Origin of the sequence: Prevotella sp. MGM1 (assembly GCF_002933775.1) — a bacterium.
Classification (GTDB): Bacteria; Bacteroidota; Bacteroidia; order Bacteroidales; family Bacteroidaceae; genus Prevotella.
On record NZ_BEWV01000201.1, the window covers coordinates 1 to 57,671 of the forward strand.

Below are 57,671 nucleotides of genomic sequence, written 5' to 3' on the forward strand. Positions count from 1 at the left end.
AGGATATCGAGCAGTGGCGCAAACTCTGAGCGGATTACGGTAGAACCGGTCAAGCCGGTGGATACACTCCATCGGCTTGACCGATATTCCAAATGAGTTATTATACTCACAAACCAATCCGACAGGCGGAGGATTCTTGTGTCCTCAAAGACACAGCAAGATATATTTTCAGTTACCCGAATAATTCTAAGTAACTGAAAACACCTTCACTGCCGTGGGCTGAATTATCCTCCGCAGTCGGATAATTTCGGGGTTCATTAATCAAAGATTAAAAAATAAACAAGCCATAAAATTAAAAGAATAAGAAGTATGAAAAAGAAGAGCAAGTACGGGAGAAATCCCAAGTTGAACCCGAAGACGCACTGCGTGATGGTACGCTTCGATGATGTGGAATGGAACAGGTTCCTAACGATGTACGAGGAATCTAACGTGTATGCGAAAGCCGTCTTTCTCAAGGCGCACTTCTTCGGTCAGAAGTTCAAGGTACTGAAGGTGGACAAGACGATGCTGGACTACTACACCAAGCTGTCGGATTTCCACGCCCAGTTCCGAGCCATAGGCACGAACTACAATCAGGTTGTCAAGGAGCTACGCATTCACTTCTCGGAGAAGAAGGCGATGGCATTGCTCTACAAGCTGGAGAAGTGCACCATTGACCTTGTGAAACTGAGCCGTGAGATTGTGGAGCTTTCAAGGGAGATGGAGGCTAAATGGCAACAAAGACGGGATGATTCTATGGTATAGCGGGTTGTTCCTTTGGTTCGCAGTCCGGCAAGTGAACGAAATCCTATGGGCAACTTCATTGCTGACCATGTCATGGTCGGACGTCTGTTAAGAATAAGAACTAACTGAAAAGAATGAAAATATAGTAGAATCAAGTATCTGGCTTTCTAAACTGATAAATAGAAATCCAGATACTTGATTTACAAACTAAATATAATTGATACTCTTTTTTCAAGATAGTCTACCTATCAATCCATTCTTTAAGCCTCTGTGCCTTTTCCTTACTCACTTGTATTTCCGTTTTCGGATAACCTTTCAAACGGACAATCAACTTTCCTCCAAAATAATTACCGAGGAACAAAACGTGCTCTACATTGATAATATATTGGCGGTTTGCCCGGAAGAAATAGTCAGGATTCAGTTGGTGTTCAAGTTCGTCCATTGATACATTAACCACTTCGGAAGTGCCGTTGTTGAGACGGAGATATACCGTCTTGTTTTCTGTTTCGATGTGGTTGATGTCCGAAACTCGCACGGTTTTATATCCGTCACGGTAAGGAAGTAGGAAACGCTCCCGATAACGGAACTTGTTCTTCTGTAAGGCGTCAAAAAGTTGTTGCAGGTTTTCGTCAGTATAATTTTTACCAGCTTTGGTCGCCTTGTCGATGGCCGTTTCAAGTTCATCCGGGTCCAATGGTTTCAAGAGATAGTCGAAACTGTTGAACTTGAATGCCTGTACCGCATATTCATCGTATGCGGTAGTAAATATGATGGGTACGGTTGCCGGAGCATATTTGAGAGCCTCGAAACTCAAACCGTCAGTCAGACGGATATCCGCAAGGATGAGGTCTGTGGTTTTGCCGGATTGAAAGAATTCGACTGTCTCTTTGATGCTGGCAAGAGGGCCTTCGACAATAAATGTTCTGTCAATGTCGCTCAGCAGCCTTATGAGGCGCTTGGCATTGCGTGGCTCGTCTTCAAGAATCAGAATGTTCATAGGGGATGGTGCTTTTTATGATGGGCAGACTTACCGAATAAAAGTTTTCGGCATTCTCTATCTTGACCTTTTTGTCACAAAGCAGGACGTATCGTTCTGTGATATTTTTAAGTCCTAAACCGGTTGATTCGATTGGGGATATCAAAGGCGACCTAAGGTTGCAGACAGTTATGTAATCATCGGACAGCTTTATGTCGATGACCAGCGGATGTTCAGATGAAAAGCTGTTGTGCTTTATTGCGTTTTCCACAAGAAGCTGCAATACAGCCGGAGGAAGAAAACCGTTGCATTGTCTGACGCCCGGACTTACTTTTGCAATGACACCTTCGTCGTGGCGCACTTTCATCAAGTACAAATATGAATCAAGAAACTTGATTTCGTCCGCGACAGGTATCAGATTCCTGTCCAGATTGGTGATGATGCATCTATACACTTTCGACAGATGGCTTAGGAATTTTCCGGCAAGTCCGGTATCTTCTTCAATCAGTTCCAGCAGGTTGTTGAAGTTGTTGAACATGAAATGCGGATTGATTTGCAGTTTCAGGGAATTGAGCTGTGACTGCAAGGCTATCTCCTTTTCTTTCATCAGTGCCATTTCAAGTGTCTGTTTCTCATCGCGTGCCTTGATGTAAGACTGAAGATAGAACGTGTTGGCATAGACGCTTGACAAGAATGTGGAAATCATGGCAAAAGTATATGCGCCTTTCATATTGAGGAGTTCGTCAAGAAGCCCGTTTCCGTTTTCACCCCATAAGAAGTTGAACAAAGAAATCATGCCGAATGCAACAATGTTGTTCAGGGTAAAAAGGCAGGATGCATAGACAATCACCCACACGTAGGATGTCCTGAATGGCAATATCCTAAAGACCAAAAAGGAAAATCCTAAAGAGATGTAGGTAAATAGCATACACCACAGATAATCGATGATATAATCGGCTATTGCCATCTCTGGCAATTGGCCGGCGGTTTCATCATCAAGTATAAACCACAGAATGAGGTAGAGCATATAGGAAACGGTCGATAACAACAGACCGTTCTTCCAATTCATTATTTTCATTTTCTCTTGGGTCATAGCGGATGCGAAGTTACTTTATATTCCGCAAAAATAGTGCTTTGCATCTTTTGCTAATAGATAAAACCGACTGAAACGGATAAAATTGCTCTTGAAACGATAATAATTATAGTTGAAATGCACATTGTGTTTGTTAAAGGGAATTTATACTTGGAAAACCATCCTTTTTAGGTCTTAACTGCCCATTTTGGACGGTTCGGGCGTTAATTTATCCGTTTCGATACTCATTGAATTGCAAGAACCTTTATCGGGAGATAATTTTGCACCCTAAAAAAAGTATGAACATTGAAACAGAACGCATTGTAATCAGAAAATTTCAGAAAAAAGACGCAGCCGGACTTTTGGAATATCTTTCTAATCCTCGTGTGAATTGCTTTGCCGGAGACCGCCTTTGTTCCGAAGAGGCGGCATGGGCATATATGCAGGATTCCCAAAAAGATATACAACGCTATGCCGTGAGCCTGAAAAAAGATGACTTTATTATCGGTGACGTGTTCGCTTTATGTGAGAATGAAGACACTTATAATGTGGGGTGGCATTTCAACAAACGTTTTGAAGGCAAAGGATTCGCTTATGAAGCGGCTACCGGATTGTTGGATTATCTTTTTCGGAAGGCGGATGCACGGCGTATCTATGGATTTGTGGAAGATGACAATATCCGCTCCAAACGCTTATGCGAACGCCTTGGTATGCGCCGCGAAGGATGTTTCAAGGAGTTTGTGACATTCGTAAACAATCCTGACGGCTCCCCAAAATATGAAGATACCTGTGTTTATGCCATTCTCGAAAAAGAGTGGAATACCATCCGTCAGTGGTGACACACCAAACCTATTATGAATTAATACAAAACAAGAAGAAAATATGAACAAGCTATTCATTATCACGAATTTCGCCGCATTTGCCCTCATGCTGTTCCTGCCGACCGGATGCAGGCAGGAGGACGGCAAGCAGGATGCGGTGCAGAGTTATCAGGTTATAAAGGTCTCATCGAGTCCGGTGGAAATATCCGAATCCTATTCCGCCGCCATACACGGACGGCAGGATGTGGACATTATGCCTCAAATATCAGGGCGCATCATCCGGCTGTGCGTGAAAGAGGGTGAACGGGTGAAAACCGGACAAGTATTGGCAGTAATCGACCAAGTTCCCTATCTGGCTGCATTGCGCACGGCATCGGCAAATGTCAGCGCAACACAGGCAAAAGCGGAAACGGCACGAATCGAGTTGCAGGGCAAGCAGGCGTTGTTTGACGAGAAGGTCATATCCGACTACGAGCTTTCTCTCGCCTGGAACCAACTGGCTGTGTCGCTTGCCGAACTCGAACAGGCAAAGGCACAAGAAGCGGATGCACGCAACAACCTCTCCTATACGGAAATCAAAAGTCCAAGCAACGGAGTGGTAGGCACATTGCCCTATCGTATCGGTGCACTTGTTGGTCCCAATATGGCGCAGCCTTTCACGGTCGTGTCCGACAATGCGGAGATATATGCCTATTTCTCCATTTCGGAGAATATGCTACGGCGATATTCGGCTCACTATGGTTCAATTGACAGCATGATAGTCGGGACGCCGGAAGTGCGCCTGCAACTCAACGATGGCAGCCTGTACAAGGCGAAAGGACGTATTGAAACCGTAAGCGGCGTGGTGGACCCGGTTACCGGAACGGTACAGATCAAAGCCCTGTTCCCCAATCCCGACCGCGAACTGTTGAGCGGCAGCATCGGCAATGTCATTCTTCAAAACCCGAAAACGGATGCCGTAACCATCCCCATGACCGCTACCGTGGAACTGCAAGACAAGATTATCGCTTACCGTCTGAAAAACGGACAGGCGGAAGCCGCTTATCTCACGGTGGACCGCCTGAACGACGGCAACCGGTTTATCGTAAAAGAAGGACTCTCGGTCGGTGACACCATTATCGCCGAAGGCGTGGGACTGATGAAAGAAGGTATGAGCATAACCCCTAAAAACGAAGTAAAATGAACCTGCGATTTTTTATAGACCGCCCGGTGTTTTCGGGCGTTATCTCGGTGGTAATCGTACTGTTGGGTATGATTTCCATGTTTTCCCTGCCGGTGGAACAATACCCCGACATCGCACCTCCGACCATCAACGTATTTGCAACCTATCCGGGTGCAAACGCCGAAACCGTGCAAAAGGCAGTGATAACCCCTTTGGAAGAAGCCATCAACGGTGTGGAAGACATGACCTATATGACTTCCACGGCATCGAATACGGGGGATGCTTCCATCAACATCTATTTCAAACAAGGTGCTAACGCGGACATGGCAGCGGTAAACGTGCAGAACCGCGTGAACGGCGCACTGAGCCAGCTTCCGGCAGAAGCCACCAAAACCGGTGTCACCACCGAAAAACAGCAGAACGCCGAACTGATGACTTTCGTGCTCTATTCGCCCGATGACCGCTTCGACCAGACCTTCCTGAACAATTACGTGAAAATCAATGTCGAGCCGAGGCTGAAACGTATCAGCGGCGTGGGAAAGGTGCAATTGTTCGGTTCCAACTACAGCATGCGACTTTGGCTGAAACCCGACAAGATGGCGCAATACGGACTTATCCCCGATGACATATCCGCCGTACTCGCACGGCAGAACATCGAGGCCGCCACCGGCTCTTTCGGTGCCAATCATCCTACTGCCAATGAATACACGATGAAATATCGCGGACGTTTGTCCGGTGCGGAAGAGTTCGGTGAGTTGGTCATCAAGTCACTTCCAGGTGGCAATGTGCTACGGTTAAAAGAGGTTGCCGATGTGGAACTGGGCGATGAATACTACAATTACTCCTCCGAGGTGAACGGGCATCCGGCAGCCATGATGCTCATCAACCAGAAAGCCGGGTCCAATGCTTCGAGCACCATCAAGGAGATTCACGAAGTGCTTGACGACCTTAGCCGGGACTTGCCCGAAGGGACGGAATTCGTGGTGCTTACCGATACCAACAAGTTCCTGTATGCCTCCATTCACTCGGTCCTCCGTACCTTGCTGGAAGCGATACTTTTGGTTATCGTAGTGGTGTATGTGTTCTTGCAGGATATCAAGTCAACGCTTATCCCTACCATATCCATCTTCGTTTCCATCATCGGCACGTTCGCTGTGATGTCCATGATTGGATTCTCCATCAATCTGCTTACCCTGTTCGCGCTTGTGCTTGCCATCGGAACCGTGGTCGATGATGCCATTGTGGTGGTGGAAGCGGTGCAGGCGAAGTTTGATGAGGGCTATCAATCAGCAGTTCTCGCGGCTGATGATGCCATGAAAGGCGTTTCGTCAGCTATCCTGACCTCTACCATCATCTTTATGGCAGTGTTTTTCCCCGTAGCCATGATGGGCGGGACTTCGGGAGCGTTCTACGCGCAGTTCGGTATCACGATGGCTGTTGCCGTGGGAATCTCGGCAGTCAATGCCTTCACACTCTCACCGGCACTCTGTGCGCTGCTGCTGAAACCCTATATCGATGAGCAGGGCAACACCAAGAACAATTTTGCAGCCCGTTTCCGAAAAGCGTTCAATGCTGTTTTTGACCGTCTGAGCCGACGCTATGTACGTGGGGTGATGTTCATTATCCACCGTCGGTGGCTGTTGTGGAGCATTATAGGCGTCTCTTTCGGGTTGCTGGTGCTACTGGTCAATGTCACAAAGACGGGACTTATTCCTGAAGAGGATACCGGGACGGTCATGGTGAGCATGAACACGAAGCCCGGCACGTCCATGGCTCAGACAAGTAAGGTGATGGAGCGTATCAACAGCCGTCTCGACAGTATCAATGAGATTGAATACAGCGGTGCGGTCGCCGGTTTCTCTTTCAGCGGTTCCGGTCCCTCGCAGGCGATGTATTTCGTGACACTAAAAGATTGGGATCTGCGCAAGGGAGAGGGGCAGTCGGTCAATGACGTTATCGGAAAGATTTATGCCGCCACCTCAGACATTCCCGATGCCACAGTGTTCGCCATGTCGCCTCCGATGATTGCCGGGTACGGCATGGGAAACGGCTTTGAACTCTACTTGCAGGACAAGGCGGGTGGAGACATCACCGCTTTTAAGGAAGAGGCGGACAAGTTTGTCGAAGCCTTATCGCAACGACCCGAAATCGGCGAAGTCTATTCCTCCTTTGCCACGGACTATCCGCAATACTGGGTGGATATTGATGCCGCGAAATGCGAACAGTCGGGAGTGTCGCCCGCAGATGTGCTTTCCACATTGTCGGGCTATTATACCGGACAATATGTTTCCGACTTCAACCGGTTCTCCAAGCTCTACCATGTGACTATGCAGGCTCCGGCGGAATACCGCGTGAATGCGGAATCCCTTCACCACATGTATGTGCGAACTTCCGATGGCGGTATGTCGCCATTGAGCCAGTTCGTGCGCCTGACCAAGACCAACGGTCCGTCAGACCTCACCCGCTTCAACCTGTTCAATGCCATCTCGATTAGCGGTTCCCCGGCTCAGGGGTACAGTTCGGGGCAGGTGCTCGAAGCCATCGGTGAGACGGCACGCGAAGTGCTTCCGGCCAATTACACTTACGAGTTCGGCGGTATCTCGCGCGAGGAAAGCAAGACAACCAATAATGCCACGCTTATATTTCTGCTTTGCATGGTTCTGGTCTATCTGATTCTGTGCGCCTTGTACGAAAGCGTGTTCATCCCCTTCGCAGTGCTGTTATCTGTGCCTTGCGGACTGATGGGCAGTTTCCTGTTTGCGTGGCTCTTCGGTCTGGAGAACAACATCTACATGCAGACCGGACTGATCATGATTATCGGTCTGCTTGCCAAGACCGCCATCCTGCTTACCGAATACGCCGGCAAGCGGCGGTCGGAAGGCATGACACTGGCACAGTCGGCGTACAGTGCGGCTAAAGTCCGTTTGCGCCCCATACTGATGACCGTGTTGTCTATGGTGTTCGGTCTTATCCCGCTGATGCTGGCTCACGGCGTGGGTGCCAACGGCAGCCGTTCGCTTGCCACAGGTGTAATCGGCGGAATGATTGTCGGTACTTTGGCTCTGTTGTTCCTTGTGCCGTCATTATTTATTGTATTCCAATATATCCAAGAACGTGTTAAGCATAATTAAATGAAGAAGACAGTAATATATATCATACTGTCGGGATGGATGTTTGCCGGTTGTGGCACATACAGCCGGTATCATCGTCCTGACCTCTCAATGGAGAATCTGTATCGGGACGTACCAGTGGACATTGATACAACAACCATCGCGTCCCTGTCGTGGCGGGAAATGTTTACCGACCCGAAACTCCAGTCCTTGATTGAAACGGGGCTTGAACGGAACACAGACCTCAATGTGGCACGGTTGCGCGTGGAAGCGGCAGAAGCCGCCCTGCTTACAGCCAAACTCTCATATCTTCCATCATTGGGACTGAATGCCGAAGGTAATGCCAACAAACATGACGGGGTAACGGCAAAGACATATAATGTGGGAGCATCAGCAAGCTGGGAACTGGACATCTTCGGCAAACTTACGGCGGCAAAGCGTGGCGCAGCCGCCGCATTACAAGGAAGCCGTGCCTACCGGCAAGCCGTACAGACACAGCTTGTCGCCACTATTTCCGACAGTTACTACACACTTGCCATGCTTGACGCTCAAATGGCAATAAGCAACCAAACTTTGGAGAACTGGCGGACTACCGTACGCACTCTTGAAGCGTTGAAAAAAGTGGGGAAATCAAACGAAGCCGGCGTATTGCAGGCAAAGGCAAACATGATGCAACTCGAAGCATCCCTGCTATCCATTCGCAAGAGTATCTCCGAAACTGAAAACGCCCTGTCTGCAATACTTGCCATGCCGTCACACTCGATTGAACGAAGTAATCTGGCTGAGGCGGCTTTCCCTGATACAGTCTCTATCGGAGTCCCTTTGCAGTTGCTTTCCAACCGCCCCGATGTGCGTCAGGCTGAAATGGAACTGACGCAGGCGTTCTACGCCACCAATGCGGCCCGTGCCGCTTTCTATCCCAATATAACCCTTTCGGGGGCTCTTGGGTGGACAAATAACGGTGGTGGTGTTATCGTAAATCCCGGACAATGGTTGCTCAATGCCATTGGCTCCCTGACACAGCCATTATTCAACCGGGGCGCAAACATCGCTAATTTGAAGATTGCCAAAACCCGTCAAGAGGAAGCGAAGTTACTGTTCCAACAATCTTTGTTGAACGCAGGAAAAGAAGTGAACGATGCTTTGGCCGCATGGCAGACTGCGAAATCGCAAATAGAAATCAATGCTCGACAGGTTGAAACATTATGCGACGCTGTGCGAAAAACTGAATCGCTGATGCGTCATTCCAATACCACCTATTTGGAAGTATTGACCGCCCAACAGTCTCTTCTCGAAGCGGAAGTGCAACAGCTACAAACTCTTTTTGAACGCATACAAAGTGTAATCAAACTTTATCATGCGTTGGGAGGAGGAAGAATTTAATTCGTAAGAGAATAGATGGAATTTGTACGTAAGGCAATAACATTAAGCCACACTTTCATAATCCTAATAGTAGTGGGCATTGCATTTACTTGTCATAATGAATGGCAGGAAGTGGAAGCATTGGAGGTTGACAATCGACGTATAGATGAATTCAGAAAGGAGGTAAACCGTATTCATATCCAACTGATAGAGTTTTCGCTATTAGGAGAAACTGTATTGGATTGGGATGAAACAGATTTGGAGAATTACCATGCCCAACGCATCACATTGGACAGAACATTGTACCTTTTCAATAAAATTCATGCAATTGGACGTATCGACAGTGTGCGTAGTCTTTTGGAAGATAAGGAACGACAGATGTTCCAAATAGTTCGGTTAATGGATAAACAACAATCCATCAACAAGAAGATAGTCAGCCAAGTACCTGTTATTGTGCAAACAAGTGTGCGGGAACAGCCTAAGAAACAGAAGCGTAAAGGTTTCTTGGGCATATTCGGCAAAAAAGAGGAAACGAAACCAACGGCAACCACTTCTATGCTTCATTCGCTCAATAGAACTGTAATCAGCGAACAGAAAGCGCAAAGCCGTCGATTGGGTTTACAAGCCGACAGTCTTGCGGCTCGTAATGCAGAACTCAACAGACAACTGCAAGGATTGATTTGCCAAATAGAAGATAAGGTACAATCCGACCTGCAAAAACGTGAAGACGAAATAGCAGCTATGAGGGAACAGTCGTTTATGCAGATAGGCGGCTTGATGGGATTTGTCCTTTTGCTGTTGGTCATTTCCTAATATCATTATACACAATGACGTTAAACGGATTAAACGATATAAGCGGAAAACGACAGATCTGATTTCACAACTGATGAAATCGGTCGAACGGAACGAGGCGCTGATTGTTTCCCGTAAGAAAGCGGTGCATACCATCACCCACGAACTGCGCACACCGCTGACGGCAATAACAGGTTATACCGAGCTGTTGCAGAAAGAGTGCAGCAAGGGGAACAATGTGCATTTTCTTCAAAGCATACAGCAATCTTCCACCCGTATGCGGGAGATGCTCAACACCCTGCTTGACTTCTTCCGTTTGGACAACGGCAAGGAACAGCCTAAACTGCTACCTTGCCGCATTTCAGCAATCACACATACCCTTGAGACGGAGTTTATGCCAATAGCCATGAACAAAGGGCTGTCGCTAACAGTGAATAACGTAAGCGATACCGTGGTACTGACCGACAAAGAGCGAATAATCCAAATCGGGAACAACCTGCTGTCAAACGCCATCAAGTTCACGGAGGAAGGCGGTGTATCACTTACAACAGACTACAATAACGGAATTTTGACCCTTGTTGTTGAGGATACGGGTACAGGCATGACCAAAGAGGAACAGCAACAAGTGTTCGGTGCGTTTGAACGCCTCTCAAATGCCGCCGCAAAAGACGGTTTCGGACTTGGACTTGCCATTGTGAAGAATATAGTGACGATGTTTAGCGGCAAAATCCGTTTGGAAAGTGAGAAAGGGAAAGGAAGTCGTTTCACGGTGGAGATACCTATGCAAAAAGCCGAAGAAGTGCCGGAGAAAGAGTTACAAACCTATGTCCGCCAAAAGGATAGAAACCTCAATGTTGTCGCCATTGACAATGACGAGGTGTTGCTCCTGATGTTGAAAGAGATGTACGCCCAAGAAGGAATACAATGCGACACCTGTACCGATGCATCGGAACTGATGGAAATGATACGTCGGAAAGAATACAGTCTGCTACTGACAGACCTGAATATGCCCGGTATAAACGGCTTTGAGCTGTTGGAATTGCTGCGCTCATCCAACGTGGGTAATTCACAAACAATCCCTGTGGTCGTGGCAACCGCTTCGGGCAGTTGCGATGCGGCGGAACTTTTGGAACGAGGCTTTGCCGGATGTCTTTTCAAGCCGTTCTCCATATCTGAACTGATGGGAGTTTCTGACGAGTACGCCATTAAAGCGACACAGGACAGCAAACCGGACTTTTCAGCCTTGTTGTCCTACGGCAATGAAACTGTCATGTTAGAAAAGCTGATAACGGAAACCGCGAAGGAAATGCAGGCTATACGGGATGCGGCAACGCGAAACGACCTGCAAGAACTTGATGCCCTGACACATCACCTGCGCAGTTCATGGGAGATACTCTGTGCCGACCAACCGCTGAAGGTTCTCTATGGTGTGCTTCACAATGTAGCAACGCCCGATGATAGCACCATTCAACAAGCGGTTAATTCTGTGCTTGATAAGGGAGCGGAGATTATACATTTGGCAAAAGAGGAAAGGAGAAAATACGAAAATGGATAAGACAAGAATAATCGTGGTGGAAGATAATATCGTGTATTGCGAGTATATCTGCAACCTGCTGGCACGGGAGGGATATAGTACCGTGAAGGCTTACCACCTATCGACAGCGAAAAAACATCTGCAACAGACGACGGATGATGATATAGTCGTGTCAGACCTGCGCCTAAACGATGGCAATGGAATAGACCTGCTGCGCTGGATGCGCAAGGAGGGAAAGATGCAGCCGTTCATCATCATGACCGACTATGCCGAAGTGCATACCGCTGTGGAAAGCATGAAACTCGGTTCGCTTGACTATATTCCAAAGAAACTTATAGAGGACAAACTCGTCCCCCTTATCCGCTCCATACAGAAAGAGCGTCAGTCGGGACACAGCCGGATGCCCGTGTTCGCCCGTGAAGGTTCCGCCTTTCAGAAAATCATGCACAGGATAAAGTTGGTAGCTGCAACCGATATGAGCGTAATGATATTCGGAGAGAACGGCACGGGCAAGGAGCATATCGCCCACCACCTGCACGACAAGAGCAAACGGGCAGGCAAGCCTTTTGTGGCTGTGGACTGCGGTTCACTCTCCAGAGAACTTGCGCCGTCGGCATTCTTCGGACACGTCAAAGGCGCGTTCACGGGTGCGGACAGCACCAAGAGAGGATATTTCCATGAGGCGGAAGGCGGCACGTTGTTTTTGGATGAGGTGGGCAACCTTGCGTTGGAAACCCAGCAGATGTTGCTCCGTGCCATACAGGAGAGGCGTTATCGCCCGGTCGGTGACAAATCGGACAGAAGTTTCAATGTCCGCATCATCGCCGCCACCAATGAGGATCTGGAGGCGGCAGTGAGCGAAAAGCGTTTCCGACAGGATTTACTCTACCGTCTGCGCGACTTCGAGATAACTGTTCCGCCGTTGCGTGACTGTCAGGAGGACATCATGCCGCTTGCGGAGTTCTTCCGTGAGATAGCCAACAAGGAACTTGAGTGCAATGTGAGCGGTTTCAGTTCCGAAGCCCGAAAAGCGTTGCTGACCCACGCATGGCCGGGCAACGTGCGCGAGCTTCGGCAGAAAATCATGGGAGCCGTGTTGCAGGCACAAGAAGGAACTGTCACGAAAGAACATCTTGAACTTGCCGTGCCGAAACCGACCTCACCCGTCAGCTTCGCACTGCGCAATGACGCGGAGGATAAGGAGCGGATAATGCGTGCGTTGAAACAGACAAACGGCAACCGATGTGCCGCCGCCGAACTGTTGGGAATAAGCAGAGCTACACTATACAGTAAACTTGAAGAGTATGGACTTAAATATAAATTCAGGCAACCATAGCCGATTTTGTTGAATTTGACTATCTGCAAAGGTTTGTTATTCAAAAAAATAATATTACCTTTGCATTTAGGAAAAGCGTTCTTTTGAATTACTGCAAAACGAGGTGAAATACAGAATTTCGCTGGTTTCTAAATCGTTACCTATTAAGCTGCGAAAATTTGCAAGTGCTTGAATTTTAGCAAGAAAGAAAAATCGCTGTGACTTGCGACGTGGAACGTGATCCGGCGGTTGATTCCAGCCTCCTTTATCCACGCCCGGAGAGGGTAGTTTATCATTGAGCGTTTGAGAGTCTTGAACACAAGTCCCTCTTCTCGTTCACCGCAAAAGGCGAGGGCTTCCTCGCTGATTGGGAGAGTGGCTTCCTCATCGGTCTTTTCCGTGCGGATTCGCATAACATACCCGTCTTCGGTCTTGACGATATGTTCCCACCGGAGTTGCTGAATGTCGCTGATGCGGAGCCCGGTCATGCAAGAGAACAGCGACGCACGACGCAGCACCTCATGTTTGCATGGAGTCGCGGCGAGTTTCTTAACCTCGTCGAGCGAGAGAAACTCAATTTTGGTATCCTTCCACTCAATCTTTTCGAGGAAGTCATTTATGTTCTCTCGGAGGAGTTTCTCCTGATACGCCTCTTTGAGCAGAGTGCGGAATGTTGACCAGTAACCGGCGATTGAGTTATGGGCGAGCTTACTCTTGCGACCATCACGACGGCCACCTTTAAGAAGGTATGCCTGAAACTTCTTGCAGAAGTCCTCGTTGATTTCTCCGACGGTACATTTACCCTCGCAAAAATCATGGAAGTGCTGATAGACAATCTTCCACTTCTGGTATTTCTTGAAACACTTCTTGCGGAAGTATTCCAGAAAGTCGATGCGGAGTTTCTCTTTGTCGAGGAAGCCGAACTGCTCGTTGAGCAACTGCTCGAAGCGACGGCAACGGATAGCCTCCGCCTTTTCCATCATGGAGGCGTTGAACTCTCGTTCACGGGCATTTGCCGGATGCCCGTAGAGATATATTCCCAGACTCTCACGGCGGCTGAGCCTGTTGGTGTGAGGATTTCGGATTGGGGGATAGAAGTCGAGGTAGAGCGATATGCGGTCGCCCGATATTTCCTTTTTACGAAGGAAAACTTTAGTGCAGGTATTCATTGTATCTTGAAAGAGTTAAAAGTTTGACGCAAAGTTCGGTTGTGTTTGCATGGTGGAATCAGCCACCATCGCGCCACCATAGCCGGTTTCGGCTAAATCGTAGGTGGCGCAAGCAAATCATCCAGTTCTTTGCGGGAGAGATAGGTAAACTTGCCTCTCTTGGTACGGGTTATCTTATAGGTCTTGACATAGTGATAGAGCTGGTCTCTGGTCATGCCAAACTTTACCATAGCCTCTGCTATCGTGTATTCAGCCGGAGGTTCAGGTTCTGCCACACCTTTAGCCACATCAAAATGATTCTTTGAATAGCGTACTTCTTTACCGACTTTAGTTTTCGGAATTCCTTCCTTGGAAGCAAGGTTGTATATGGCTGATAATGTCATCCCGAATTTCTCTTGGATTTCAGCAACAGTGTACCACTCTGTGATTCCCTCCGGAGTTGGTTTCTTTGCAAATGCCCGGTCAACATGGGCTTTGCTCCACATGTTTTTCCCACGATACACGGTCTTGGGGATTTTCTTTTCTTTACAGACTTTCCAAAACCAGCCGTTAGATACCTGATATTTGTCAAGAACTTCCTGTGTAGTGTAAAACTCAGAAATTGGAGTTTCCTCTCGTGCAATGGTTGTCCGTTCCGTCGCAGCGAATAGAGTGTCAATATCGCTTCGCTTGACAAGGGTCTTTCGGTTGAGTTTCCATGCCTTGATTACACCTTTATTGATATAGATGTAAAAGGTCTTATAGCAAAGACCAAGATACTGAGCTGCCTGACGGGGAGTGAGAAATTCTTTCTCGTCAATTTCTTTCATCCCGGTCTGAACTCGACGCACCTCTTCTTTGCACCGTTCCATTTTCTCTTTGCGCTTTCTATCCTTATAGGCATGTTCAGCGCATCGTTTGGAACAGTACGCAGTCTGAGTAGTCCGGGCAATGAAGTTTTTTCCGCACCACTGACAGACTTTTTCAATTTGAATGTTACTGCTCATACTGGCTTTATATAAGTGGTTATTTCGCCAATTATTTCGCCAAAAGCGTGTATGGGCGTGTATCGACGTGTACTAACGTGTAAATCCTCCATCACTTATCTCGCGCTTTCGGTCCCGGTCGATGACGAAATACAACCGGGATACAAAAATGGGCGAAAAAGGGGTCAGAATCCGTTAGAATCCATCAGTAAGGGCATGAAAAAGCGTGCCGTAAAGCACGCTGTACTAATGGATTGTGACGGATTGTGACGGATTGTGACAATTACGTCATTTGCCGATGCAGAAATTTCTAAATATTGATTCTAATGTATCCTCTGTTTTTATTGTTCCACCGATTATTTCGCCAAGGTTATATATGCATTGACGTAATTCTTCACTTAATAATTCATTACCCATATTTTGTTTAATTCCGTTTATCAAAGTTTTTATATTCTGATGAGAGGAATATAAGGCCTCGTAATGGCGTATATTTGTGATAATGATATCATTTTCTTTTATTTCAGGAATATTTGCTACATCATATATTATACTCTCTAATACAGATATATTTGTTCCTTGTTTTGCACTAAGTTCAATAATGGATGAGTCTGTTATAGAATGCTTGTTTATTATTTGTTTTAACGATTCTATTTCTGTTTTTATATTATCTATACAATCAGATTTATTGAATGCAATTATTATTTTCTTTCCATCTAATTTGGGGACAATACTAATAATCTCATTGTCCGTAGGTATTTTATCTATTACCCATATAATAATTGAGGCTTCATCTATTTTTTTGAATGTCCGTTCTATTCCAATATTTTCTATTGTATTTGTTGTTTTTCTTATACCTGCCGTATCAATGAAGCGAAATGATACTCCATTAATTTCTATTGTATCTTCTATTACATCTCGTGTCGTTCCATGTATATTACTCACAATAGCTTTATCATCGCCTAATAATTGGTTTAATAAAGTACTTTTGCCTACATTAGTTTTACCAATAATAGCAACAGGAATTCCTTGTTTCATAGCTCTTCCTGTTTTGAATGATTTTAATAAAGAAGAAATCTTGCTTTCTATTTTGTTCGCAAGGTATAGTAAATCCTCATTATTTGCAAATTCAAGTTCTTCGTGATCACTGAAATCAAGTCCGAGTTCTATTAGCGATGTCATGTGCAATAGTTGTTCTCTTAAAGAGTGCAATTCAGACGAGAACTTTCCGCGCAGCTGGTTCATGGCCATTATATGTGTTGCACGATTGGTTGACGCAATTAAATCAGCAACAGCCTCAGCTTGGCTTAAATCCATTTTCCCATTTATGAAAGCGCGCTGTGTATATTCTCCCGGTGAGGCTTGTCGGCATCCATATTGGATTAGAAGTTTTAATATTCTATCTGCAATATACTGTGAGTTATGAAATGAAATCTCAATACAATTTTCACCAGTATAAGAGTGAGGAGCATGAAAAATGCTAATTAGGACTTCGTCTATTATTTCTTTGTTATTGCAAATTTTTCCATAAGCCAATGTATATGGTTTACGTTCCTTTAATGGGGTTTTGTCTTTGGGAATAAAAATTTCATCTGCAATATTGATAGCCTCTTTACCTGAAATTCTTATTATTCCTATAGCTCCACCTTGTGATGTGGCTATTGCGCAGATAGTTTTTTCTGTATCCATTCCTGTTTCTTTTATCATTAACTATAAATATTTTTCCACTAAATAATTTGTAAGAAACATTTTGTTTGCTTTTCGCTTTTGTTCTTTAACTATAATATATCTGTTCTTTTGGAAAAAATTAATAGCTGTTATGCTTACTTCTGATGTAAGTTTCTTTATTCTTCTTGTACGCGCATATAGTTCCATTTCGTTGAGTAAAGTTTTAGCGATGCCAATGCGTTGGAAGTCTTTATGAACAAACATAGAATTAATATATCCATCTCTACTGATAGAAGAGAAGCCAATAATTTGTTTTTTATATGTTTCTGCGACTATAAAATAATGACTGGTAATTAATTCTTTCCAACGTTTAATGTTATTTCCGCATGATGCCCAATCTTTTGCTTCATTAATAGAATAGTCATTGATGTTTATGCTTAGGATTGTATCTTTGAATATCTTTTGTAAAACTTCAATATCTTTACTTTCTGCATTCCTTATATAAAAATCGGTTCTTTTCATTTCTAATATAGGAAAGTTGTTCCCTTGGGAGTCTTTTGCATTTCTATTATATATAACAAATCCCATTTTATGATAAAAAGTACTGGCATTAGGATTTTCTTCATTCACATCAACATATTGAGTCTTAAATTTTTCTATTCCTATTGTCATTAATCTCCTGCCAATACCTTTACCAAAATAGCTCGGGCTAACAAATAGCATTTCTGTTTTTTACATTCAATACCAATAAATCCTATTATTTCGTTTTTATAATATGCTGTGATGAGTGTTTCAATATTCTTTAATCCTTTTTGTAATATATCTTGGTGAGTGAGAAATGAATGCGATACTTTTACAGATAATTCCCATAATGAAACTAATTTTGATATCAATACGTCTGTTCGTTTCTCATTTATTCTAATGTCTTCGATATTCATTGATAAATTATATACGATCCAAAACTATTTTAATTAGATTGTCGATGCTGTTTTTATATGTAGAATTAGCTTCTTTGGCTCTTCTGTTGGCAATAACCATGCAACATGTCATGGCTTTATGTCCCATTAGGCGGGCCAATCCGGCCAAGGCAGAACTTTCCATCTCAAAGTTTGTTATACGGTAACCGTTGTATTCGAAATTTTCTACTTTTTTATTCTGATTTGGATCTGCGAGTGGAATGCGTAATTCACGTCCTTGCGGACCAAAAAAACCTCCACATGCAATGGTTACACCTCGCACCATATCATCTGATGCAATTCGTTCTATCAGTTCCTTATCACCATCAATTACATAAGGTGCGCCAAGTTGTGGGTTCCAATTCATGTGTTTCTTGAAATGTTCCTCAAAATCAATGTCACAAACTTCATTTCTGCCTGCGTAGAAATTTAATAGTCCATCAAAGCCAATGCTTTTTTCAGTAGCAATGAAAGTACCTATAGGTGTGTCAGGTTGTAGGCCGCCACAGGTTCCGATACGAACAAGAGATAGTTCACGGTGTATATCTTTTTCTGTGCGTGTATTGAAGTTGATATTTGCTAAAGCATCAATTTCGTTAATCACAATATCAATATTATCACATCCAATACCAGTACTCTGTACTGTAATTCGTTTACCATTGTATATTCCGGTTATGGTACGAAACTCTCTGTTTTCAATTTCACATTCTTTTATTCCAAAATGTGAAGCTACCAATTCTACACGTCCGGGATCACCAACCAATATAATTTTGTCGGCAAGTTGCTCTGGTTTTAAATGTAAATGGAATATGCTTCCGTCATTGTTGATTATCAACTCTGATTCTTCAAAATATTTTTTCATAATCTGTTCTGGTTTAAAAGGTTATTTTCTGAATTTCTAATTTCTTTTTCTATTTTACTGATAGTTATTTCAAGAACTTCATATTGTTGCTCGCTTTTTAATATTTCATTCTTTAATACCTTTCTTTCCTGAGAATTTGCTGTTATATAATAGATGCGTGCCTTTTCGATTGTTTGGTCAAGTGCAGACAATTGTTCTTTCTTTGTTTTCAATAGTCTATATAAGGTTATATTATTCTTTGAACGAAAATCAGATATTTTATCATATAAAATATTGTCATTTATGACAAACGAGAAATGTTCTTTGTTTTGTTCCATTTTTGGCTGAATAGTTGATAAACGATTTAATGCATTCTTTCTTTCTATGCCATCTTTCCAAGTTTTTGATATTTTAGAGATACGGGCAAATTCTTTTATTTCCTCCATTGAATATTTATCTGTGGAATAAGTTTGTCGTGTCTCAGAAGGAATAAATATGTATATGCACACTTTTCCTTCCGTTTGGTTTCTGTCTGTTACGAACCATCCGATGTTATTCAACTCATCTATTGCGAACATGTAATCGTTTGCTTCAGAATTAAATGGCATACCGATATTTTCCGGTTCAAGAAATCTACCTTCATCTGCATCAAATCTTGTGGCAAAGATATCCAACCCACCTATGCTTTCTTCCCCTGTTGCGGCAAAATATAATGTGACTCCATCGGGCATCATAAAAGGGTAATTAAACTGTGACAATGCTTTGTCATTATATAAACCTTCTACAATGACAGGTTCTGTCCAGTTCCCATTAAGTTTGTCACTAGTGTATAGTTTTGCATTACCTTGTGCATCTTCAATTGGGAAATAGCATTTGTCTCCAATTTCATTTACGTATATAAAAGAATTGGACTGCAAATCTGAATGATTAAAGAAATCATTATATTTGTATATATTTCCTGCCTCAGAACCGAGATTGTATTTACTAAGAAATTTATCTTTATCAACAACTATACTGTCGATAAAGATAATATCTTGTGTTGCGGTAATCATGCGTTCAATTGGGGAATCATTTTTTTGTTCCGCTTTTGACGCTGATTTAGAGCGCTTTGAGATGTTCTGTGCTGATAAATAAAATGGTATTACACAGAGTATGGTGATTAAGATTAATAATTTCCTCATATCTTTGTTTTTTATTAAACAAAGATACGTAAAAGTTCTTTATGTTATATATGGCATTAACAATATTTAGAATGTTACTCAATTAATTTGTTGTCAATTTCCAGCGCATTCCAAATTGAATACCTTATTTCTGGATTTATTGCTTCAAATTCTTTGAATATATGTTTAGCGTTATTTCGTTCTGTTTCTGTTTCATAAGGGCATTTTTTTAGTTGTTTCTTATAGCCTGTTAGTTCTGCATATTTATGTATGTCAGACTCACTGATTAAGCACATTGGCCGGATAATAGTCAGTGGCATTTTGGACATTTTTAATTTAATGGGCATAGTTGAAAAATGCCCATTAAATGATAAATTCATCAATGCTGTGTGTATTATATCATCCATGTGGTGTCCCAATGCAATTTTATTGCATCCGATATTTTGTGCCAGATTAAACAATTGTTTTCGTCTGTACCATGAACATAAGAAGCAGGGAGATTTTTTGCACTCTGGTTTATATTCAAAACTTGTCGTAACCACATGCAATGGTACACCTAATTTTTTTGCAAAATAATATAAGTAAGCTGTATCGGATTCATAGTGTATGTTTTCCATTTTCACATGTACGGCTTCAACCGAAAACGTCGGTTTTTGTATTTTGGCTCTTTTGGCCAATAATTCCATTAAGCACAAGGAATCTTTACCACCGGATAAACCTATCAGAATTTTATCTCCATCGTCAATGAGTTTGTATTGGTAAAGTGCCTTTTGAAACTTTCTGATAATTTTATGTTCCAGTCTTTGAATTTCTGTATATTGTGGCATGTAGAATGATTGTTATTTCATGAACACAAGATATACCGCACATATGATAAAGAAAAAGGCTAATATATGATTCCAATGAAGTGTTTGGCCTTGAAACATAATATTTGCTATAACAGCAAAGACACCTAAACTTATACATTCTTGTATAACTTTGAGTTGGACAAGTGTATATGGGCCGCCGTTATCTTGAAATCCGATGCGGTTTGCTGGAACTTGACAACAATATTCAAAAAAAGCTATTATCCAAGAGAAAACAATTATTCCCAGTAGAGGCCAGTTGTTTGTTGTTCCTGTTTGTTGCAGTTTCAAATGCCCATACCATGCAAGTGTCATGAAGACATTGCTTAGTATGAGTAATATGATAGTATATAATCCGTTCACTTGGTTATTGGTTGTTCTCTTTTAACTGTTTATCCATATTTTCAGCGGCTTTTCTACCATCTCCCATAGCCAAGATGACAGTTGCCCCACCTCTTACAATATCACCACCGGCGTATAAGCCTTTGCGTGAACTTTGCATGTGTTCATCCACCACAATGGTATTTTTATATCCGAGTTCCAGACCTTCTACAGATTGTGGAACGAGTGGGTTGGGGGAAACTCCAATGGCAACGATGACCTGATCAACATCTATTGTCTTTGTCTTTCCGGTCGGTTCGGGACGGCGCCTGCCACTTGCGTCAGGTTCTCCCAGTCGCATAATTTCTAATATAGCTTGTTTTACAGCACCGCTTTCATCTGCAATGTACTTTGTGGGGTTATGTAATGTCAGGAATTGTATTCCTTCTTCTTTCGCATGCTTGATTTCTTCCAAGCGTGCCGGCATTTCATCTTCCGAACGGCGGTAAACAATCATAACATTTGCTCCAAGGCGCTTTGCGGTGCGGCAAGAATCCATTGCAGTATTTCCACCACCAACAACCATTACGTTTTTACCTAAGTTTATAGGAGTATCTGTCGTTGGGTCAGCTGCGTTCATCAAGTTTACTCGTGTAAGATATTCATTTGATGACATTATATTAATCAGGTTCTCGCCAGGAATGCCCATGAAATTAGGCAGGCCGGCACCAGAGCCTATGAAAATACCTTTAAAGCCATCACTTTCAAGTTCGCTTATTGATATTGTTTTGCCTATAATACAATCGGTATGGAAGTTTACTCCCATTTTCCTAAGATTGTCTATTTCAACATCAACTATGTGATTTGGCAGCCGGAATTCGGGGATACCATATTTTAACACGCCGCCGATTTCGTGTAATGCTTCAAATACATGCACTTCATATCCCTTTTTCGCCATTTCTCCAGAGAAACTCAGTCCTGCTGGCCCGGAACCGACAACAGCAATCTTGATACCGTTTGCCGGAGCAGTATCAGGTAGCGATATTTTGCCACTGTCATGTTCATAATCGGCAGCAAATCGTTCCAGATAGCCAATAGCCACAGCCGACTCATTCATTTTAAGATGTATACATTTACTTTCGCATTGTTTCTCTTGCGGACATACTCGTCCACAAACGGCGGGTAGGGTAGAGGTGTTTTTTAGAACTTTTGCGGCAGCATGAAAATTTCCACGTTCGATGTTTTTTATGAATGACGGGATATTTATCTTTACCGGACATCCTTCTACGCATGTCGGTTTGGCGCAGTCAAGACATCTTTGGGCTTCAACAATAGCCATGTCGGCCGTTAAACCAGTATTGACTTCCTCCCAAAGTGTAGTCGAACGATATTCAGGTTCAAGTTCAGGCATTACAACCCGCTTAATGGCTGTACGTTCTTTTGGTTTCATTGCACTTCGTAAGTCTTTTCTCCACTGTGCGTTACGATCTGTCAACAGTTCACTGCATGTGACATGCTCATCGAAGTGTTCCAATTCTTCCTGTTCTGCACGTTTAAATGTTCCCATACGTTTGAACATTTCGTCCCAATCGACCAAGGCTCCGTCAAATTCCGGTCCGTCGATGCATACGAATTTAGTTTTTCCGCCAATTGTAAGTCTGCATGCGCCACACATTCCAGTGCCATCTACCATGATGGTATTTAGTGACACATCTGTTGGAATGTTGTACTTTTGTGTTAACAAACAGCAAAACTTCATCATTATGGGAGGACCTATTGCAAACACCTTATCTATGTGTTCTTGGTTGATGAGGCGCTCAATACCGACAGTAACGACACCTTTTGCTCCATACGAACCGTCATCGGTCATTATTATAACCTCATCACTGCTATTACGAACTTCTTTTTCTAAGATAATCAAATCTTTATTGCGTCCGGCAAGGACAGACAGAACACGATTGCCAGCGGCTTTGAGTGCTCTTATGATGGGTAACATAGGTGCTACTCCGACACCACCACCAGCACAAATGACAGTTCCGAATTTTTCTATGTGTGTAGGATTTCCCAATGGGCCTACAACATCGGCGATATAGTCTCCCTCGTTTAGGTTGCAGAGTTTTATCGATGATAGCCCCACTTGCTGAACGACCAGTGTAATGGAACCTTTGGCTATGTCGGCATCTGCTATTGTCAATGGCATTCTTTCTCCATTTTTATCAACACGTACAATAACGAAATTGCCGGCTTTTCTACTTTTGGCAATGAGTGGTGCTTCTATTTCAAAAAGGAATACTTTTTCGGAAAATTGCTCCTTACGAATAATTCTGTTCATGTTCTTACCTGATAAAAATAAATGAATATTAGGAACAAAACCATGATATATGTTCCTAATTTTCATCTGTTATATTAAAAGTTTTTATCGTCCAGCATTTCGAAGCCGCAATAAGGTACCAAACATTTCGGAACTCTTATGCCGTCCGGTGTTTGGTTGTTTTCAATTATTGTAGCCACGATACGCGGTAGTGCCAGTGCCGAGCCGTTCAATGTATGGCACAATTCGATTTTTTTATCTTCAGTCTTGCGATAGCGGCATTTAAGACGATTGGCCTGATAGCTTTCAAAGTTTGAAACAGAAGATACCTCGAGCCAACGTTCTTGTGCGGCACTCCATACTTCAAAATCATAGCAGATGGCAGAGGTGAAACTCATGTCTCCACCACACAATCGTAATATTCTATAAGGAAGTTCCAACTTTTTGATAAGACTTTCCACATGTGTCAGCATTTCTCTCAAACTTTCATAAGAATGCTCTGGAGTATCTATACGTACAATCTCCACCTTGTCGAATTGATGCAAGCGATTGAGACCTCGCACGTCTTTTCCGTAAGACCCGGCCTCCCTTCGGAAACAAGCTGAATATGCCGTGCGCTTTATTGGGAGATCTTTCTCGTCAAGAATTACATCCCGGAAAATATTAGTGACGGGAACTTCCGCTGTCGGTATAAGGTATAGGTTGTCAAGGTTGCAATGATACATTTGGCCCTCTTTGTCTGGAAGTTGGCCGGTTCCGTATCCAGAGGCTTCGTTTACTACGTATGGCGGCTGGATTTCCAAGTATCCGCTTTTGCGTGCCTCATCAAGGAAAAAAGCTTCAAGTGCCCGTTGTAAACGAGCCATTTTGCCTATATATATAGGGAAACCGGCTCCTGTTATTTTTACTCCCATGTCAAAGTCAATGAGATTGTATTTCTTACACAAATCCCAATGGCACATGGCATCAGTTGATAGGCAAGGTTTTTGGCCACCTTCTGTTACAATAACATTGTCTGCAGCGTCCTTACCTTCTGGTACGTCTTTATTCGGAATGTTTGGAATGGTACAAAGCAGGTTAGTGAGTTCTTGTTCAGCAGCGGCCATTTCATCTTGCATTACTTTGTCAGTATGTTTCAATGTGGCAACTTTTGCTTTAACGCTTTCTGCCTCGTCTTTCTTGCCTTGTTTCATTAGCGAGCCAATCTCGGCAGATAAGAGTTTTATTTCCTGTTTGGCTTTGTCTGCTTTTTGTTGTGCCTCACGACGGCGTTTGTCTATGGCAAGCACATTAGCTACGGTTTCTTTAGCATTTTTAAAATGCTTCTTTTCCAAACCACAAATGACACGTTCAGTTTCCTCACTGATGAGTTTGAGTGTAAGCATAAATATTTTGTTTTAAAAACTTAATCAATATTATTTTCTGCAAAGTTAATATAATTCGGTGGAATAAACGAAATGTAGCATAAAAAACAATTTAATATTATTTTCGATTTTCTGATATTTAAGCCTATAAAAAGGCAGAAATCCCAAATCTCCTTGGAGAAGTGGGATTTCCGTTGTTTGTTTGGAATAAATTATTTTAAATTTTGTTAGGCTTCTGCTCCCGGAATTACGGAAACAACGCTCTTGTTGTTGCGGCCTTTTTTGAAATTGACAACTCCGTCGACCAAAGCATAGAGTGTATCATCCTTACCGATACCAACATTGTTGCCAGGATTATGTTTTGTGCCACGCTGACGAACAATGATGTTGCCTGCTATTACTTTTTGGCCACCCCAAATCTTAACGCCTAATCTCTGTGAAGCTGATTCGCGGCCGTTCTTAGAACTACCAACACCTTTTTTATGTGCCATTTCTTACTTCCTCCTAAAATTTTAAGCGATTACTTGTTTTATTACAATCTCTGTGAATTGTGCGCGATGACCGTTCTTCTTTCGATAGTCTTTTCTGCGCTTCATCTTGAAAACGATGACTTTATCACCTTTTACAAGAGGGTTTACAACTTCACATACAACCTTGGCTCCTTCTACTGTAGGAGCACCGACCTCTACACTGCCATCTTTGTCAATAAGCAGTACTTTCTCAAACTCAACAGCCTGACCTTCTTTTGCATCTCTGATGTGATGAACAAAAAGTTTTTTGCCTTGTTCGGCTTTAAACTGTTGACCGTTAATCTCTACAATTGCGTACATTATTTATTAATAAACGGTTTTTCCGTAAGGCGGATGAACATCGTGTTCTCGCTTGTTTAAGCCTCCACGGACTAAATCGGCCGCAAAGTTACTGATTTTTGATGAATTAGTAGGAATTTTATGGGAAGAAATCCTTTTGGGTTAACAATTATTAATCTTTAAAAAGGTGGGTATAAAATAAAGCGATGGCTTTCACAGGCAACCGCTTTATATCTTCAATAGGTATTAGTTTGTAAGGTAAAAAGATTGTTTTCAGGATAACACTGCAAAGATAATGTATTTTTATTTGATTTCGCAAACTTTTTCTGAATAATTTTGATAAAATTTATTGTGTGGGCACACAATGAAAGGTATTTGATAAGTATGTGGTATTATTTATCTTAAAAAGCAGGCTTTATGCATTTCATGTGTAGTAATCCGAATCTGATATTTATGAAGAATAGATTTTAACTTACTTGTTATTGTAAATAAAATTATCTTTATCTTATAATTCAATGACGATATTATCACATATAACATAATAAGATGTATCAAAAAGATAAATAAGCATGAAAATGATATATTAATGTGGCTGAATTGAATTTGTTTTTGGGGATATGTGTTATTTCGTTTTTGCAATCCTGTTGTATCGCATTGCTTATCGGTTGATTTCTGTTTTTTTTCTTGTTATATGGCCAAAGACTCTATATATTATGTATATAGAAAACCTATCTATAGTTAAATTATATATGCCGGATGTTATCCTATGTAGCAAATGTAAATTTGCATGGTGTGTCTTAAGTTAATTATGTCTGAGGTTGGGCCTATTTGTGCTTGGACATGTAAATTGTTGTTGTAAACATATGTGTATCTTGATTTGTTATTATTCTTTTTGAGGTGACTGACAATATGTGCTTCTTTCTTTAGATGGATTATATTTGTAAAAATATATCAAGATTATTTGTTGTCTTGATATATTTAATTGGTGTGCAAAGTTAATAGCAGGCGGTAAAAACAAAACATTCTTGTGCTACATTTGGCGATACTTCTGTTTATGGAAAAGTGTTGGTTTGATATGTGCATTTTGTTGTTGGCGAGTAGGATTTATTTTTATAATTCATGCATTTTGGCTACTGTTTTAACAATTATGTCGTTGTATTTTTATTTTTAATATTTTTGTTATGATTATTTTAGAAATAATACAGGAAAAACAACGACAAAACAAATAAAAATATCGTATATTTGCAACGAAAACAAATTATAAACTCAATAGGTTATGGCAAAGTATAATATTACAGAAAGAAAAGAAAAGGAGGCTATATACAGAAGTATGATTAGTCCTCAGTTGATGGACGAGATGAAGGAAAAGATCTTGAACATCATAGTAATGCAGAAGAGGTATAAAGATAAGAATTACTCAGCAAAAAAACTTGCGGAGGATTTGAAAACCAATACACGTTATATCTCGGCTGTGGTGAATGTAAGGTTTCACATGAATTACACTTCTTTTGTCAATAAATTCCGGATAGAAGAGGCAATGGCGATACTCGTTGACAAGAGGTATATGAATCTTAACATGGAGGAAGTCAGCGATATGGTTGGTTTCTCAAACCGCCAGTCTTTTTATGCATCTTTTTATAAATTGATGAAAATGACTCCAAGAGAGTATCGTTTGTTGCATAGTGCAGATGCTGTTACGCCGAAAAGAAGCAAAAAAACTGGAGGAAAGCAAGAAGTAAAAGATGCGGAAGAATAAGTAAATGGAAAAATGTATATTTCAGGATTTAATTATTCCGACGAGAGATTCGCGGATATTCAGTTGCTCAGATACCGTCTAGACGGTTTTGAGCAACTTGCTATATGTCAGAAGATTTTTATTTACTATCTCGCTCAGGCAACATTATATGGTCGGGATATTGTTTTCGACCAATTTGGAAAATATAATCTGCGGGTAAGAAAAACTTTGGAAACAATATATCAGGATCGAACCATATCCCATGATACTGATGAGTTTAAAGCTTTGGAAGTATATTTGAAACGGGTCTGGTTCTCAAATGGTATATATCATCATTATGGTTGTGAGAAGTTTGTACCAGGATTTTCCAAAGAGTATTTGCGTTGCGTTATGCATGAGGTTGAGGCAACCCGTTTGCCGTTGAACTCAGGGCAGACCGTAGATGGACTTTGCGATGAATTGATTTCAATCATGTTTGATGAAAGCTTTATGTCAAAGCGAGTGAATAAAGCTAATGGTTATGACCTGGTTACATCTTCGGCATGTAATTATTATGATGGTGTGACACAAAAAGAAGTGGAAGATTATTATGGTGCTTTAAAGGAAAGGGCAGGCGATAATTCCCCATCTTTCGGGTTGAATTCCAAATTAGTTAAAAAAGATGGACAGATTTTTGAGCAGGTTTGGAGTGAAAAAGGATTGTATGCGAAGGCAATCAGCCATATTATATATTGGTTGTCAAAAGCGAAAAATGTTGCAGAGAATGATAAGCAACGTTGTGTCATCCAAAAGCTTATAGAATATTACAAGACAGGCGATTTACGCAAATTTGATGAATATTCGATTGAATGGGTTGATTCGGTTGATGGAAGAGTTGATTTTGTCAATGGCTTTATTGAAGTTTACGGTGATCCACTTGGTATTAAAGGTTCATGGGAGGGAATTGTTGAATATATTGATTTGGAAGCTACCAAGCGTACAAAGACAATAAGTGACAATGCTCAATGGTTTGAAGATAATTCCCCCGTAGATTACCGGTTTAAGAAGAAACAAGTTAAAGGTATTTCAGCCAAAGTTGTTTGTGCCGCAATGTTGGGCGGTGATGAATATCCGTCCACAGCGATAGGAATAAATCTTCCAAATGCGGACTGGATTCGTACTGAATATGGAAGTAAAAGTGTAACGATCGGTAACTTGACGCATGCTTATAGCGAAGCTTCAAAGGGCAATGGATTTAAAGATGAATTTGTCACGGATGAGCACATAAAGTCACTAATGGACAGATATGGCAATGTGTGCGATGACTTGCATACCGATTTACATGAATGTCTCGGCCATGGAAGTGGACGATTATTGCCTGGGGTAGATCCCGATGCACTTAAAGCTTATGGGAATACAATAGAAGAAGCGAGGGCAGATTTGTTTGCTCTTTATTATTTGGCAGATCCGTATATGCTCAAGCTTGGTCTTTTGGATGAATCGGAGGCATATAAGTCACAGTATTACACATATATATTGAATGGCATGTTGACTCAAATAGTGAGGATCTCACCCGGAAATCAGATTGAGGAGGCTCACATGCGGAATCGTGCTCTTATTGCGAGATGGTGTTATGATAATGGTGATGCCATTCATTTATATAAAAAAGGGGAGAAGACTTATATAGAGATAACCGATTATGAAAAGTTGAGAGGGCTTTTTGCCAAATTGTTGGTTGAAGTGCAGCGTATAAAGAGCGAAGGTGATTTTGAGGCAGCACGTAAACTTGTGGAAAAGTATGGGGTAAATGTCGATCCGGTTTTGCATGAAGAGATATTACAGCGTTATAACCGATTGAACATTGCCCCTTATAAGGGATTCATAAATCCAATGATGATACCAGTGACAGATGCTTGCGGTAACATAACGGATATAAAGATTGATTATTCGGAAACATACGAACACCAAATGTTAAGGTACAGCTCTGAATATGCCACATTGATATAAGATTGAATTGATATTATGAATGAGGATATAAGCGAAAGGCTGAAAGCCGTTAAATGTTCGTTCCGTTTAATGATGGATGGCGTTGCAGCTCAGTCAATGAGGGAGAAAGGAATAGAATATCATATAAATTGGGGAGCACCGTTTCCCATGCTGAAAGACAAAGCGGCAGAAATCGGTAAGGATTATGATTTGGCCATAGCTCTTTGGAAGGAGAATGTGAGAGAGTGTAAAATACTGGCCACTCTTATTATGCCAGTGGAAAAGATTATGCCGGAAATAGTTGATATATGGATGGAGCAGACAGATTCGGTTGAAATAGCGGAAATGGCATCTTTTAATCTTTACCAGTACCTTCCTTTTGCAGCGGAGATAGCGTATCGATGGATGGCATCAGAGAAAATGATATACCAGCTTTGTGGGTTTCATGTACTTTCCCGGTTGTTTATGAAAGGGAGGGAACCAGATGAGCGTGAAATAAACGAATATATAGATCAGTTGACTGTCGCATTGCAAGGAGACAATACTGTAGTGAAGAAAGCTGCAATGTCAAGCGCTTTGCGTTTTTCATTATTGGGGGATACTCATGAAAGAATTGTATTGAATGCCTTACATAAATTGGGTATTGAACTTTTTTAACCGATAATGAGCCTATTCTGAATAAATAATAGTAACTTTGTGCGGTTTATGATGATTAGGGAAGATGAAAGATAACGTGAAAGAATCCGTGAAGAGTATTCTGACCAATTATTTGGAATTAAGTAACCACCGGAAGACTCCGGAGCGGTTTGCCATACTTGATGCTGTATATAGCATTGACGGACATTTTACGTTAGAGGAATTAGGAGAAAGACTTCGTGAAGACTACCATTTCCCGGTCAGCCGTGCTACATTGTATAACACACTAAGGCTTTTCATGGAGTTACGGTTGGTTATTCGTCATAGATTTCAAGGATGTACGAAGTATGAAGCTTGTTATGATAACAGTAGTCATTGTCATCAAATATGTACTACTTGCGGAAAAATAACGGAGTTTAAGTCATTGGAAATAGAAAAAGTTATAAGCGGCATGCGTTTGGAAAGATTTCGTAAAGATGGCTTCTCTTTATATATATATGGGATATGTAGTTCATGTCAGGCTAAGTTGGCGAGGCAAAGGAATAATAGGCAGAAAGTGAAATCACAAAAAAACATATAAAATGAACAAAGGCAAAGTTGATGTCCTGCTGGGGCTTCAGTGGGGTGATGAAGGAAAAGGTAAAGTAGTTGATGTACTTACACCGAAGTATGATGTTATAGCTCGATTTCAGGGCGGCCCGAATGCCGGTCATACGTTGGAATTTGAGGGTCAGAAATATGTATTGCGCAGTGTTCCTTCAGGCATATTCCAAGGTGGTAAAGTCAATATAATAGGAAATGGTGTAGTGCTCGCTCCTGATCTTTTCATGGATGAGGCCAAAGCGTTGGAGGCAAGTGGGCACGAACTGATATCACGGCTTTACATATCTAAAAAAGCCCATTTGATTATGCCTACACACCGAGTGCTTGATGCAGCTTATGAGGCGGCTAAAGGTAAAAGCAAAGTCGGCACTACGGGAAAGGGTATCGGTCCTACATATACGGACAAGGTGTCACGTAACGGATTGCGCGTTGGTGATATTTTCGAAGGTTTTGAGCGTAAATATGCAGAGTGCAAGGCACGTCATGAGAGTATTTTGGCTTCAATGGACTATGAATATGATATTACTGAGGTTGAGAAGAATTGGCTTGAGGGAATAGAGTATCTTCGTCGCTTTAAGATAGTGGATTCTGAGCATGAAATAAATAATCTTCTTAAAAGCGGTAAAAGTATTCTTTGCGAAGGTGCTCAGGGTACGATGCTCGATGTGGATTTCGGTTCATATCCGTTTGTTACATCCTCTAATACGATTTGTGCCGGAGCATGTACTGGACTGGGAATAGGTCCTAATAAGATTGGGGATGTTTATGGTATAATGAAAGCTTATTGCACGAGGGTCGGTGCCGGTCCTTTCCCGACTGAGCTTTTTGATGAGACAGGAGATAATATCCGTGCTTTGGGGCACGAATACGGAGCGGTGACGGGACGTGAACGTCGTTGTGGTTGGATTGATCTTGTTGCTTTGAAATATGCTATTATGGTTAATGGTGTTACAAAATTAATTATGATGAAAAGCGATGTTCTTGACGGATTTGAGAAGATCAAAGCTTGTGTGGCATATAAAAAGAACGGAGAGGAGATAGACTATTTCCCTTATGATATAGAGGAAGGTATAGAACCTGTCTACGAAGAACTGCCGGGATGGAAGACGGATATGACAAAATTTACTTCGGAAGAACAATTCCCGCAAGCATTTAAAGACTATATCGCATTCCTTGAAGCAGAATTAGAGACACCGATAACTATAATTTCAATAGGTCCGGATAGGGATCAGACTATTATTTTGAAGTAATGGCACAGAAACCAAGTATACCGAAAGGAACTCGTGACTTCTCTCCCATAGAGATGGCGAAGCGTAATTATATTTTTAATACAATTCGTTCCGTATATGCATTATATGGTTTTGAGCAGATTGAGACCCCCTCAATAGAAACTCTTCAAACTCTGATGGGGAAGTATGGAGAGGAGGGTGACAAACTGCTTTTCAAAATATTGAACAGTGGCGACTATTTAAGCGGTGTTACATCAGAAGAACTTGAAGAACGTAACTCATTGCGTTTGGCTTCGCGTATATGTGAGAAAGGACTTCGCTATGATCTTACTGTGCCTTTTGCCAGATATGTCGTGATGCATCGTAATGACTTGCAACTACCTTTCAAGCGTTATCAAATACAGCCTGTATGGCGTGCGGATCGTCCGCAAAAGGGGCGTTATCGTGAGTTTTATCAATGTGACGCTGATGTTGTTGGTAGCGATTCGCTACTTAATGAAGTAGAATTGATGCAGATTGTTGATACCGTTTTCACCCGTTTTGGAATACGGGTACAAATCAAGATCAACAATAGGAAAATCCTCACAGGTATAGCGGAAACCATCGGAGCGGCAGACAAGATTGTTGATATAACCGTTGCCATAGACAAACTAGATAAGATTGGTATAGATAATGTTAACGAGGAGTTGCGGGCATCAGGTTTGTCAGATGATTCAATAATGAAGTTGCAACCGATATTATCACTTGATGGTGCGAATGATGACAAATTGTCTGTTATCAGTGGAGTTCTCAGAGATAGCGAAATAGGTCAGAAAGGCATAGAAGAATGTCGTTTTATACTTGATACATTAAAGACCGTTGGGTTGAGAAATGAAATACAACTCGATTTGTCTTTGGCACGCGGACTGAACTATTATACCGGTGCGATCTTTGAGGTAAAAGCGCTTGATACTCCAATTGGAAGTATAACTGGCGGTGGTCGTTATGACAATCTTACCGGAATATTCGGAATGCCGGGAATAAGCGGTGTAGGGATCTCTTTCGGAGCAGATCGAATTTATGATGTACTGAATAGTTTAAATTTATATCCTACCGATGCCGTATCATCCACCCAGGTTCTTTTTATAAATTTCGGTGAGAAAGAGGCTGTTTATAGTCTTACTTTGATAAACCGACTCAGAGAAGCCGGTATACGTGTGGAGATATATCCCGATTCTGCCAAAATGAAGAAACAGATGAGTTATGCAAATAATAAAAGCATACCGTTTGTAGCTTTGATTGGAGAGAATGAGATAAAAGAGAGTAAGATAACATTGAAGAACATGTCTACCGGAGAGCAGAATTTGATTACGATTGAAGAGATGATCGATATCGTCGCAAATTCAACGGAATGACAGGTTATATGGTTTCCGGTAGATATTGGAGGATGATTGTTTTATAAATCAGATAAATTTTATGAGAAAGCTTAAAAACATAATCTATTTATTGATTGTCGTTATAACCTTATCCGCCTTTAAGCGAGATAATACAATAACAATATTTATGATTGGTGATTCGACGATGGCCAACAAACCAATTAAAAACGGTAATCTTGAAAGAGGGTGGGGAATGGCTCTGCAATGTTATTTTGATGAAGGAATAATAGTTGATAACCATGCCGTAAACGGTCGTTCATCCAAGAGTTTTATAGATGAGGGACGTTGGAAAGTTGTTGTGGACAAAATAAAGCCTGGTGATTATGTATTTATACAGTTCGGCCATAATGATGAAAAGCCTAAGGCTGACAGGCATACAGACCCAGGGTCGACATTTGATGACAATCTTCGTAAATTCATTCGTGAAACTCGTGAGAAAGGTGGCATTCCCGTTTTGTTCAATAGTGTTGTACGCCGTAACTTCTTGAAGTCGGCTCCTGACAATGACGATGATGAGGCTTTACGTAATACCACGGGTCCTACCAAAATACAGTCAAACGAGGAAGGTGACATATTGGTAGACACTCATGGAGATTATGTTGTGGCACCGCGTAATGTTGCGAAAGAAATGGATGTTCCTTTTGTAGATGCCAATAAGATAACCCATGACCTTGAACAGGGACTCGGAAAGGAGAAATCCAAGAAATTGCACATGTGGTTTTTACCAGGCGAGGAGCCATCGGTTCCCAAAGGGCGTCAGGACAATACACATTATAATGTATATGGAGCACATGTTGTTGCCCGCTTGCTTACGGATGCTATCGCCAAGGAAGTTCCGGCCTTGAGAAAGCACACACTGAACTATGATATCTCAGTGGCATCAGATGGTGTCGGTGATTATTTTGATGTACAGAGAGCGGTGGACAATGCTCCCGTTGGAAAGAAAACGACTATACAGCTTTTTGCCGGCGAATGGAATAAGCCGGTAGTCAATAAAGACAAAAAAATAAAGTTTATATTGAGAGAAGGAGCAAAGTGGAAGAAGTAGAATTAATTGAATAAATCAATTGATAAATTTGTTCAAGTGTATGATATTTCGTATTTTTGCAAAGAAATATATTTAGATTTACAACAATTATGAAGAAGAAGTTTATTTGCTCTGTATGTGGTTACATATATGAGGGTGATGCGGCACCGGAATCGTGCCCGATTTGTAAGGCTCCCGCCTCTAAGTTTACCGAAATGGTATCTGATGATGAGATGACATTCGCGACAGTACATACTCTCGGCGCAGCGAAGAATGAGGGCGCTAACGAGGAGATGATAGCCGATCTTAACGCACATTTCAACGGAGAGTGTGGTGAGGTTGGAATGTATCTTGCCATGAGCCGTCAGGCTGACCGTGAGGGTTATCCGGAGATTGCCGAGGCTTATAAGCGTTACGCATTTGAAGAAGCGGAGCATGCGGCTAAATTTGCAGAGTTGTTGGGTGACGTACTTGGAGATACGAAGAGTAATCTTGAAGCACGTATAGCAGCAGAGAAAGGTGCTTGCGAAGACAAATTCCGTATAGCGAAGAATGCCAAGGCAGCCGGAATGGACGCTACACATGATACTGTTCATGAGATGGCAAAAGATGAAGCTCGCCATTGTGCGGGTTTCATGGGATTATACAAGCGTTATTTCGGAGATGAGAAATAATAGGCACAATAAAATATGAGAATAGTCGTTTTATCATTAAGATGAAACGACTATTTTTTTTTATGACAATATTGTCGGTAACGTTTTTCTCGGCTTGTACAGACGATGATTCTTTCGGTACAAACCGTTCGGATATACTGACATTTTCCACGGATACGGTAAATATGGATACTCTTTTCAGTACTGTTCCTACTTCAACATACAATTTTTGGGTATATAATAATAGTGGTGATGGTATCCGTGTGCGTAAGGTCAGGCTCCAACGGGGAAACCAAACCGGTTTTCGTGTGAATGTTGACGGAGAGTATCTGGATAATGCCCTCGGGAGTCAAGTCAGCGATATTGAAATACGTAAAGGAGACAGTATAAGGGTTTTCGTAGAATTGACATCGGCCATGAATAATTCGGATACGCCTCAGCTTGTAGAGGACAATCTTCTTTTTAATCTTGAAAGTGGTGTGGAGCAGAGCGTATGCCTGCGAGCATATTCGTGGGATGCATTACTGTGTGATACCGTTGTGATAAAAAAAGACAGTGTCATATCCGGAAACAAGCCTATTGTCATCCGCCGTGGGCTTTCGGTCGATAGTGGCGTTACACTTACTATAAATGCTCCGGCATGTCTTTATTTTCATGACGGAGCCGGAATAGATGTATATGGCAGGCTTATTGTAAACAAGGGTAATGTCGGTAACGATGTAGTTTTCAGGGGAGATCGCACAGACCGAATGTTTGATTATCTGCCGTACGACCGTGTGAGCGGACAGTGGCGTGGCATACGTATACATTCTTCCTCGTCTGGCAACTACATTTCAAATGCGGATATTCACAGTGCCGAATATGGTGTGGTATGCGATTCCGCGGCTTATGACCCGCTTACTTCCAGGCTTACGCTGGAAAATGTTATTATACATAATTGCAAAGGGACGGGGGTGGAAACCAACAACTCGAATGTGTCCATTGTAAATAGTCAGATAACCAATACTCTCGGAGATTGTGTCGCAATACATGGAGGAAGTGCATTGATTGTATATTGTACCATAGCCCAATTCTATCCGTTCAGTGCGGATAGGGGGGCGGCGTTACGCTTTACTAATTTCAAAGGGGAGTATGATTATCCTCTTCATGCTCTTGAATGCTATAATACATTGGTAACGGGGTACGCCGGCGATGTCGTATATGGAGAGACGAAAGATACGACAGTGGCTTTCAGCTATTATTTTGCCAATTCCATATTGCGTACGGAAAAGCCTGACAGTAACATGATCAATAGCGGAGCTTACAGTAATATAATTTGGGAGACACCTAAAGACACATTGCAAGGTAAAGGCCACTTCATTCTTATTGATGAGGAAAACATGTATTACAACTTCAAGTTGGATTCCATGTCTACCGCAAGAGGAAATGCCATGCCTATAGGACAATACCTCACAGACCGCATAGGTAAAGACCGTGGCGATATACCTGATATCGGTTGCTATCAGTATGTGGATCCGAAACGTCTTATAGTTTTTCCTCGTTAAAGGAAAGTGGCATCAAGTTTTTTATGCCGTCCATTACATATATATGTTTGGTACCGTAAAGCAATATACGGACTTCTCTGCCAAACCTTTGCTCGGTCTCGATAAGTGCCTGCCTGCAAGTGCCGCATGGGGTTATCGGGTCTGCCAATAGTCCTTCACGGTTTCTTGCGGCAATGGCAATTTTGACTACGGCATTATCAGGGAATTGTGCTCCTGCGGTAAACAGGGCAGTACGTTCCGCACAGATTGTGACTGAGAATGCGGCATTTTCCTGATTGCATCCTGTTATTTCCTCTCCGTTGTCAAGTTGCAACGCCGCTCCCACACTGAAATGCGAGTACTTGGAGTATGAGTTTTGTGTGGCTTCGATGGCCTTGTTCACCAATCTTTGCTCATCGCAAGGCAACTCTTCCTGTTTGCATATCGTAAATATCGATTTTACCGTTCTTTCTTCCATAATATATCTTTTGGTGCAAATTTAGCAAATTATCTGTGATAAGTAGATTATTTTCACTACTTTTGTATTATAAAAACGATACTTATAATGACGCGATATATATTGACAACATGTTTATGTCTGTTTGCTGCCTTAGCGCAAGCGCAGATGCGGTGGAATCAAGCATATCAACAATACATAAACCAATATAAGGACCTGGCCATAGAGCAGATGCTGAAATACAATATTCCGGCAAGTATAACACTTGCTCAGGGGCTGTTTGAGTCTCGTGCCGGATTGAGTGTATTGGCTACAAAAGGGAATAATCATTTCGGAATAAAATGCCATGGGTGGCAGGGACGTGCCGTATATCATGATGATGACGCAAGGAATGAGTGTTTCAGAGCCTATCGTAATGCTTATGAAAGTTATGAAGACCATTCCCGTTTTTTGGCCGGAGGGCAGAGATACCGCAAGTTGTTCAGTCTTAAAGTCACTGATTATAAAGGATGGGCGCATGGATTGAGAGCAGCCGGTTATGCTACCAATCCCCAGTATGCAAAGAAACTTATAGAGATAATTCAACTTTACAGACTGCATGAGTTTGACAAGGCAAGGAAATATGATAAGTTCTTTGCGCGCAGAAGCAAAGACATTGCCGGCAAAGGCGGGGTTCTACACCAAGTGTTTGAATTTAATAACAATTATTATGTGAAAGCACGGCACGGTGATACATTTCGGACTATTGCTGCCGAGGTTGGTATTTCATATCGTTCATTGGCAAAGTATAATGAACGGAATCGCAAGGATATACTTGAAGAAGGCGAAATTATATATCTCAAAAAAAAGCGTACGAAAGCTCCTAAGAGTTATAAAGGAAGGTTGCACTATGTGAAACCCGGTGAGTCGATGTACAGCATAGCACAATTATACGGAATACGGTTGGCCAATTTATATAAGATGAATGGTCTTTCACCGGACTACCAGATAAGGGTGGGAGACGGTTTGCGCCTGAGATAATCACTAAATTCGTTTTTGTCAAAAAAGTGAACAGATGCTTTCATATATTTGGCTTATTTTCAAAAAAAAATTTTTTATTTAGAAGTATCCGAATTTTGAGCGAATTTGTAATATTCTGATAATTAGCTGTTTGAATATTTATTACATTTGTTCGTATTCATTTAGCCCCTCGTTGTGTTGCAATAAGCATCCCGTTACCTTGCAATAGCATGCCCGTTGCATCGCAACGGGATACTTATTGCAAGGCGATAAGCCGCTAAATGCAGTCCAACAAGTACCTTATTGCAAGACGAAGGTGTTTTTTTCTTGTTTTAATATTGATTTTAAGATAAAAACAATGATGTCCAAATTCTATTTGCTTTCATTTTCAATGCCAAAAAATCATATAGTTTTCTTTACAAATTAGAGTGAAGAATATACTTTTGTCACTTTTTGTTGGAAACATGTTTAAAAACATATTGTCAAATTTGTAAAATAGTAAAAAGATGTTTATCTTTGCTTTCGTTATCCTGAATACAATCTTTTTACCTTAAAAGGGCTAATACCTATTGAGGAAAATGCCTCTCACTGTGAAGCGAGAGGCATTTTTGTTTTTATTATTTTATTCCCCGTTCATTGAGGGCTTTGCTGTATTTTGCCGCGTTTCGCAGGTGTTCTTCGTAAGTAATGGCAAAATTGTGGGTTCCGGAAAAATCCTCTTTCGCACACATATAAATATAGTCATGTACTGCATGGTTAAGTACGGCATCTATACCTGCTATAGAGGCCACTTTTATGGGGCCGGGTGGTAGTCCGGTGTTTTTATATGTGTTATAAGGGCTGTCAACGCGCAACAATTTATTATAAATCCGGCGCAATCCGAAGTTTTTCAATGCGAATTTAATTGTCGGATCGGCTTGAAGGGGCATATCTGTTTTCAGGCGGTTGTAGTACATGCCCGCCACCATAGGTTTCTCTGCCGTGTTGGCTGTTTCTTCGTCTATGATGCTTGCAAGAGTTGCCACTTGTACAGGCGTCATGTTCATGGCTTTTGCTTTTTCTGTGCGCTCTTTGTTCCAGAACTTGGCGTGTTCTTTCTCCATTCTTTCCATGAACTTGTCAATACTCGTATTCCAATATATGTCATAGGTGTTTGGCACGAACATGGCAACAATAGATGCCGTGTCGTACCCGTAAGCGGCACATGTGGTCGAGTCGGTAAGCGTTTTTATTATGGTAGTGCTGTCTATCATAAGTTTTTTTGATAACGCTCCGGCAAGTTTTTCCATTGTACGCGCTTCCGGGATAGTGAGACTTATGGATGTCTGTTGGCCGTTTTTGATGCGGCGGAAAACCTTCATCACCCCTTCGCCAGGGTTTATAACATATCTTCCGGTACGTATATTTTCTTCATAGCCGGTATGTCTTGCCAGTGTCTTAAATCCGGCTATGGTGTGGTTTGCCCCAATTGCTCCGAGTTTTGTGTATACGGAATCGGCCGTGTCATCATTGTCAATATAAACGTAACTGATATCGCTTTTGATGGAAAAGGCGGAGAAGAAATAATAGTGAAATAAGAAAATTATCAATAGCAGACATCCGCCTGCAATATAAAGATAAAGTTTTGATTTTATAAGTTTCATTTATCGTCTATTAAAAAACATTACAAAGGTACTGCATTTTCCAATAATAGAGAAATGTTTTATTTGTTTTTTACTACCTTTGCAAGTATGCATTTGGTATGAACATGTGAGACATGAGACTATGAAATTAAGATTCAGCATTGACTATAATACAGCGTGGGGCGAAAGCCTGCATGTTGTCATTGACTATCTGGGTAAGGACGGAATGGTGAAGAGCCATAACATGCGGATGTCTACCGGTGACGGACGGTTATGGATGCTTGAAACAGTGGCCGTAGAGTCGAGGAGTCATCCTGTGGCGTCGTTCAGATACAGGTATCAGGTGGAGGATGATGACGGGCATGTTTTAAGAAGCGAATGGGATTTGGTGCCACGCATTCTTGAATTTGACTCCATGAGAGATTATATCATTCCTGATGAGTGGCGTGAAATACCTTTGCAGTATCATCTGTATACCAATGCCTGTATAACGGCACACCTTGGCAGGCAGGATGATACAGTGCAACCGTTGCGGTTGCCGATATACCGTCGTACCATATTATTTCGTGTCTCGGCCCCTCAGTTAAAACCGGGACAGGTGTTGGCACTTTGCGGAAATCATCCTGCTATAGGCGGATGGAATGTTTCCCGATATCTGAAGATGCAGTATGCCGGGATGATGGAGTGGATGTTGTCTGTAAATGTGATGGGCATAATGGTGCCAGTTGAATACAAGTATGTGATTGTGGATGAAAAGACCGGCGAACTGATAGCATGGGAAGAAGGAGGGAACCGATCTGCAAACGGTATTGAAGTGTCAGACGGACAAGTGCTGGTACTTGACGGCGGCATAATCAGAGTCAGAGAAGATATATGGAGAGTGGCCGGAGTTGTTGTTCCTGTGTTTTCATTGCGTAGTTCGCAGTCTTATGGAGTCGGTGATTTTGGCGATTTGCGTCGTATGGTCGATTGGGCTGTTGCTACTGGAATGAAGGTGATACAGACCCTTCCTCTTAACGATACGACATTGACACACGGGTGGAGAGATTCTTGCCCTTATACGGCTATATCCATATATGCCCTGCATCCGCATTATGTAGATCTTGAAGCCGCAGGACGGTTGAGGAGCACTGATGACATGATGACTTTCAATCGTCGGCGTCGTGAGTTGAACGCTATCGGCTACAGTGACTATGAAGCAGTGGGGCGTGTCAAGTCTGAATATTTGAGACTGTTGTATGTCGAGCAGGGGCAGTGTGTCGTCGGCTCTGCCGGTTATAAGGATTTTGTGGCAAAGAACGTCAGATGGCTCATGCCGTATGCCGTGTTTTGCTTGTTGCGTGACAGGTATTCGACAGCCGTTTTTTCCGAATGGGGAGAGTATAGTGTCTATGATGAGAAGAAGGTAAAAGCCTGTTGTGATGAGCATAAGGATGAGATAACGTATATATACTATATTCAATATCTGTTACATAAACAGTTGAAAGAGGTGGGCGATTATGCTCGTGCCCATGGAGTGGTGCTTAAAGGAGATATTCCAATAGGAATACGCCGTGACAGTGTCGAAGCATGGGTACAACCGGAATATTTCAATTTGGATTTCCAGACAGGCGCACCACCAGACAATTTTTCATATAACGGTCAGAACTGGTTACTTCCTACATATAATTGGGATGTAATGATGAAAGATGGATGCCGCTGGTGGCGTGATCGCCTGGCTCACATGGAACAGTATTTCGGTGCATTCCGCATAGATCATGCTCTTGGCTTTTTTAGGATATGGGAGATACCACAGAATGCCGTGCATGGACTGCTCGGCCACTTTTATCCGGCTTTGCCTCTCACCGGCAGCGAAATAGAGTATTTCGGTTTGAAGTTTCGCAAGGAGTTGTTTACGCGTCCGTTTATAAACGATCGTGTTATAAGCAAGTTGTTCGGCATTCATGCAGACTATGTGAGAGACAATTTTCTGATAAATAAAGCATATGGCATGTATGAACTTAAATCAGAATGTGACACGCAACGTAAAGTTCAGTTCCTGTTTGAGGGGAAACGAGACGAGAACAGTCTGTGGATTCGTGACGGACTGTATCGTTTGATAAGCAATGTGCTGTTTGTTGAGGATCCGAGACAGCATGAGATGTATCATCCTCGTATCGGTGCATATAACGATTTGGTGTTTGACGCATTAAACGCGGAAGACAAAGATGCTTTCATGCGGCTGTATAATAATTATTTTTATCAGCGTCATGACATGTTTTGGGGAGAGCGTGCGGCAGTAAAACTGCAAATGTTGTTGCGTGGAACGAGAATGCTTCCGTGTGCGGAAGATTTGGGTATGCTGCCGCAATGTGTCAGTCATGTTTTGGATTCATTACGGGTACTGACTCTTGAAATTCAGTCGATGCCCAAGCAGAATGGTTATGAGTTTGCTCATCTTGAAGCAAATCCGTATCGAAGTGTAGCGACAATATCCACCCATGACATGCCGTCTCTGCGCCTTTGGTGGGAAGAAAACCCGGAGCATGCCCAGAGATATTACGTGACGATGCTTCAAAAGGAAGGGCACGCACCGGAGCATTTGCCGGCGCATATAGCGGAAGAGATAATAGCCCGTCATCTGTATTGTCCGTCGATGATGTGTCTTTTGTCTTTGCAGGATTGGCTTGCAATGGATTCGGAACTGCGTTCGAAAGACATTCGTGGCGAAAGGATAAATATTCCAAGTGACAATGATAACCGTTGGAAATATCGTATGCATATTACAATTGAAGAACTCCTTAAAGCTGATAAATATAATCAGAAGATAAAAACAATGATAAAACGAAGTAAACGATGAAAGACTATAATACATATATATTCGATCTCGATGGCACGTTGCTCAGCACGCTAACCGATTTGGTGGCATCGACAAACTATGCGCTTCGCCGTTACGGAATGCCGGAACATACATACGAGGATATTAGATTATTTGTGGGTAATGGCGTGAGAAAACTTATAGAACGGGCTGTACCCGAAGGAATCGGGAATAGTGATTTCAATAATGTGTATATGACATTTCGTGAGCATTATATGGAACACTCGCTTGATACCACCGATCCTTATCCGGGTATAATGGAACTACTTGCGGAACTGAAAAAGCGGGGCAAGCGGATGGCTGTGGTAAGCAATAAGTTTTATGCGGCAACCGAGGAACTGTGCCGTTATTTTTTTGGCGGATATATAGATGTGGCTATCGGGGAGCGGGATGGTATACGTAAAAAACCAGCACCGGATGCGGTTTTTGAGGCAATGCGCAGACTTGGGGCAGACAAGGATGGTACTGTTTATATAGGTGACAGTGATGTTGATATCGAAACAGCCCGCAACAGTGGTCTGCCGTGTATAAGTGTTTTATGGGGATTTCGTGATAGAGAATTTCTTATAGAACACGGCGCGACGACATTTATCATGAAACCGGAGGAGTTGTTGGCATGATTTGTACTCTTATATAGCTTATGAGAAAAGAAAATACTTTTCAGCTTAATGTATGTTTGTCAAAGTAAGCCATGATGTTGTCTTTATAGCTATCGGATATAGGTATGTGTTTATTGCCAAAGACAATTCGTAAACGGTCTAAAACGGTTATTTTGTCCATATGAACTATATATGAACGATGGGTACGCATGAACTCCGGTTCCGGGAGATGTTGTTCCAGGGTCTTTAAGTTTATCAGTGACATTATTTTCTCTCCATTATTCATATATATGCGGATATAATCTTTTTGGCCTTCGATATATAGAATATCGTCAAGTGATATGCGTATGAGTTTATAATCGCTTTTTATCATTATAAATCTGTTTCCGTCGTCGTTGGTTTTGTTTTTCAAGGAACTGAACCACTCTAATGCTTTATCTGCAGACATAATGAAGTCGTTGTAGCTGATGGGTTTTAGTAAATAGTCTATCGCATTAACTTTATATCCATGTAGAGCATATTGGTCGAATGCTGTCGTGAAGATGATTTTAGTTTCTTTCGGAATGATTCTGGCAAACTCGATTCCGCTTAATTCCGGCATTTGTATATCAAGAAAAATCAAATCAACGGGAGTGTTCCGAATGTCTTTCATTGCACTTATGGCGCTGTTGTATGTGCCTCTTAGTGTGATGAAAGGTGTTTTACGGGCATAACTGGCTAACAGTTCGCATGCTAACGGTTCGTCATCGATTATTATACAGTTTAGTGTCATATATTTTTATTGTTGATTTATATACAGTCTTGGTCTCATTGATATTCCTTGTCCATTCATAGGCATTTGGATATATAAGTTGAAGGCGCTTGGCAACCTGTTTCAATCCTATGCCGTGTCCGCTTCTGTCTTTCTCATTTTTAGGGAAATAACTGTTTTCAATGGAGAATGTTATACACGAATTGTCTGCGTGAAGATCAATGTATATAAAACCGTCTTGGGTTGCGCTGACTCCGTGTTTAAACGCATTCTCAATCAAGGATATGAATATAAGCGGAGCAATATGAATGCAATTGTTTTCCGGGATTTTTATATTCATTTGCACATCGGTATTTGCCGTAAGTCTGATTTGCATCAGATTGACGTAGTTTTTAAGAAATCTTGCTTCTTTATCAATATCTACATATTGTTCCTGATTATCGTAAAGAACGTGGTGTAGCAGTTTGCTTAATTCCATTATTGCATCTTGTGCCTTTTGAGTATCAAAAGCAGTGAGTGCATAAATGTTGTTCAATGTGTTAAGCAGAAAATGCGGATTTATTTGTATACGCAAGTTTTTGAGTTCTGCTTTGCTGCGTGCGGCTTCCGCTTCCTTATGCGCCATTTCCAATGATTGCCATCTCATGGCCAGTCGTATGCATGTGGCTATGATTGCGGTAATGGTAAGGTTAAAACAGTCTCGTAATATAAAGAGCGAAGAAATATTATGTCTTTTAACCGGCATAACGTGCGGTTCACTTCCAAATAAAGAGCAGCTGTATTCTATCCAGTAATGAACAGCCGTACCCATAACCACTATAATGATGATGTTTGTAAAATAATAATACTTTTTCTCTTTTTCGGTAAATAGTTTTGGAGCAAGCCAAAGGTAATTTGTATAGAACAGGATGAATTGTGATAAAGGTATAACGCTGAAAATAAGAAATATATCCAAGTTCATGCTGTCACCTTGATTTATGAAAATTAACGGTGACATGAATATTGCAATCCATATCGCAGCGTGAATAATATATGTCAATTTGTTTTTGGTCATAATTATCAAACCTATACGCTTATTCGTATCTCAGAGCCTCAATAGGGTCAAGATTTGCCGCTTTTTTAGCCGGATACCATCCGAAAAATATTCCCGTGAACGTACATACCGCAAAGCTCATGACTATAGTCCATAATTGAATGGCTATCGGCCAGTGGACGAATGTTTGTATTGCGTAAGAGGCACTGACCCCTATTATTACCCCAATGACTCCACCTGTGACGCTTAACAGTACTGCTTCTATCAGGAATTGGTTAAGAATGTCTATCCCGCGTGCTCCCACGCTCATGCGAAGACCTATTTCTCTTGTACGTTCCGTAACGCTCACATACATGATGTTCATGATTCCTATGCCACCGACAATGAGTGAGATGCCGGCGACACATCCCAATAGGATGGTCAGCATGTTTGTGGTATTATTCATCATTGACGCCAGTTCCTCTTGAGAACGAATGTTGAAATCATCTTCATCAGCGTCCGTTTTGGGGCTCTTGTCTTTTAATCTGTGTGTACGTCTCAATATCTCCCTTATTTCGCTTGTCGCATATTCGGTAGCTTCTTCTGTGATGGCAGAGCATTGTATACCGCTGAGATATGTCTGGGCCAGTATTCTTTTCATTACCGATGTATATGGAGCTAATACCAAATCGTCTTGATCCATACCCATTGAGTTGTATCCTTTCTTTTTAAGTATTCCGATTACCCTGAACGGGATGGAGTTAAATCTCACGATTTTTCCGATAGGTTCGCTGCCATCCGGAAAAAGATTATCGACTACCGTTTGGCCCAGCACACATACTTTGGCGCTCGTTTTTATATCTCCGTCATCAAACATTTCTCCATCCGAAATACTAATCTGCCTTATATCGAGATAATCCTGATTGACACCGTATATGGAAGAGGGCGTGTTTTCGTTGCCGTATATAAATTGTCCACCGCTGCTTACCATCGGACTGATTGCTTTTATATATTTGCATTCATCTTTTATCGCTTGATAATCATCCAGTTTTAGAGTCTCCATGGAAGACGCATCTTGTTTTACTCCACCTCTTCGATCTGCTCCTGGGTGTATCATAATCATATTTGAGCCCATTTCCGATATACTTGCCTGGATGCTCAACTTTGTTCCCTGGCCGACAGCAAGCATGGTTATCACCGATGCTATACCTATGATTATTCCCAAGGCGGTAAGGAAAGAACGCATCTTGTTGGCGGCGATGGCTTTCAACGCAATCTTAAATAGGTTTATATAGTTCATGATTAATCTTCTGTATTTGTGGGTAATGCGGCAAGGCCCTCTGCTGCCGACAATATGTTATTATTGTATTCATCAGTTATGACCTTACCGTCCCGAAGCATAATATTGCGACTGGAATAATTGGCTATATCCGGGTTGTGAGTGACAAATATGATAGTGCGGCCTTCCTCATGCAGTTTTTGAAATAAAACAAGTATTTCAAACGAAGTCCTTGTATCAAGGTTGCCGGTAGCTTCGTCTGCAAGGATGACAGCCGGGTTGTTGACCAAAGCCCTCGCTATTGCTACTCGTTGCATCTGTCCGCCTGACATTTGATTTGATTTGTGGTAAAGCCGGTTGCCGAGTCCCACTGCATTCAGTGAGTCGATAGCCCGATTATTGCGTTCTGTCGCACTTATTTCACTGTTGTACATGAGTGGCAACTCGACATTTTCCACGCTTGTGGTTTTAGGTAGAAGGTTATAGTTTTGGAATATAAATCCTATTTTGCGGTTACGGAGAACGGCTCTTTGCGCTTTTGACATGCTTCTAACCGAAATGCCATCTAGCAGATACTCTCCACTTGACGGTGTATCAAGACAACCGAGTTGGTTAAGCAGTGTGGATTTTCCAGAACCAGACTTTCCCATTATCGTGACAAATTCGCCTTCGTATATTTTGAAGGAAACACCGCGCAGGGCATATACGATCTCGTCACCGACTACAAATTTGCGTTTGACGTTTTGTAGTTCTATGACTGCTTTTTTGTTTTTATCTACCATTTGTCATTGCTTTTTGTTGTTTCGCTTTGGTGGTCCAGGTGCAAAGGGAGAGCGTACATCTTCCTCTGAGTTTATTTCGTCGTCCTCGGGTTCTTTTATACCTGTGATAATAGTTGTTCCTTGTTTTATTCCTCTTAAAATCTCAGTATTAATGCCATCTGACATTCCTGTTTGTACATTGTGGGCTTGTAGGTTTTTTCCTTCTAATGTCCACACTTTGCTTTTTCCTTTTATGTCATTTATTTTATAGTCGCCGACAATATCCTTATCAGGTGAAAATTTCAAAGCTTTATTCTGAACACTCAGTACATTAGGTTTTTCGGCAGTGTATATTGTAACATTGGCGGTGAGTCCGGGTTTCAACTTTAAATCTGCATTTGGCGCACTTATGACGACTTCATAAGTAACGACATTATTGGTTGTAGTCGCTTCCTGTCGCACTTGGGTTACGCTTCCTTTAAAAATGTCATTAGGATATGCGTCAACGGTAAAAGTTACGCGCTTACCTTCTTTCACTTCACCAATATCCGCTTCATCAACATCGGCTACCACTCTCATATCGGTCAGGTCTTTTGCTATTTTAAACAGTTCCGGAGTATTGAAACTTGCTGCGACAGTCTGACCCTCTTCCACGGATTTTGATAATACGATTCCGTCGATAGGTGAGGTAATAGTGGCATATCCCAGGTTTGTTTGTGCTTTCTGCACCGTTTCTTTTGATGCGGCAACATTCTCCTTCGCTTTTAGATAGCTGAGTTTTGCGTTTTCATAATCTTCCGCGCTTATAAGTCCTTTTTTATATAATGTGTTGTATCTATTGAAATTTGAAGTCTCATAATTCAATGTACTTTGTGCGCTTGCCAAATTAGCTTTGGATGTATTTAATTCGCTGATTAGGTTTGTTTTATCCAACTCGGCTATTATTTGTCCTTTTTTGACAACACTGTTATAATCGACATGTAATTTGCTTACAATACCGGAAACCTGTGTTCCTACCGTGACAGATGTTACCGGTTCGATAGTACCTGTTGCGGTTATGCTGTTTCTAATTGTTGTTGACGATACAGTTGAAGTTTCAAAGGAGACCTGTGTCTTTTTATTGTTGCCTGATAACAGCCATGCTGTTGTTACGATTATGATTATGCCTCCTATTCCGAGCCATATTTTACTTATCCTTTTCATATTATTTATTTTAAATATCAATTTTATCACCTTTATAGAAGTTTAGAAGCTGAATATTTAGAATTGCCATGTATTTGCTTTGTAGCTTGTTGTATCGGGCATTTATCAAGTTTGTCTTTCCACTCATCAGTTCTATTATATTCTTCATGCCAAGTTCAAATTGTTCGCTTAGCAGTTCATAGCTAGCCTCCTCACTCCTCACATCGTCGATAGCAGCGATAAACTTCTGTTGGTTTGTTGTCGCATCCAACCAATACGAGTCTATGGTATAATAAATCTGTTTTTTCTTGTCTTCTAAATCTAGCATACTCTCTGCTTGTTCTATCTTGGCTTTACTTATGGCGGTCTTTGTCTTGCGATTATCCGATATAGGGATACTTATTGTTGCTCCTACCGATGCGTCGAAGTTTGTTTTCAATTGCGTGCCCCAGTTCTTTGATGTCATGGAAGTACTGCTTGTACCACCTCCACCTGTAATGCTTATCGTTGGCATATATCCGGCTTTGGCTATTGAAAGATTAGTATTGCCAGCCTCTATGGACAATATGCTTTTTCTTATTTCCGGTCTTAGGACTAATGCCGATTCATATATAGATTGCAATTGGGGAATGTCTGTCAATGCGTCTTCATCAGATATTTCAGGGGTGTGGATGTCGAAGTCATCGTTTCCCGTCAGTTCCAGCAACTGTTTCAATTGTAATTTATAGTTGGCCAAGTTGCTTTCCGCGTTTACTAAAGTATATTTGTCTGATGCGCGTTGAGCGGTTAGTTGTGCCAAGTCTGCTTTAGACATCTTGCCGACTTCCACTAATTCCCTGCCTCGTTCCTCATTTTTCACGCTTACAGCATAACTTTGATTAGCAACGGTAATTGCTTCTTTCATATATAGTATTTGTATGTATAGCTTAGCTATTTCCTCCTGTATGATGTTGGAATTTGTTTCAGTGTCCAACTCGGCTTGTTCTTCTGTTATTCTGTTCAGTTTGATATTGTTTATATTCCGGTTCCCATTCCATACAGTCCAATTAAGGTTAAGTCCATAACTTCCATTATAGTATGTTTTCTTTACACTTGTGGCTACCGTTCCGTTTGTGACAGTGCTTATTCCCATATCAGTCCATGGTCTATATCCCACAGATTGGTTTGTAGACAGGCTGATATTTGGTAATAAATCAGCCTTTGCTTGCTTAAGTCCTTCTGTAGCCGATTGTTTGGCGAGTTTTGATTTTTTCAGCGTTATGTTGTTTTCCAAGGCATATTGTATACATTCATTCAATGTCCATTGCCTTGATGGCTGAGATTTGATACCGATTGAAATCAGTATTAATGCCGTTAGAATAAATCCTTTTTTCATTAGCTGCATATTATTAATATATTTTCTGTGACAAAGTTATCAATAATATATCAAATGTAAAAATAAAATATATCAATACTGTGAATTAATAGAATAAAGGCATCGAATATCCGATTATATTCGATGCCTTTAACATTTGTCTACATATAATTAAAATTGCTGTAATCGTGCGATGTATTTACCTATAATGTCAAATTCCAGATTAACGGTTGTTCCTACTTGGATGTCGCAAAAGTTGGTATGCTCAAATGTATATGGGATTATTGCAACTCTGAAAGAATTTAACGTGGAGTCACATACGGTTAGTGAAACTCCGTTGACGGTTATGCTGCCTTTTTCAACAGTGAGATATCCCTGACGTACCATTTCTTTATTCTCTTTATATTCAAAAGTGAAATATTTGCTACCATTGGCATCTTCAATTGCCGTACAGACTGCAGTCTCGTCAACATGACCTTGCACAATGTGGCCGTCCAGCCTGCCGTTCATCATCATTGAGCGTTCCACATTCACCTTATCACCGACAGTTAACAATCCCAAATTGCTGCGTTCGAGTGTCTCTTTCATGGCCGTAACAGTATACGTATCATCGACAATGTTGACAACCGTAAGACAAACTCCGTTATGCGCTACGCTTTGGTCTATTTTCAATTCTTTTGTGAATGAGCATTTCAGAGTGAAATCGATATTCTCCCTATCTCTGTTAATCTCTACTACGGTGGCAAACTCTTCTATAATTCCGGAAAACATTCTGATAATATGATTATTGGGTTTAAATAAAAAAGGACGTATCGATGATGTGATGAAAACTCCTGTAAAATAAGGTTTGAGAACTCTCACTGACTTTGTAATCCACCGGCATCATACAATGCAACTCCGTTTATAATATAAGAGATGTGGCCCGCCATTGACAGGAGTATATTCTCGGTTTTCAATTTAATTGATGAGTATCCCAATCTAATCGATACGTCCTGTTCTTTCTCCTTTTCGTCATGCAAAGGTACTTATTAAATTTTATATGGCAAAGTGTTTAACTCTTTTTTATTTATATTCAAATTGCCGATGAATTCTACAACTAGGAATAAAAAGAATGGCAGTAAACTAAGAATTAATAAAGATATTCCGTTATTTATAGGAAAAGTTGTACTTTTGCAGTTGTTTTTATAACATCTATTGTTTTATGTTTGGAAAGAAGAAAAGATGGCATATAATCCGTGAACATGGCATCACTGAAATGGATAAAAAAGTGATGTATTGGGAGAATAAAGGGAAATTGGTGCCTACGCGTGAATTAATAAAAACTCCGGAACAGATAGAGGGTATTCGTAAGAGTGGCGTTATCAATACAGGTGTATTGGATGAGGTCGCAAAGCATATTCATGCAGGAATGACCACTCTTGAAATAGATAAGATATGCCATGACTACTGTATTTCTCATGGTGGAACGCCTGCATGTCTTGATTATGAGGGATTTCCCAGAAGTGTATGCACCAGCATAAACGAGGTCGTGTGTCATGGTATTCCGAAAGAGGAAGATGTATTGCAGGAAGGGGATATTGTGAATGTTGATTTCACGACTATACTCGACGGATATTATGCAGATGCATCACGTATGTTCATAATAGGTAAGACAACTCCTGAAAAAGAACAACTTGTAAGGGTGGCAAAAGAATGTCTCGAGATTGGAGCAGAGGCTGCCAAACCATATTGTTTTGTCGGAGACATTGGGCATGCGATACAAAAGCATGCCGACAAGTATAATTATGGAGTTGTACGTGATCTTTGCGGTCATGGGGTGGGGCTTTCATTTCATGAAGAACCGGAAGTGTCTCATTATGGATATCGTGGAACCGGCATGCTTTTGGTTCCAGGAATGGTATTTACCATTGAACCTATGATAAACATGGGGACATGGAAGGTATATATAGACGCTGATGATAAGTATGGATGGGAAGTGATTACAGGAGACGAAAAGCCAAGTGCACAATGGGAACATACATTCCTGATGACGGAACATGGTGTTGAGATTTTGACCAGATAAACTATGGCTGAGAATAAAAGTATATATATATTAGGTATAGAGAGCAGTTGTGACGACACCTCGGCGGCAGTGTTACGTGATGGAGTGTTATTGAGCAATATCACTGCAAGTCAGGATGTTCATCGTGCCTATGGAGGGGTGGTGCCGGAACTGGCATCAAGGGCACATCAGCAGAATGTGGTTCCAGTGGTTGACCAGGCTATCAGGCGTGCCGGAATAACGAAAGAACAGTTGTCGGCTATTGCTTTTACGCGCGGCCCAGGTTTGATGGGCTCTCTGCTTGTAGGTGTGAGTTTTGCAAAGGGGTTGGCAAGGTCTCTTGGTATTCCCATGATAGACGTAAATCACCTTCAAGGTCACGTCATGGCCCATTTCATTAAAGAAACGGATGATGACAAATCGGCTCCCCCAATGCCATTTCTTTGTTTATTGGTGAGTGGGGGCAATTCTCAGATAGTCAAGATTTCAGCATATAATGAAATGGAGGTTCTAGGACAGACCATAGATGACGCGGCTGGTGAGGCGATAGACAAATGTTCGAAAGTGATGGGACTCGGGTATCCTGGCGGTCCTATAATAGATAAGCTTGCCCGTCAAGGTAATCCATATGCCTATAAGTTTGCAGAGCCGCAGATACCTGGGTTGGATTATAGTTTCAGTGGATTGAAGACATCTTTTCTTTATTCTCTTCGCGATTGGGTGACCGACGAGCCGGATTTTATCGAGAAGCATAAAGAGGATATAGCAGCAAGTCTGGAATATACCATTGTGGATATTCTGATGAAAAAAATACGTAAAGCCGTGAAACAAACGGGAATAAAACATGTTGCCGTGGCGGGAGGAGTAAGTGCGAATAACGGTTTGAGGGCGGCTTTCCGTGAGCATGCCGATAAGTATGGATGGACTATTTACATACCGAAATTCAGTTATACAACAGACAATGCGGCTATGATTGGAATTACAGGCTATTTTAAGTATAAAGACGGAGACTTCTGCTCGATAGATAAGCCCGCCTTTTCAAAAGTTACGTTTAAATAACAATACAATGGATTTTGAAAGTAAAATAATAAGCAGGGAGGTTAGTCAACTGCTTTGGGAAAAAGAAAAAACAGTGGGAACGGCCGAGAGTTGCACCGGAGGACGTATTGCCGAGGCAATAATATCAGTGCCCGGTGCTTCAAAGTATTTCAAGGGTGGCATTATATCATACACAAATGAAGTTAAAGAGCATTTATTAGCAGTCTCTCATGAGTTAATAGAAGAAAAAACGGCTGTTTGTGAGGAAGTTGCGGTTGCTATGGTGAAAGGTGCATGTGCTACATTGGCAACCGATTATGCAATTGCAGCGACAGGAATCGCAGGTCCGACCGGTGGTTCTAAGGATGTTCCGGTTGGTACGATTTGGATTGCTTGCGGCACACCGCAAATCGTAAAGACATTCAAAGTAGAGGAAGATCATGGTCGTGATATAAATCTTGCCATTGCGACAAGTAAGGCAATGTCCATGTTTTGGGAATTCCTTAAAGAGGAAGGAGAAGATATTGAGGCAGAGGAAACCAAATAATAGTCAACAAGTTGGCTTGAATATAAATATTTCTTAAAATATATATTCTTTAATACAAAAGTTTGGCTTTTCTGAAAAAAAATGCTAACTTTGCACCCTGTTTGGAATAAGTTACAAAAAAGGAAACAAAAAATTAGATAGAAATGTCGAAAGTTTGCCAGATTACAGGAAAGAAGGCACAGATAGGTTGTAATGTGTCTCACTCAAAGCATCGTACAAAGCGCAGTTTTGATGTAAACCTTTTCAGCAAGAAATTCTACTATGTGGAGGAGGAATGCTGGATTAGCTTGAAAGTAAGTGCTGCAGGTTTGCGCTTAATTAATAAAGTAGGTCTTGACGCTGCGTTGAAGCAGGCTGTTGCCAAAGGATTCTGCGAGTGGAAAGATATTAAAGTAATAGGAGATTAATACCATGGCAAAGAAAGCTAAAGGCAATAGAGTGCAGGTTATTCTTGAATGCACTGAGATAAAGAACAGTGGTATGCCGGGTACAAGCCGTTACGTAACCACAAAGAATCGCAAGAATACTCCGGAGCGTATGGAATTGATGAAGTACAATCCTATCTTGAAGAAGATGACACTCCACAAGGAGATTAAATAATTTAAATAAGCACTTAAAACATGGCAAAGAAAACCGTCGCAACCCTCCATGAAGGCTCAAAGGATGGTCGCGCTTACACAAAAGTTATTAAGATGGTAAAAAGCCCGAAGACAGGTGCTTACATCTTTGATGAGCGAATGGTTCCCAACGAAGCTGTAAAAGACTTCTTCAAGAACTGATTTTATTTATAGGATATATAAAAAACGGGGTTATGAATCATTCTCATAACCCCGTTTTTATTATCTTTTTTTATTGTAGAAAAATATAAAAACTAGTTTGTTTTAAGTTATTGTATTATAGTTCAATATTATTTATATATGGATTCATTGCGATTTCTTCTCCGATTGTCGTTTTAGGGCCATGACCAGGCAATATGACAGTGTCTTTGGGTAATACTTTTGATATTTTCATCAGACTGTCTTGTATGTCCGAATAGCTACCAAAGTCGAAGTCAGTGCGTCCTATGCTCATACGAAATAAAGTATCTCCTGAAAATGCGATATTTTCATCCTCGCAATAGTAAAAAACAGAACCGGGAGTATGGCCTGGGGTCGGTATGATTGTTAGTTTGTGGGAACCGAAAGATATGTTGTCATCGTCTTTTAAATATTTGCCTACCGAAGGAAAGTCATAATTCAAGCGATAGTTGCAGAAACTCATGGCCTGTTCTTTCAGGCTGTTCATAAGACATTCGTCTTTATAATATACTTCCGGTTGAATTCCCAAATACTCAAATATGGTGTTATTACCAAAGTTGTGGTCTATATGCGCATGGGTGGCAAGCAGATGCTTTATGGTTATTTTGTTATTTGTGATATAATCAATGATTGCCTTACGCTCTTCTTTAGAAAACGTACCACAATCAATAATGACACCATCTTTGGTTTCATCACTTACTACATAACTGTTTTCCTGAAAAGGATTACATACAAATCTTTCTATATTCAACATTCTGATTTATTATTATATTGATATTTATAGATAATAGTTATATTTAAAGTAAGAATTTATACTTTATCATGGTTTTAAGAAGGCTGATACCAATGCTAAATAGCATGAATTCATATAGGCAGATAAACAACATATTTGCCTTTGAACCATTCTTCGGTGAACCAATCTACAATTTCAGTAGTTTCCACAATGTTTTTATATGGACGCAATTCCTCTTGCAATTCACCTCCTTTAAGGCTGATTATTCCATTCGGAATGGCGTTTTTATTTATCCTTGATATATTTTTATGCATTATTTTTGTCAGATCGGATAGGGGCATTACCGCACGACTGACAATGAAATCATATTTATTTCTTTCATCTTCACCTCTCAAATGCTCTGGAAAGCAGTTCTTAAGCCCGATACTTCTTACTATTTCAGTCGCCACACGGATTTTCTTTCCAGTTCCGTCAATTAGCTTGAACCTACATTCAGGGAACATGATAGCCAGTGGAATGCCAGGAAATCCCCCTCCGGTTCCAAAGTCAAGGACATTTGTTCCTGGTTTAAATGTGATGTATTTGGCAATGGCAAGTGAATGAAGGACATGATGCTCATACAGATTTTCGATGTCCTTACGGGATATTACATTGATTTTCGTATTCCAATCAAAATACAAATCATAAAGAGCCTCGAATTGTTCTATCTGTCTTTCTGTTATATTCGGAAAGTATTTAAGTAGTTGTTTCATTATTATTTCTTTAATAAATCATTAATATCTGAATATGGTATGTCTAATTCTGTAATGCCATTTGAATATGGGGCTATTTCATATACATTATATATGAATGTGATTGAATGTTCTTTCATAATGAAATTGTCAGATGGAAAAATATCTGTTGTGCACAAATACCCTTTGTTTTGCAATTCAAGAATACCAGTGGCTTCGGTCTTTTGTTCAAGTGCATTAAACAAAATGTCGTTAAGTCGCCTTTCAAATCCGGGTACAAATATGTCTTTCAGATATATATTTTTTCCTGTACTAACATCAAAATTCATGGAAAAGATCTGCTTTATACCATGTGCTCCGCCCTCATAGAAATTTAATGTTGCTATATATGCTGTATAATCATCGTGTTCTTGTATTATTTCTGTTGATATGGAGTATCTGTATTCATACCATTTATGTTTGGATTTATCGTTTTTATCATGCTTATAAAGTGGAGCCAAGGTTTTAATATACCCTTTACAATATTGACAAATAAAAGAATCCACTGCTTGTTCCATCGGAACGTTGCTGATATCCAAAAGCCTTTTTGATATTGTGTTATTTATATTTGTACCTCTGTTGCTATTGTCTTTAATGTAATGAACGGAAAGCTTGACGTTGCATGATGGTGCATTTGGACTTTGGTCAATATATAAAGTCTTGTTTTTATTTATTTTTTGAAAATCAAGCAGTTTTTCGTTTTCAATGCCGGAGGAACATGAACACAATATAAATAATAAAACGATAACTGATGTTATGGTACAATTTGGTTTCATAAAAACTGGATGAGAATATTAAATGCAAATATAGTACAAATACAACTAAATACAAAATAAAATATGAGTTATTATAATAAAAATAACTAACTTTGCAGACCTAAAAAACAATAAGTAAATGAGTAAGTTTAAAGCAGCCTTGTTTGATTTGGATGGTGTGGTATTTGATACTGAGCCGCAGTATACATTCTTTTGGGGAAAGCAATGTCGTGAGTTTCATCCAGAGAGGCCAGGATTGGAAAAAGATATAAAGGGACAGACATTAACACAGATTTTTAATAAGCATTTCTGTGGGGATTTGGAAGCTGCACAGCAACTAATAACGAACAGACTGAATGCTTTTGAGAAAGAGATGTCATTTGATTATGTTACAGATTTTGATTGTTTTGTAAGTCTATTACGTGAGAATGGAATAAAAACAGCTGTAGTTACAAGTTCAAACAATGCGAAGATGCAGAGTGTCTATGCGAAACATCCTGAGTTTAAAGGCTTGTTTGACGCAATTCTTACATCGGAAAATTTCACACAAAGTAAGCCACATCCGGATTGCTATTTGACGGCCTCAAAGCTTTTCGAACTTGAGCCAAAAGACTGTATTGTATTTGAGGATAGTTTTAATGGCTTGAAATCCGGTCGTGCAGCCGGAATGAAGGTGATCGGATTGTCTACTACCAATACTCCAGAAGCAATAAAACCGTATTCCGATATGGTAATAGCCGACTACTCGAAACTGAGCATAGAGACATGTGAGAGTTTATTATAATCTAAATATTGAATTATGGCAGGCTATTTAATTAGTGATATGCGTAAGGTTACGACGCATCGTTTTATTGAGATGAAGCAGAAAGGAGAGAAAATATCAATGCTTACATCATATGATTATACTACAGCCGGGATTGTAGACAAAGCTGGTGTAGATTGTATTTTGGTCGGCGATTCGGCTTCAAATGTAATGGTTGGTAATACTACAACATTGCCAATGACGGTTGATCAGATGATTTATCATGCCCGTTCTGTCATGAGAGCTGTAAATCGTGCTCTTGTTGTCTGTGACATGCCGTTTGGCAGTTATCAGGCTGATTGCTACGATGGGGTGAGAAATGCTATTCGCATTATGAAAGAAAGCGGATGCGATGCCTTGAAACTTGAAGGCGGAATTGAAATTATTGATACAATAAAGCGTATTCTTGATGCCGGTATTCCCGTGATGGGACATCTAGGTTTGACTCCTCAAAGTATTAATAAATTCGGTACTTATACCGTTCGTGCTAAGGAAGAGGCAGAAGCAGAGAAACTTCTTAGTGACGCAAAAGCGCTCGATGAAGTAGGTTGTTTCGGTGTCGTTTTAGAGAAAATTCCGGCTAAACTAGCCTCAGTGGTATCCAAGGAAATTTCTGTTCCGACAATAGGCATTGGTGCAGGAAATGGGACTGATGGCCAAGTTCTTGTTGTTGCCGACATGTTGGGTATGACCCAAGGATTCAGTCCACGCTTTTTACGTCGGTATGCAGACCTAAACGGCATAATGACCGAGGCAATAGGCCATTATGTTGATGATGTAAAGAATGGAGATTTTCCAAATGAAAAAGAATCATATTAAGATTCATAACAATCAAAAAAAATGCTCGAAGATTTATTTGTCTTCGAGCATTTTTTTGATTGTTATTTGTATTCCTCTATTTGTATATAAATCTTCTTATACTCTTCTTGGGCGTTTTTTCGAATTCCTGTTCATGTATTTCAATATCTGACAATCTGGAATATGCGGGTAGTATATTATTTAGTTCCACTCTGTTTTGTTCCATAATTCTTTGAAGTTCGTCATTATCAGTTCCCACTGCATCAGCCTCTTCGTAGTCCGGATATATAAGGGCTACGAGTTTATTATCGCGTTGTACCACAATGCTTTCTATAACCATGGGCATAGAATTAAGTTTATCTTCTATTTCCTCTGGATAGATATTCTGGCCATTAGAACCGAGAAGCATATTTTTTGAACGTCCCTTTATGAATATATTGCCTTCATTGTCCATTACA

54 protein-coding genes and 1 pseudogene (1 of these 55 running past the window's edge) are annotated in these 57,671 nt (G+C 41.2%); 27 read left to right on the forward strand and 28 right to left on the reverse strand.

Annotation, left to right across the window (positions count from 1 at the left end; genetic code table 11):
• Positions 1 to 309: 309 nt before the first annotated feature.
• On the forward strand, positions 310 to 744 hold the full coding sequence (gene mobA / locus MoGM_RS07990) for a conjugal transfer protein MobA (RefSeq protein WP_104369554.1): 435 nt from the start codon (positions 310 to 312) through the stop codon (positions 742 to 744).
• Positions 745 to 964: 220 nt separating this feature from the next.
• Here mobA and MoGM_RS07995 read toward each other — a convergent pair whose 3' ends face one another.
• Positions 965 to 1,720, reverse strand: a complete 756-nt coding sequence (locus MoGM_RS07995) for a LytTR family DNA-binding domain-containing protein (RefSeq protein ID WP_104369555.1) — start codon at positions 1,718 to 1,720, stop codon at positions 965 to 967.
• Positions 1,701 to 2,792: a sensor histidine kinase gene (locus tag MoGM_RS08000; protein WP_104369556.1), complete on the reverse strand. Its 1,092-nt coding sequence runs from the start codon at positions 2,790 to 2,792 to the stop codon at positions 1,701 to 1,703. Before MoGM_RS08000 ends, MoGM_RS07995 begins: the two co-directional genes overlap by 20 nt.
• Before the next feature lie 278 nt (positions 2,793 to 3,070).
• Here MoGM_RS08000 and MoGM_RS08005 point away from each other — a divergent pair, with 278 nt between their 5' ends.
• The 6 genes and pseudogenes from MoGM_RS08005 (at position 3,071) to MoGM_RS08030 (ending at position 12,888) form a co-directional block, all read left to right on the forward strand.
• Complete coding sequence (locus MoGM_RS08005) at positions 3,071 to 3,610, forward strand: GNAT family N-acetyltransferase (RefSeq protein ID WP_104369557.1); 540 nt, start codon at positions 3,071 to 3,073, stop codon at positions 3,608 to 3,610.
• Between the two features lie 43 nt (positions 3,611 to 3,653).
• A complete protein-coding gene (locus MoGM_RS08010; protein WP_104369558.1) occupies positions 3,654 to 4,775 on the forward strand; it encodes an efflux RND transporter periplasmic adaptor subunit in 1,122 nt (373 codons plus the stop codon).
• Positions 4,772 to 7,885, forward strand: coding sequence for an efflux RND transporter permease subunit (locus MoGM_RS08015; RefSeq protein ID WP_104369559.1), 3,114 nt, complete (start codon positions 4,772 to 4,774; stop codon positions 7,883 to 7,885). The genes MoGM_RS08010 and MoGM_RS08015 overlap by 4 nt, the downstream gene beginning before the upstream one ends.
• Positions 7,886 to 9,247 (forward strand): efflux transporter outer membrane subunit, encoded by a 1,362-nt coding sequence (locus tag MoGM_RS08020; protein WP_104369560.1) that lies wholly within the window; start codon positions 7,886 to 7,888, stop codon positions 9,245 to 9,247.
• Between the two features lie 15 nt (positions 9,248 to 9,262).
• Positions 9,263 to 11,573: pseudogene (locus MoGM_RS08025) on the forward strand (ATP-binding protein).
• On the forward strand, positions 11,566 to 12,888 hold the full coding sequence (locus MoGM_RS08030; protein ID WP_104369561.1) for a sigma-54 dependent transcriptional regulator: 1,323 nt from the start codon (positions 11,566 to 11,568) through the stop codon (positions 12,886 to 12,888). Before MoGM_RS08025 ends, MoGM_RS08030 begins: the two are co-directional and overlap by 8 nt.
• A gap of 143 nt (positions 12,889 to 13,031) precedes the next feature.
• On the opposite strand, the gene MoGM_RS08035 is transcribed toward MoGM_RS08030, so the two are convergent.
• The 13 genes from MoGM_RS08035 to rplU all read right to left on the reverse strand — a co-directional run bounded on the left by MoGM_RS08035 (position 13,032) and on the right by rplU (position 25,294).
• The gene (locus MoGM_RS08035; protein ID WP_104369562.1) at positions 13,032 to 14,036 is read right to left on the reverse strand and encodes a site-specific integrase; all 1,005 of its coding nucleotides are present in this window, start codon (positions 14,034 to 14,036) and stop codon (positions 13,032 to 13,034) included.
• A 92-nt stretch (positions 14,037 to 14,128) separates the two neighbouring features.
• Complete coding sequence (locus MoGM_RS08040) at positions 14,129 to 15,022, reverse strand: helix-turn-helix domain-containing protein (RefSeq protein WP_104369563.1); 894 nt, start codon at positions 15,020 to 15,022, stop codon at positions 14,129 to 14,131.
• A gap of 267 nt (positions 15,023 to 15,289) precedes the next feature.
• Positions 15,290 to 16,687 (reverse strand): tRNA uridine-5-carboxymethylaminomethyl(34) synthesis GTPase MnmE, encoded by a 1,398-nt coding sequence (mnmE, locus tag MoGM_RS08045; protein WP_104369604.1) that lies wholly within the window; start codon positions 16,685 to 16,687, stop codon positions 15,290 to 15,292.
• 21 nt (positions 16,688 to 16,708) lie between these two features.
• Positions 16,709 to 17,338 carry a GNAT family N-acetyltransferase gene (locus tag MoGM_RS08050; protein WP_233210213.1) on the reverse strand — a complete coding sequence of 210 codons (630 nt, stop codon included), beginning with the start codon at positions 17,336 to 17,338 and terminating at the stop codon, positions 16,709 to 16,711.
• Positions 17,338 to 17,604 (reverse strand): hypothetical protein, encoded by a 267-nt coding sequence (locus tag MoGM_RS13075; RefSeq protein ID WP_158249584.1) that lies wholly within the window; start codon positions 17,602 to 17,604, stop codon positions 17,338 to 17,340. Before MoGM_RS13075 ends, MoGM_RS08050 begins: the two co-directional genes overlap by 1 nt.
• Before the next feature lie 7 nt (positions 17,605 to 17,611).
• Positions 17,612 to 18,484 (reverse strand): nucleoside phosphorylase, encoded by an 873-nt coding sequence (locus MoGM_RS08055; protein WP_104369565.1) that lies wholly within the window; start codon positions 18,482 to 18,484, stop codon positions 17,612 to 17,614.
• Positions 18,481 to 19,644 carry a hypothetical protein gene (locus tag MoGM_RS08060; RefSeq protein WP_104369566.1) on the reverse strand — a complete coding sequence of 388 codons (1,164 nt, stop codon included), beginning with the start codon at positions 19,642 to 19,644 and terminating at the stop codon, positions 18,481 to 18,483. The genes MoGM_RS08055 and MoGM_RS08060 overlap by 4 nt, the downstream gene beginning before the upstream one ends.
• Positions 19,645 to 19,718: 74 nt before the next feature.
• Positions 19,719 to 20,450 carry a tRNA 2-thiocytidine biosynthesis TtcA family protein gene (locus MoGM_RS08065; RefSeq protein ID WP_104369567.1) on the reverse strand — a complete coding sequence of 244 codons (732 nt, stop codon included), beginning with the start codon at positions 20,448 to 20,450 and terminating at the stop codon, positions 19,719 to 19,721.
• Positions 20,451 to 20,462: 12 nt separating this feature from the next.
• Positions 20,463 to 20,831, reverse strand: coding sequence for a DMT family protein (locus MoGM_RS08070; RefSeq protein ID WP_104369568.1), 369 nt, complete (start codon positions 20,829 to 20,831; stop codon positions 20,463 to 20,465).
• A gap of 4 nt (positions 20,832 to 20,835) precedes the next feature.
• Complete coding sequence (locus tag MoGM_RS08075; RefSeq protein ID WP_104369605.1) at positions 20,836 to 23,121, reverse strand: bifunctional dihydroorotate dehydrogenase B NAD binding subunit/NADPH-dependent glutamate synthase; 2,286 nt, start codon at positions 23,119 to 23,121, stop codon at positions 20,836 to 20,838.
• A gap of 74 nt (positions 23,122 to 23,195) precedes the next feature.
• Complete coding sequence (serS, locus tag MoGM_RS08080) at positions 23,196 to 24,485, reverse strand: serine--tRNA ligase (RefSeq protein WP_104369569.1); 1,290 nt, start codon at positions 24,483 to 24,485, stop codon at positions 23,196 to 23,198.
• A 206-nt stretch (positions 24,486 to 24,691) separates the two neighbouring features.
• Positions 24,692 to 24,955 carry a 50S ribosomal protein L27 gene (gene rpmA / locus MoGM_RS08085; protein ID WP_104369570.1) on the reverse strand — a complete coding sequence of 88 codons (264 nt, stop codon included), beginning with the start codon at positions 24,953 to 24,955 and terminating at the stop codon, positions 24,692 to 24,694.
• A 21-nt stretch (positions 24,956 to 24,976) separates the two neighbouring features.
• Entirely contained in the window at positions 24,977 to 25,294 is a 318-nt protein-coding gene (rplU, locus tag MoGM_RS08090) for a 50S ribosomal protein L21 (protein ID WP_104369571.1), read from the reverse strand.
• A 1,255-nt stretch (positions 25,295 to 26,549) separates the two neighbouring features.
• On the opposite strand from rplU, the gene MoGM_RS08095 reads away from it, so the two are divergent.
• From MoGM_RS08095 to MoGM_RS08135, 9 genes are all read left to right on the forward strand, one after another.
• Complete coding sequence (locus tag MoGM_RS08095) at positions 26,550 to 27,029, forward strand: AraC family transcriptional regulator (RefSeq protein WP_104369572.1); 480 nt, start codon at positions 26,550 to 26,552, stop codon at positions 27,027 to 27,029.
• 12 nt (positions 27,030 to 27,041) lie between these two features.
• Positions 27,042 to 28,994, forward strand: a complete 1,953-nt coding sequence (locus tag MoGM_RS08100) for a dihydrofolate reductase (protein WP_104369573.1) — start codon at positions 27,042 to 27,044, stop codon at positions 28,992 to 28,994.
• A gap of 15 nt (positions 28,995 to 29,009) precedes the next feature.
• Complete coding sequence (locus MoGM_RS08105) at positions 29,010 to 29,630, forward strand: DNA alkylation repair protein (protein ID WP_104369574.1); 621 nt, start codon at positions 29,010 to 29,012, stop codon at positions 29,628 to 29,630.
• A gap of 64 nt (positions 29,631 to 29,694) precedes the next feature.
• Complete coding sequence (locus MoGM_RS08110) at positions 29,695 to 30,189, forward strand: Fur family transcriptional regulator (protein ID WP_104369575.1); 495 nt, start codon at positions 29,695 to 29,697, stop codon at positions 30,187 to 30,189.
• Position 30,190: 1 nt separating this feature from the next.
• The gene (locus tag MoGM_RS08115) at positions 30,191 to 31,462 is read left to right on the forward strand and encodes an adenylosuccinate synthase (protein ID WP_104369576.1); all 1,272 of its coding nucleotides are present in this window, start codon (positions 30,191 to 30,193) and stop codon (positions 31,460 to 31,462) included.
• The gene (gene hisS / locus MoGM_RS08120) at positions 31,462 to 32,835 is read left to right on the forward strand and encodes a histidine--tRNA ligase (protein ID WP_104369577.1); all 1,374 of its coding nucleotides are present in this window, start codon (positions 31,462 to 31,464) and stop codon (positions 32,833 to 32,835) included. The genes MoGM_RS08115 and hisS overlap by 1 nt, the downstream gene beginning before the upstream one ends.
• Positions 32,836 to 32,983: 148 nt before the next feature.
• Positions 32,984 to 33,904 (forward strand): rhamnogalacturonan acetylesterase, encoded by a 921-nt coding sequence (locus MoGM_RS08125; RefSeq protein WP_233210214.1) that lies wholly within the window; start codon positions 32,984 to 32,986, stop codon positions 33,902 to 33,904.
• An 89-nt stretch (positions 33,905 to 33,993) separates the two neighbouring features.
• Complete coding sequence (locus MoGM_RS08130; RefSeq protein WP_104369579.1) at positions 33,994 to 34,557, forward strand: NADH peroxidase; 564 nt, start codon at positions 33,994 to 33,996, stop codon at positions 34,555 to 34,557.
• Between the two features lie 62 nt (positions 34,558 to 34,619).
• Positions 34,620 to 36,080, forward strand: coding sequence for a right-handed parallel beta-helix repeat-containing protein (locus MoGM_RS08135; protein ID WP_233210215.1), 1,461 nt, complete (start codon positions 34,620 to 34,622; stop codon positions 36,078 to 36,080).
• Here MoGM_RS08135 and cdd read toward each other — a convergent pair.
• On the reverse strand, positions 36,061 to 36,537 hold the full coding sequence (gene cdd / locus MoGM_RS08140) for a cytidine deaminase (protein ID WP_104369581.1): 477 nt from the start codon (positions 36,535 to 36,537) through the stop codon (positions 36,061 to 36,063). The two genes, MoGM_RS08135 and cdd, sit on opposite strands and share 20 nt — an antisense overlap.
• A gap of 87 nt (positions 36,538 to 36,624) precedes the next feature.
• Between cdd and MoGM_RS08145 the strand changes: the two genes are divergently transcribed.
• A complete protein-coding gene (locus tag MoGM_RS08145; RefSeq protein ID WP_104369582.1) occupies positions 36,625 to 37,536 on the forward strand; it encodes a glucosaminidase domain-containing protein in 912 nt (303 codons plus the stop codon).
• A 596-nt stretch (positions 37,537 to 38,132) separates the two neighbouring features.
• Here MoGM_RS08145 and mltG read toward each other — a convergent pair.
• A complete protein-coding gene (mltG, locus tag MoGM_RS08150) occupies positions 38,133 to 39,158 on the reverse strand; it encodes an endolytic transglycosylase MltG (RefSeq protein ID WP_104369583.1) in 1,026 nt (341 codons plus the stop codon).
• Between the two features lie 121 nt (positions 39,159 to 39,279).
• Here mltG and MoGM_RS08155 point away from each other — a divergent pair, with 121 nt between their 5' ends.
• Positions 39,280 to 41,976 carry a 4-alpha-glucanotransferase gene (locus MoGM_RS08155; protein ID WP_104369584.1) on the forward strand — a complete coding sequence of 899 codons (2,697 nt, stop codon included), beginning with the start codon at positions 39,280 to 39,282 and terminating at the stop codon, positions 41,974 to 41,976.
• Positions 41,973 to 42,614, forward strand: coding sequence for an HAD family hydrolase (locus MoGM_RS08160; RefSeq protein WP_104369585.1), 642 nt, complete (start codon positions 41,973 to 41,975; stop codon positions 42,612 to 42,614). The genes MoGM_RS08155 and MoGM_RS08160 overlap by 4 nt, the downstream gene beginning before the upstream one ends.
• A gap of 40 nt (positions 42,615 to 42,654) precedes the next feature.
• Here MoGM_RS08160 and MoGM_RS08165 read toward each other — a convergent pair whose 3' ends face one another.
• From MoGM_RS08165 to MoGM_RS08195, 7 genes are all read right to left on the reverse strand, one after another.
• Positions 42,655 to 43,365, reverse strand: coding sequence for a LytTR family DNA-binding domain-containing protein (locus MoGM_RS08165; RefSeq protein WP_104369586.1), 711 nt, complete (start codon positions 43,363 to 43,365; stop codon positions 42,655 to 42,657).
• On the reverse strand, positions 43,337 to 44,398 hold the full coding sequence (locus MoGM_RS08170) for a sensor histidine kinase (RefSeq protein WP_233210218.1): 1,062 nt from the start codon (positions 44,396 to 44,398) through the stop codon (positions 43,337 to 43,339). The genes MoGM_RS08165 and MoGM_RS08170 overlap by 29 nt, the downstream gene beginning before the upstream one ends.
• A gap of 19 nt (positions 44,399 to 44,417) precedes the next feature.
• On the reverse strand, positions 44,418 to 45,656 hold the full coding sequence (locus tag MoGM_RS08175) for an ABC transporter permease (RefSeq protein ID WP_104369587.1): 1,239 nt from the start codon (positions 45,654 to 45,656) through the stop codon (positions 44,418 to 44,420).
• Between the two features lie 2 nt (positions 45,657 to 45,658).
• Positions 45,659 to 46,417, reverse strand: coding sequence for an ABC transporter ATP-binding protein (locus MoGM_RS08180; protein WP_104369588.1), 759 nt, complete (start codon positions 46,415 to 46,417; stop codon positions 45,659 to 45,661).
• Positions 46,418 to 46,420: 3 nt separating this feature from the next.
• Positions 46,421 to 47,599: an efflux RND transporter periplasmic adaptor subunit gene (locus tag MoGM_RS08185; protein WP_104369607.1), complete on the reverse strand. Its 1,179-nt coding sequence runs from the start codon at positions 47,597 to 47,599 to the stop codon at positions 46,421 to 46,423.
• Positions 47,600 to 47,609: 10 nt separating this feature from the next.
• Positions 47,610 to 48,962 (reverse strand): TolC family protein, encoded by a 1,353-nt coding sequence (locus MoGM_RS08190; protein WP_233210220.1) that lies wholly within the window; start codon positions 48,960 to 48,962, stop codon positions 47,610 to 47,612.
• A 141-nt stretch (positions 48,963 to 49,103) separates the two neighbouring features.
• On the reverse strand, positions 49,104 to 49,703 hold the full coding sequence (locus MoGM_RS08195) for a riboflavin synthase (RefSeq protein WP_104369589.1): 600 nt from the start codon (positions 49,701 to 49,703) through the stop codon (positions 49,104 to 49,106).
• Between the two features lie 430 nt (positions 49,704 to 50,133).
• Between MoGM_RS08195 and map the strand changes: the two genes are divergently transcribed.
• The 6 genes from map to MoGM_RS08225 all read left to right on the forward strand — a co-directional run bounded on the left by map (position 50,134) and on the right by MoGM_RS08225 (position 53,337).
• Positions 50,134 to 50,994: a type I methionyl aminopeptidase gene (gene map / locus MoGM_RS08200; protein ID WP_104369590.1), complete on the forward strand. Its 861-nt coding sequence runs from the start codon at positions 50,134 to 50,136 to the stop codon at positions 50,992 to 50,994.
• 3 nt (positions 50,995 to 50,997) lie between these two features.
• Positions 50,998 to 52,032 (forward strand): tRNA (adenosine(37)-N6)-threonylcarbamoyltransferase complex transferase subunit TsaD, encoded by a 1,035-nt coding sequence (tsaD, locus tag MoGM_RS08205; RefSeq protein WP_104369591.1) that lies wholly within the window; start codon positions 50,998 to 51,000, stop codon positions 52,030 to 52,032.
• A gap of 7 nt (positions 52,033 to 52,039) precedes the next feature.
• The gene (locus tag MoGM_RS08210) at positions 52,040 to 52,558 is read left to right on the forward strand and encodes a CinA family protein (protein ID WP_104369592.1); all 519 of its coding nucleotides are present in this window, start codon (positions 52,040 to 52,042) and stop codon (positions 52,556 to 52,558) included.
• Positions 52,559 to 52,701: 143 nt separating this feature from the next.
• The gene (rpmB, locus tag MoGM_RS08215; protein WP_104369593.1) at positions 52,702 to 52,965 is read left to right on the forward strand and encodes a 50S ribosomal protein L28; all 264 of its coding nucleotides are present in this window, start codon (positions 52,702 to 52,704) and stop codon (positions 52,963 to 52,965) included.
• A gap of 4 nt (positions 52,966 to 52,969) precedes the next feature.
• Complete coding sequence (gene rpmG / locus MoGM_RS08220) at positions 52,970 to 53,158, forward strand: 50S ribosomal protein L33 (RefSeq protein ID WP_104369594.1); 189 nt, start codon at positions 52,970 to 52,972, stop codon at positions 53,156 to 53,158.
• Between the two features lie 20 nt (positions 53,159 to 53,178).
• Complete coding sequence (locus MoGM_RS08225) at positions 53,179 to 53,337, forward strand: DUF4295 domain-containing protein (protein WP_104369595.1); 159 nt, start codon at positions 53,179 to 53,181, stop codon at positions 53,335 to 53,337.
• Positions 53,338 to 53,452: 115 nt separating this feature from the next.
• Here MoGM_RS08225 and MoGM_RS08230 read toward each other — a convergent pair whose 3' ends face one another.
• From MoGM_RS08230 to MoGM_RS08240, 3 genes are all read right to left on the reverse strand, one after another.
• Positions 53,453 to 54,109, reverse strand: a complete 657-nt coding sequence (locus tag MoGM_RS08230) for an MBL fold metallo-hydrolase (protein WP_104369596.1) — start codon at positions 54,107 to 54,109, stop codon at positions 53,453 to 53,455.
• A 110-nt stretch (positions 54,110 to 54,219) separates the two neighbouring features.
• Entirely contained in the window at positions 54,220 to 54,840 is a 621-nt protein-coding gene (gene rsmG, locus MoGM_RS08235; protein WP_104369597.1) for a 16S rRNA (guanine(527)-N(7))-methyltransferase RsmG, read from the reverse strand.
• A 2-nt stretch (positions 54,841 to 54,842) separates the two neighbouring features.
• Positions 54,843 to 55,634, reverse strand: a complete 792-nt coding sequence (locus MoGM_RS08240; RefSeq protein WP_104369598.1) for an RsiV family protein — start codon at positions 55,632 to 55,634, stop codon at positions 54,843 to 54,845.
• Positions 55,635 to 55,752: 118 nt separating this feature from the next.
• On the opposite strand from MoGM_RS08240, the gene MoGM_RS08245 reads away from it, so the two are divergent.
• Positions 55,753 to 56,397 (forward strand): HAD family phosphatase, encoded by a 645-nt coding sequence (locus MoGM_RS08245; protein WP_104369599.1) that lies wholly within the window; start codon positions 55,753 to 55,755, stop codon positions 56,395 to 56,397.
• A gap of 15 nt (positions 56,398 to 56,412) precedes the next feature.
• Entirely contained in the window at positions 56,413 to 57,234 is an 822-nt protein-coding gene (gene panB, locus MoGM_RS08250) for a 3-methyl-2-oxobutanoate hydroxymethyltransferase (RefSeq protein ID WP_104369600.1), read from the forward strand.
• Positions 57,235 to 57,310: 76 nt separating this feature from the next.
• Here the strand turns inward: panB and MoGM_RS08255 are convergent, their stop codons facing one another.
• A protein-coding gene (locus MoGM_RS08255) for an AMP-binding protein (RefSeq protein WP_104369601.1) crosses the window boundary here: on the reverse strand, positions 57,311 to 57,671 show its 3' end. The gene runs 1,301 nt beyond the window's last position; the window shows 361 of its 1,662 coding nt (coding positions 1,302-1,662); the start codon falls outside the window, past its right edge; its stop codon occupies positions 57,311 to 57,313.

What these genes read in the sequence shown, in the direction of transcription:
- mobA (WP_104369554.1), top strand. Translation starts at nt 310, where the DNA reads ATGAAAAAGAAGAGCAAGTACGGGAGAAATCCCAAGTTGAACCCGAAG.
- MoGM_RS07995 (WP_104369555.1), bottom strand. Translation starts at nt 1,720, where the DNA reads ATGAACATTCTGATTCTTGAAGACGAGCCACGCAATGCCAAGCGCCTC.
- MoGM_RS08000 (WP_104369556.1), bottom strand. Translation starts at nt 2,792, where the DNA reads ATGACCCAAGAGAAAATGAAAATAATGAATTGGAAGAACGGTCTGTTG.
- MoGM_RS08005 (WP_104369557.1), top strand. Translation starts at nt 3,071, where the DNA reads ATGAACATTGAAACAGAACGCATTGTAATCAGAAAATTTCAGAAAAAA.
- MoGM_RS08010 (WP_104369558.1), top strand. Translation starts at nt 3,654, where the DNA reads ATGAACAAGCTATTCATTATCACGAATTTCGCCGCATTTGCCCTCATG.
- MoGM_RS08015 (WP_104369559.1), top strand. Translation starts at nt 4,772, where the DNA reads ATGAACCTGCGATTTTTTATAGACCGCCCGGTGTTTTCGGGCGTTATC.
- MoGM_RS08020 (WP_104369560.1), top strand. Translation starts at nt 7,886, where the DNA reads ATGAAGAAGACAGTAATATATATCATACTGTCGGGATGGATGTTTGCC.
- MoGM_RS08030 (WP_104369561.1), top strand. Translation starts at nt 11,566, where the DNA reads ATGGATAAGACAAGAATAATCGTGGTGGAAGATAATATCGTGTATTGC.
- MoGM_RS08035 (WP_104369562.1), bottom strand. Translation starts at nt 14,036, where the DNA reads ATGAATACCTGCACTAAAGTTTTCCTTCGTAAAAAGGAAATATCGGGC.
- MoGM_RS08040 (WP_104369563.1), bottom strand. Translation starts at nt 15,022, where the DNA reads ATGAGCAGTAACATTCAAATTGAAAAAGTCTGTCAGTGGTGCGGAAAA.
- mnmE (WP_104369604.1), bottom strand. Translation starts at nt 16,687, where the DNA reads ATGGATACAGAAAAAACTATCTGCGCAATAGCCACATCACAAGGTGGA.
- MoGM_RS08050 (WP_233210213.1), bottom strand. Translation starts at nt 17,338, where the DNA reads ATGACAATAGGAATAGAAAAATTTAAGACTCAATATGTTGATGTGAAT.
- MoGM_RS13075 (WP_158249584.1), bottom strand. Translation starts at nt 17,604, where the DNA reads ATGAATATCGAAGACATTAGAATAAATGAGAAACGAACAGACGTATTG.
- MoGM_RS08055 (WP_104369565.1), bottom strand. Translation starts at nt 18,484, where the DNA reads ATGAAAAAATATTTTGAAGAATCAGAGTTGATAATCAACAATGACGGA.
- MoGM_RS08060 (WP_104369566.1), bottom strand. Translation starts at nt 19,644, where the DNA reads ATGAGGAAATTATTAATCTTAATCACCATACTCTGTGTAATACCATTT.
- MoGM_RS08065 (WP_104369567.1), bottom strand. Translation starts at nt 20,450, where the DNA reads ATGCCACAATATACAGAAATTCAAAGACTGGAACATAAAATTATCAGA.
- MoGM_RS08075 (WP_104369605.1), bottom strand. Translation starts at nt 23,121, where the DNA reads ATGAACAGAATTATTCGTAAGGAGCAATTTTCCGAAAAAGTATTCCTT.
- serS (WP_104369569.1), bottom strand. Translation starts at nt 24,485, where the DNA reads ATGCTTACACTCAAACTCATCAGTGAGGAAACTGAACGTGTCATTTGT.
- rpmA (WP_104369570.1), bottom strand. Translation starts at nt 24,955, where the DNA reads ATGGCACATAAAAAAGGTGTTGGTAGTTCTAAGAACGGCCGCGAATCA.
- rplU (WP_104369571.1), bottom strand. Translation starts at nt 25,294, where the DNA reads ATGTACGCAATTGTAGAGATTAACGGTCAACAGTTTAAAGCCGAACAA.
- MoGM_RS08095 (WP_104369572.1), top strand. Translation starts at nt 26,550, where the DNA reads ATGGCAAAGTATAATATTACAGAAAGAAAAGAAAAGGAGGCTATATAC.
- MoGM_RS08100 (WP_104369573.1), top strand. Translation starts at nt 27,042, where the DNA reads ATGTATATTTCAGGATTTAATTATTCCGACGAGAGATTCGCGGATATT.
- MoGM_RS08105 (WP_104369574.1), top strand. Translation starts at nt 29,010, where the DNA reads ATGAATGAGGATATAAGCGAAAGGCTGAAAGCCGTTAAATGTTCGTTC.
- MoGM_RS08110 (WP_104369575.1), top strand. Translation starts at nt 29,695, where the DNA reads ATGAAAGATAACGTGAAAGAATCCGTGAAGAGTATTCTGACCAATTAT.
- MoGM_RS08115 (WP_104369576.1), top strand. Translation starts at nt 30,191, where the DNA reads ATGAACAAAGGCAAAGTTGATGTCCTGCTGGGGCTTCAGTGGGGTGAT.
- hisS (WP_104369577.1), top strand. Translation starts at nt 31,462, where the DNA reads ATGGCACAGAAACCAAGTATACCGAAAGGAACTCGTGACTTCTCTCCC.
- MoGM_RS08125 (WP_233210214.1), top strand. Translation starts at nt 32,984, where the DNA reads ATGATTGGTGATTCGACGATGGCCAACAAACCAATTAAAAACGGTAAT.
- MoGM_RS08130 (WP_104369579.1), top strand. Translation starts at nt 33,994, where the DNA reads ATGAAGAAGAAGTTTATTTGCTCTGTATGTGGTTACATATATGAGGGT.
- MoGM_RS08135 (WP_233210215.1), top strand. Translation starts at nt 34,620, where the DNA reads ATGACAATATTGTCGGTAACGTTTTTCTCGGCTTGTACAGACGATGAT.
- cdd (WP_104369581.1), bottom strand. Translation starts at nt 36,537, where the DNA reads ATGGAAGAAAGAACGGTAAAATCGATATTTACGATATGCAAACAGGAA.
- MoGM_RS08145 (WP_104369582.1), top strand. Translation starts at nt 36,625, where the DNA reads ATGACGCGATATATATTGACAACATGTTTATGTCTGTTTGCTGCCTTA.
- mltG (WP_104369583.1), bottom strand. Translation starts at nt 39,158, where the DNA reads ATGAAACTTATAAAATCAAAACTTTATCTTTATATTGCAGGCGGATGT.
- MoGM_RS08155 (WP_104369584.1), top strand. Translation starts at nt 39,280, where the DNA reads ATGAAATTAAGATTCAGCATTGACTATAATACAGCGTGGGGCGAAAGC.
- MoGM_RS08160 (WP_104369585.1), top strand. Translation starts at nt 41,973, where the DNA reads ATGAAAGACTATAATACATATATATTCGATCTCGATGGCACGTTGCTC.
- MoGM_RS08165 (WP_104369586.1), bottom strand. Translation starts at nt 43,365, where the DNA reads ATGACACTAAACTGTATAATAATCGATGACGAACCGTTAGCATGCGAA.
- MoGM_RS08170 (WP_233210218.1), bottom strand. Translation starts at nt 44,398, where the DNA reads ATGACCAAAAACAAATTGACATATATTATTCACGCTGCGATATGGATT.
- MoGM_RS08175 (WP_104369587.1), bottom strand. Translation starts at nt 45,656, where the DNA reads ATGAACTATATAAACCTATTTAAGATTGCGTTGAAAGCCATCGCCGCC.
- MoGM_RS08180 (WP_104369588.1), bottom strand. Translation starts at nt 46,417, where the DNA reads ATGGTAGATAAAAACAAAAAAGCAGTCATAGAACTACAAAACGTCAAA.
- MoGM_RS08185 (WP_104369607.1), bottom strand. Translation starts at nt 47,599, where the DNA reads ATGAAAAGGATAAGTAAAATATGGCTCGGAATAGGAGGCATAATCATA.
- MoGM_RS08190 (WP_233210220.1), bottom strand. Translation starts at nt 48,962, where the DNA reads ATGCAGCTAATGAAAAAAGGATTTATTCTAACGGCATTAATACTGATT.
- MoGM_RS08195 (WP_104369589.1), bottom strand. Translation starts at nt 49,703, where the DNA reads ATGTTTTCCGGAATTATAGAAGAGTTTGCCACCGTAGTAGAGATTAAC.
- map (WP_104369590.1), top strand. Translation starts at nt 50,134, where the DNA reads ATGTTTGGAAAGAAGAAAAGATGGCATATAATCCGTGAACATGGCATC.
- tsaD (WP_104369591.1), top strand. Translation starts at nt 50,998, where the DNA reads ATGGCTGAGAATAAAAGTATATATATATTAGGTATAGAGAGCAGTTGT.
- MoGM_RS08210 (WP_104369592.1), top strand. Translation starts at nt 52,040, where the DNA reads ATGGATTTTGAAAGTAAAATAATAAGCAGGGAGGTTAGTCAACTGCTT.
- rpmB (WP_104369593.1), top strand. Translation starts at nt 52,702, where the DNA reads ATGTCGAAAGTTTGCCAGATTACAGGAAAGAAGGCACAGATAGGTTGT.
- rpmG (WP_104369594.1), top strand. Translation starts at nt 52,970, where the DNA reads ATGGCAAAGAAAGCTAAAGGCAATAGAGTGCAGGTTATTCTTGAATGC.
- MoGM_RS08225 (WP_104369595.1), top strand. Translation starts at nt 53,179, where the DNA reads ATGGCAAAGAAAACCGTCGCAACCCTCCATGAAGGCTCAAAGGATGGT.
- MoGM_RS08230 (WP_104369596.1), bottom strand. Translation starts at nt 54,109, where the DNA reads ATGTTGAATATAGAAAGATTTGTATGTAATCCTTTTCAGGAAAACAGT.
- rsmG (WP_104369597.1), bottom strand. Translation starts at nt 54,840, where the DNA reads ATGAAACAACTACTTAAATACTTTCCGAATATAACAGAAAGACAGATA.
- MoGM_RS08240 (WP_104369598.1), bottom strand. Translation starts at nt 55,634, where the DNA reads ATGAAACCAAATTGTACCATAACATCAGTTATCGTTTTATTATTTATA.
- MoGM_RS08245 (WP_104369599.1), top strand. Translation starts at nt 55,753, where the DNA reads ATGAGTAAGTTTAAAGCAGCCTTGTTTGATTTGGATGGTGTGGTATTT.
- panB (WP_104369600.1), top strand. Translation starts at nt 56,413, where the DNA reads ATGGCAGGCTATTTAATTAGTGATATGCGTAAGGTTACGACGCATCGT.